Annotated in this window: 53 protein-coding genes and 3 tRNA genes (1 of these 56 only partly in view); 27 read left to right on the plus strand and 29 right to left on the minus strand. The window is 62.3% G+C overall.

The annotated features are described in order from the left end of the window. From RCH06_RS07110 to trpE, 12 genes are all read right to left on the minus strand, one after another. A partial coding sequence (locus RCH06_RS07110) for a GTP-binding protein (RefSeq protein ID WP_327080752.1) occupies positions 1-656 on the minus strand: 656 nt, incomplete at its 3' end. 76 nt (positions 657-732) lie between these two features. Beyond that, a tRNA-Thr gene (locus RCH06_RS07115) sits at positions 733-807 on the minus strand. Positions 808-868: 61 nt separating this feature from the next. Then, positions 869-942 (minus strand) — tRNA-Gly (locus tag RCH06_RS07120). A gap of 88 nt (positions 943-1,030) precedes the next feature. Further along, positions 1,031-1,116: transfer RNA gene (locus RCH06_RS07125), tRNA-Tyr, on the minus strand. 109 nt (positions 1,117-1,225) lie between these two features. Beyond that, positions 1,226-1,963, minus strand: a complete 738-nt coding sequence (locus tag RCH06_RS07130; protein ID WP_327080753.1) for a uracil-DNA glycosylase — start codon at positions 1,961-1,963, stop codon at positions 1,226-1,228. Positions 1,964-1,977: 14 nt separating this feature from the next. Beyond that, positions 1,978-2,769, minus strand: coding sequence for an indole-3-glycerol phosphate synthase TrpC (trpC, locus tag RCH06_RS07135; RefSeq protein WP_327080754.1), 792 nt, complete (start codon positions 2,767-2,769; stop codon positions 1,978-1,980). Continuing rightward, a complete protein-coding gene (locus RCH06_RS07140) occupies positions 2,766-2,945 on the minus strand; it encodes a hypothetical protein (RefSeq protein ID WP_327080755.1) in 180 nt (59 codons plus the stop codon). The genes trpC and RCH06_RS07140 overlap by 4 nt, the downstream gene beginning before the upstream one ends. A gap of 3 nt (positions 2,946-2,948) precedes the next feature. Continuing rightward, the gene (gene trpD, locus RCH06_RS07145) at positions 2,949-3,992 is read right to left on the minus strand and encodes an anthranilate phosphoribosyltransferase (protein ID WP_327080756.1); all 1,044 of its coding nucleotides are present in this window, start codon (positions 3,990-3,992) and stop codon (positions 2,949-2,951) included. A gap of 30 nt (positions 3,993-4,022) precedes the next feature. Beyond that, positions 4,023-5,072, minus strand: a complete 1,050-nt coding sequence (gene ltaE / locus RCH06_RS07150) for a low-specificity L-threonine aldolase (RefSeq protein ID WP_327080757.1) — start codon at positions 5,070-5,072, stop codon at positions 4,023-4,025. A 57-nt stretch (positions 5,073-5,129) separates the two neighbouring features. Beyond that, entirely contained in the window at positions 5,130-5,714 is a 585-nt protein-coding gene (locus tag RCH06_RS07155; protein WP_327080894.1) for an aminodeoxychorismate/anthranilate synthase component II, read from the minus strand. A 12-nt stretch (positions 5,715-5,726) separates the two neighbouring features. Then, complete coding sequence (locus tag RCH06_RS07160; protein WP_327080758.1) at positions 5,727-6,041, minus strand: chorismate mutase; 315 nt, start codon at positions 6,039-6,041, stop codon at positions 5,727-5,729. A 5-nt stretch (positions 6,042-6,046) separates the two neighbouring features. Continuing rightward, entirely contained in the window at positions 6,047-7,546 is a 1,500-nt protein-coding gene (gene trpE, locus RCH06_RS07165) for an anthranilate synthase component I (RefSeq protein ID WP_327080759.1), read from the minus strand. 443 nt (positions 7,547-7,989) lie between these two features. Here trpE and RCH06_RS07170 point away from each other — a divergent pair, with 443 nt between their 5' ends. Continuing rightward, complete coding sequence (locus RCH06_RS07170) at positions 7,990-8,577, plus strand: chalcone isomerase family protein (protein ID WP_327080760.1); 588 nt, start codon at positions 7,990-7,992, stop codon at positions 8,575-8,577. Between the two features lie 25 nt (positions 8,578-8,602). On the opposite strand, the gene gph is transcribed toward RCH06_RS07170, so the two are convergent. Continuing rightward, on the minus strand, positions 8,603-9,325 hold the full coding sequence (gene gph, locus RCH06_RS07175; RefSeq protein ID WP_327080761.1) for a phosphoglycolate phosphatase: 723 nt from the start codon (positions 9,323-9,325) through the stop codon (positions 8,603-8,605). Positions 9,326-9,375: 50 nt separating this feature from the next. Further along, complete coding sequence (locus tag RCH06_RS07180; RefSeq protein ID WP_327080762.1) at positions 9,376-10,254, minus strand: MBL fold metallo-hydrolase; 879 nt, start codon at positions 10,252-10,254, stop codon at positions 9,376-9,378. 76 nt (positions 10,255-10,330) lie between these two features. Here RCH06_RS07180 and RCH06_RS07185 point away from each other — a divergent pair, with 76 nt between their 5' ends. From RCH06_RS07185 to RCH06_RS07200, 4 genes are read left to right on the plus strand one after another with little or no spacing between them, the layout of a single operon-like run. Beyond that, the gene (locus RCH06_RS07185; RefSeq protein WP_327080763.1) at positions 10,331-10,657 is read left to right on the plus strand and encodes an ArsR/SmtB family transcription factor; all 327 of its coding nucleotides are present in this window, start codon (positions 10,331-10,333) and stop codon (positions 10,655-10,657) included. After that, the gene (locus RCH06_RS07190; protein WP_327080764.1) at positions 10,654-11,088 is read left to right on the plus strand and encodes a YeeE/YedE family protein; all 435 of its coding nucleotides are present in this window, start codon (positions 10,654-10,656) and stop codon (positions 11,086-11,088) included. Before RCH06_RS07185 ends, RCH06_RS07190 begins: the two co-directional genes overlap by 4 nt. A 9-nt stretch (positions 11,089-11,097) precedes the next feature. Continuing rightward, positions 11,098-11,535 (plus strand): YeeE/YedE family protein, encoded by a 438-nt coding sequence (locus RCH06_RS07195; protein ID WP_327080765.1) that lies wholly within the window; start codon positions 11,098-11,100, stop codon positions 11,533-11,535. A gap of 9 nt (positions 11,536-11,544) precedes the next feature. After that, positions 11,545-12,210, plus strand: a complete 666-nt coding sequence (locus RCH06_RS07200) for a DUF599 domain-containing protein (protein WP_327080766.1) — start codon at positions 11,545-11,547, stop codon at positions 12,208-12,210. 35 nt (positions 12,211-12,245) lie between these two features. Here RCH06_RS07200 and rpe read toward each other — a convergent pair whose 3' ends face one another. Beyond that, on the minus strand, positions 12,246-12,938 hold the full coding sequence (gene rpe, locus RCH06_RS07205) for a ribulose-phosphate 3-epimerase (protein ID WP_327080767.1): 693 nt from the start codon (positions 12,936-12,938) through the stop codon (positions 12,246-12,248). A gap of 115 nt (positions 12,939-13,053) precedes the next feature. Here rpe and apaG point away from each other — a divergent pair, with 115 nt between their 5' ends. The 4 genes from apaG (at position 13,054) to RCH06_RS07225 (ending at position 18,017) form a co-directional block, all read left to right on the plus strand. Continuing rightward, entirely contained in the window at positions 13,054-13,449 is a 396-nt protein-coding gene (gene apaG / locus RCH06_RS07210; protein ID WP_327080768.1) for a Co2+/Mg2+ efflux protein ApaG, read from the plus strand. Positions 13,450-13,471: 22 nt separating this feature from the next. Continuing rightward, positions 13,472-15,436 carry a site-specific recombinase gene (locus RCH06_RS07215; protein WP_327080769.1) on the plus strand — a complete coding sequence of 655 codons (1,965 nt, stop codon included), beginning with the start codon at positions 13,472-13,474 and terminating at the stop codon, positions 15,434-15,436. A gap of 201 nt (positions 15,437-15,637) precedes the next feature. Continuing rightward, entirely contained in the window at positions 15,638-16,897 is a 1,260-nt protein-coding gene (locus tag RCH06_RS07220) for a cation:proton antiporter (RefSeq protein WP_327080770.1), read from the plus strand. Continuing rightward, a complete protein-coding gene (locus tag RCH06_RS07225; protein ID WP_327080771.1) occupies positions 16,887-18,017 on the plus strand; it encodes a YbdK family carboxylate-amine ligase in 1,131 nt (376 codons plus the stop codon). Before RCH06_RS07220 ends, RCH06_RS07225 begins: the two co-directional genes overlap by 11 nt. Before the next feature lie 148 nt (positions 18,018-18,165). Here the strand turns inward: RCH06_RS07225 and RCH06_RS07230 are convergent, their stop codons facing one another. Together RCH06_RS07230 and RCH06_RS07235 are read right to left on the minus strand one after the other, a co-directional pair. Then, positions 18,166-18,693, minus strand: a complete 528-nt coding sequence (locus RCH06_RS07230) for a BLUF domain-containing protein (protein ID WP_327080772.1) — start codon at positions 18,691-18,693, stop codon at positions 18,166-18,168. 60 nt (positions 18,694-18,753) lie between these two features. After that, on the minus strand, positions 18,754-19,398 hold the full coding sequence (locus tag RCH06_RS07235; protein WP_327080773.1) for a hypothetical protein: 645 nt from the start codon (positions 19,396-19,398) through the stop codon (positions 18,754-18,756). 172 nt (positions 19,399-19,570) lie between these two features. Here RCH06_RS07235 and thiL point away from each other — a divergent pair, with 172 nt between their 5' ends. From thiL to RCH06_RS07250, 3 genes are read left to right on the plus strand one after another with little or no spacing between them, the layout of a single operon-like run. Further along, positions 19,571-20,569: a thiamine-phosphate kinase gene (gene thiL, locus RCH06_RS07240; protein ID WP_327080774.1), complete on the plus strand. Its 999-nt coding sequence runs from the start codon at positions 19,571-19,573 to the stop codon at positions 20,567-20,569. A gap of 17 nt (positions 20,570-20,586) precedes the next feature. Continuing rightward, a complete protein-coding gene (locus tag RCH06_RS07245) occupies positions 20,587-21,150 on the plus strand; it encodes a phosphatidylglycerophosphatase A family protein (RefSeq protein ID WP_327080775.1) in 564 nt (187 codons plus the stop codon). Beyond that, the gene (locus tag RCH06_RS07250; protein ID WP_327080776.1) at positions 21,147-21,689 is read left to right on the plus strand and encodes a CinA family protein; all 543 of its coding nucleotides are present in this window, start codon (positions 21,147-21,149) and stop codon (positions 21,687-21,689) included. Before RCH06_RS07245 ends, RCH06_RS07250 begins: the two co-directional genes overlap by 4 nt. Before the next feature lie 31 nt (positions 21,690-21,720). On the opposite strand, the gene RCH06_RS07255 is transcribed toward RCH06_RS07250, so the two are convergent. The 8 genes from RCH06_RS07255 to RCH06_RS07290 form a co-directional block, all read right to left on the minus strand. Continuing rightward, positions 21,721-21,999, minus strand: coding sequence for a hypothetical protein (locus RCH06_RS07255; RefSeq protein ID WP_327080777.1), 279 nt, complete (start codon positions 21,997-21,999; stop codon positions 21,721-21,723). A 12-nt stretch (positions 22,000-22,011) separates the two neighbouring features. Continuing rightward, positions 22,012-22,449, minus strand: coding sequence for an OsmC family protein (locus tag RCH06_RS07260; RefSeq protein WP_327080778.1), 438 nt, complete (start codon positions 22,447-22,449; stop codon positions 22,012-22,014). 160 nt (positions 22,450-22,609) lie between these two features. Next, positions 22,610-23,422 (minus strand): hypothetical protein, encoded by an 813-nt coding sequence (locus tag RCH06_RS07265; RefSeq protein WP_327080779.1) that lies wholly within the window; start codon positions 23,420-23,422, stop codon positions 22,610-22,612. Next, positions 23,419-26,298, minus strand: coding sequence for an Hsp70 family protein (locus RCH06_RS07270; RefSeq protein ID WP_327080780.1), 2,880 nt, complete (start codon positions 26,296-26,298; stop codon positions 23,419-23,421). The genes RCH06_RS07265 and RCH06_RS07270 overlap by 4 nt, the downstream gene beginning before the upstream one ends. 32 nt (positions 26,299-26,330) lie before the next feature. Then, positions 26,331-28,175: an Hsp70 family protein gene (locus RCH06_RS07275; protein ID WP_327080895.1), complete on the minus strand. Its 1,845-nt coding sequence runs from the start codon at positions 28,173-28,175 to the stop codon at positions 26,331-26,333. Between the two features lie 47 nt (positions 28,176-28,222). Then, complete coding sequence (locus tag RCH06_RS07280; RefSeq protein WP_327080781.1) at positions 28,223-28,792, minus strand: DUF2760 domain-containing protein; 570 nt, start codon at positions 28,790-28,792, stop codon at positions 28,223-28,225. A 348-nt stretch (positions 28,793-29,140) separates the two neighbouring features. Next, on the minus strand, positions 29,141-30,346 hold the full coding sequence (locus RCH06_RS07285) for a multidrug effflux MFS transporter (protein WP_327080782.1): 1,206 nt from the start codon (positions 30,344-30,346) through the stop codon (positions 29,141-29,143). 215 nt (positions 30,347-30,561) lie between these two features. After that, positions 30,562-32,799, minus strand: a complete 2,238-nt coding sequence (locus RCH06_RS07290; protein WP_327080783.1) for an NADP-dependent isocitrate dehydrogenase — start codon at positions 32,797-32,799, stop codon at positions 30,562-30,564. 394 nt (positions 32,800-33,193) lie between these two features. Between RCH06_RS07290 and RCH06_RS07295 the strand changes: the two genes are divergently transcribed. After that, the gene (locus RCH06_RS07295) at positions 33,194-33,862 is read left to right on the plus strand and encodes a hypothetical protein (RefSeq protein WP_327080784.1); all 669 of its coding nucleotides are present in this window, start codon (positions 33,194-33,196) and stop codon (positions 33,860-33,862) included. A gap of 24 nt (positions 33,863-33,886) precedes the next feature. After that, positions 33,887-35,653 carry an ATP-dependent nuclease gene (locus tag RCH06_RS07300; protein ID WP_327080785.1) on the plus strand — a complete coding sequence of 589 codons (1,767 nt, stop codon included), beginning with the start codon at positions 33,887-33,889 and terminating at the stop codon, positions 35,651-35,653. Between the two features lie 131 nt (positions 35,654-35,784). On the opposite strand, the gene RCH06_RS07305 is transcribed toward RCH06_RS07300, so the two are convergent. The 3 genes from RCH06_RS07305 to RCH06_RS07315 all read right to left on the minus strand — a co-directional run bounded on the left by RCH06_RS07305 (position 35,785) and on the right by RCH06_RS07315 (position 39,564). Then, positions 35,785-37,986, minus strand: a complete 2,202-nt coding sequence (locus tag RCH06_RS07305; RefSeq protein ID WP_327080786.1) for a malate synthase G — start codon at positions 37,984-37,986, stop codon at positions 35,785-35,787. Between the two features lie 76 nt (positions 37,987-38,062). Then, positions 38,063-38,848 (minus strand): sulfite exporter TauE/SafE family protein, encoded by a 786-nt coding sequence (locus RCH06_RS07310; protein ID WP_327080787.1) that lies wholly within the window; start codon positions 38,846-38,848, stop codon positions 38,063-38,065. Further along, the gene (locus RCH06_RS07315) at positions 38,845-39,564 is read right to left on the minus strand and encodes a haloacid dehalogenase type II (RefSeq protein ID WP_327080788.1); all 720 of its coding nucleotides are present in this window, start codon (positions 39,562-39,564) and stop codon (positions 38,845-38,847) included. The genes RCH06_RS07310 and RCH06_RS07315 overlap by 4 nt, the downstream gene beginning before the upstream one ends. Positions 39,565-39,743: 179 nt before the next feature. Here RCH06_RS07315 and aroQ point away from each other — a divergent pair, with 179 nt between their 5' ends. Continuing rightward, the gene (gene aroQ / locus RCH06_RS07320; RefSeq protein ID WP_327080789.1) at positions 39,744-40,190 is read left to right on the plus strand and encodes a type II 3-dehydroquinate dehydratase; all 447 of its coding nucleotides are present in this window, start codon (positions 39,744-39,746) and stop codon (positions 40,188-40,190) included. 209 nt (positions 40,191-40,399) lie between these two features. Further along, positions 40,400-41,317, plus strand: coding sequence for a LysR family transcriptional regulator (locus RCH06_RS07325; RefSeq protein WP_327080790.1), 918 nt, complete (start codon positions 40,400-40,402; stop codon positions 41,315-41,317). Positions 41,318-41,387: 70 nt separating this feature from the next. Here RCH06_RS07325 and RCH06_RS07330 read toward each other — a convergent pair whose 3' ends face one another. Further along, on the minus strand, positions 41,388-42,029 hold the full coding sequence (locus RCH06_RS07330) for a LysE/ArgO family amino acid transporter (protein WP_327080791.1): 642 nt from the start codon (positions 42,027-42,029) through the stop codon (positions 41,388-41,390). Between the two features lie 183 nt (positions 42,030-42,212). Here RCH06_RS07330 and RCH06_RS07335 point away from each other — a divergent pair, with 183 nt between their 5' ends. The 11 genes from RCH06_RS07335 to RCH06_RS07385 all read left to right on the plus strand — a co-directional run. Then, positions 42,213-43,130 carry an HTH-type transcriptional regulator ArgP gene (locus RCH06_RS07335; RefSeq protein ID WP_327080792.1) on the plus strand — a complete coding sequence of 306 codons (918 nt, stop codon included), beginning with the start codon at positions 42,213-42,215 and terminating at the stop codon, positions 43,128-43,130. Positions 43,131-43,466: 336 nt separating this feature from the next. Beyond that, positions 43,467-45,143: an arginine--tRNA ligase gene (gene argS / locus RCH06_RS07340; protein ID WP_327080793.1), complete on the plus strand. Its 1,677-nt coding sequence runs from the start codon at positions 43,467-43,469 to the stop codon at positions 45,141-45,143. A 58-nt stretch (positions 45,144-45,201) separates the two neighbouring features. Then, on the plus strand, positions 45,202-45,942 hold the full coding sequence (locus RCH06_RS07345; protein WP_327080794.1) for an SPOR domain-containing protein: 741 nt from the start codon (positions 45,202-45,204) through the stop codon (positions 45,940-45,942). Between the two features lie 72 nt (positions 45,943-46,014). After that, positions 46,015-46,677 (plus strand): thiol:disulfide interchange protein DsbA/DsbL, encoded by a 663-nt coding sequence (locus RCH06_RS07350; RefSeq protein WP_327080795.1) that lies wholly within the window; start codon positions 46,015-46,017, stop codon positions 46,675-46,677. Between the two features lie 354 nt (positions 46,678-47,031). After that, positions 47,032-48,699 (plus strand): ShlB/FhaC/HecB family hemolysin secretion/activation protein, encoded by a 1,668-nt coding sequence (locus RCH06_RS07355; protein WP_327080796.1) that lies wholly within the window; start codon positions 47,032-47,034, stop codon positions 48,697-48,699. 76 nt (positions 48,700-48,775) lie between these two features. Then, positions 48,776-51,577, plus strand: a complete 2,802-nt coding sequence (locus tag RCH06_RS07360) for a two-partner secretion domain-containing protein (protein WP_327080797.1) — start codon at positions 48,776-48,778, stop codon at positions 51,575-51,577. 129 nt (positions 51,578-51,706) lie between these two features. Beyond that, the gene (locus RCH06_RS07365; RefSeq protein ID WP_327080798.1) at positions 51,707-52,558 is read left to right on the plus strand and encodes a hypothetical protein; all 852 of its coding nucleotides are present in this window, start codon (positions 51,707-51,709) and stop codon (positions 52,556-52,558) included. A gap of 186 nt (positions 52,559-52,744) precedes the next feature. After that, positions 52,745-53,389 (plus strand): lipopolysaccharide transport periplasmic protein LptA, encoded by a 645-nt coding sequence (lptA, locus tag RCH06_RS07370; RefSeq protein WP_327080799.1) that lies wholly within the window; start codon positions 52,745-52,747, stop codon positions 53,387-53,389. Between the two features lie 4 nt (positions 53,390-53,393). After that, positions 53,394-54,188: an LPS export ABC transporter ATP-binding protein gene (lptB, locus tag RCH06_RS07375; RefSeq protein ID WP_327080800.1), complete on the plus strand. Its 795-nt coding sequence runs from the start codon at positions 53,394-53,396 to the stop codon at positions 54,186-54,188. Positions 54,189-54,477: 289 nt separating this feature from the next. Further along, positions 54,478-56,028, plus strand: a complete 1,551-nt coding sequence (locus RCH06_RS07380; protein ID WP_327080801.1) for an RNA polymerase factor sigma-54 — start codon at positions 54,478-54,480, stop codon at positions 56,026-56,028. A 284-nt stretch (positions 56,029-56,312) separates the two neighbouring features. Further along, positions 56,313-57,009 carry the 5' portion of a THUMP domain-containing class I SAM-dependent RNA methyltransferase gene (locus tag RCH06_RS07385; RefSeq protein ID WP_327080802.1) on the plus strand. The gene runs 665 nt beyond the window's last position, so 697 of the gene's 1,362 nt are visible here — the first part of the coding sequence; its start codon is at positions 56,313-56,315; its stop codon lies off the right edge, out of view.

Genomic DNA, 57,009 nt, shown 5'->3' on the forward strand with positions numbered 1-57,009 from the left:
TCTTCCACGGGCATCAGGAAAGCGCCGTCAATAGCGCGCTCTGGCAGGGGAATGTAGTTGTCGAGGGCATCGGCCAGCTTCATGATGGCTTCTTCACCCAGCGGACCCTTGTCGCCTTCGAGGGCGAGCTTGGCCGAGCCGTGGATGATCGGGGTGTCATCACCCGGGAAATCATATTTGTCGAGCAGCTCGCGCACTTCCATTTCGACAAGTTCGAGCAGTTCGGCATCGTCCACCATGTCGCACTTGTTCAGGAACACGATGATGTAAGGCACGCCGACCTGGCGGGCCAGCAGGATGTGCTCGCGCGTCTGAGGCATCGGGCCGTCAGCAGCGGAGCACACCAGGATGGCGCCGTCCATTTGTGCGGCGCCGGTGATCATGTTTTTCACATAGTCAGCGTGGCCGGGGCAGTCAACGTGGGCGTAATGGCGCGCAGCCGTTTCGTACTCGACGTGGGCGGTGTTGATGGTGATGCCGCGTGCTTTTTCTTCCGGCGCCGCGTCAATTTGATCGTAAGCCTTGGCTTCGCCGCCAAACTTGGCCGCCAGCACGGTGGCAATCGCTGCCGTCAGGGTGGTCTTGCCATGATCGACGTGGCCAATCGTGCCAACGTTGACGTGCGGCTTAGACCGCGAAAATTTCTCTTTTGCCATTTTCAACTCCGAAAAGTTACAAAACTAGTTAACAAACCACCGTCAACCGCAAAAAGTTACTGCAGCCAACCAAAAATGGTGCCCATTCCGGGAATCGGACCCGGGACCTCTCCCTTACCAAGGGAGTGCTCTGCCACTGAGCCAAATGGGCTGAATTCAAAACTCTCTCATAACAACCTGCACAAAATTAACCTGCGGACTCCAAAACACCTTGGAGCGGGAGACGGGAATCGAACCCGCGTCATTAGCTTGGAAGGCTAGGGTTCTACCATTGAACTACTCCCGCGCAGCCCTACCAGATTAACTCGTACTCGATTGCTGTTAGCTCAAAACACTTGCCTTGAACTATTTATAACCAAAATCAATACTGAATTTGGTGGATGGGGCTGGATTCGAACCAGCGTACGCGTTAGCGAACAGATTTACAGTCTGCCTCCTTTAACCACTCGGACACCCATCCTCTGAGTGAATCTCGGATTATGCCACTCTTTTTCAAACTAATACAAATTTAGTTATCTCGCATCTCTTTAATCTTTGAAAAGCTGTGCGCCGCTTTCACGAAGTGGTCTTCAGACCTTGGGATGGGTCAGACGCCAATCGCGCGCCTGCGAGAAATGTCCGCAGCCGATGAATGGCAAGGGCGGGCGCAAGGCGGACAGCGGCGAAGGATGATTGGCCACAAGCACCTTGTGCCGGCTTTCGTCGATCAGGACGCGCTTGGACTGCGCATGCGCGCCCCAGAGCATGAACAACATCGGATGCTCATCCGCCGATACCTGACGAATCACGCTGTCGGTCAGCAGTTCCCAGCCCTTGCCCGCATGGCTGGCGGCCTTGCCTTCTTCCACCGTCAGGCAAGTGTTGAGCAGCAGCACGCCATGCGTGGCCCAGTTGACCAGACTGCCGCCGGGCATCGGGAACTTGGGCGGCGGCGTGCCTAGGTCGCGCTGCAACTCCTTGAAGATATTGCGCAGCGACGGCGGCAGCGCCACGCCGGGCGCTACAGAGAACGCCAGCCCTTCGCCTTGGCCGCGCCCGTGGTACGGGTCTTGGCCCAGAATGACCACCCGCACTGCTTGGGCAGGCGTCAGTTCGAGCGCACGCAATGGATGCGGCGGAAAGATCACTGCACCCGCCGCCAGACGCGCATTCAAAAACGCCAGCAGCGCTTGGCCGGTGGCACTGGCAAAAAATGCGTCCACGGCTGGCTTCCAGTCAGGCGCAACCGGCCAGTGCGACGGATCGGCACTCATCAACTGACCCGGATGTGCGACCTCAGGCCTTGGCGAAAAATCCTCCTGCGCCATCACATGCTCCTTTGTTACTCACCAAACAGTTCGGCCAGCGCCTCGCCCGGCTCGTCGGCCCGCATGAAGGCTTCCCCGACCAGAAAGGCGTTGATCTTGGCATCGCGCAGGCGCTTGACGTCTTGCGGACTCATGATTCCCGACTCGGTCACCAGCAGGCGGTCTGCGGGCACCTTGCCCATCAGCGACAGCGTGACGTCCAGCGAGACGTCAAAGGTGTTCAGGTTTCGGTTGTTGATGCCGATCAGCGGCGTTTTGAGCTTGAGTGCGCGCGCCAGCTCGGCCTCGTCATGCACTTCGACCAGCACCGCCATATCGAGCGACATCGCCAGCGCTTCGAGCGTTTTCAACTGTGCGTCGTCCAGGCAGGCGGCAATCAGCAAAATACAGTCGGCACCCATGACGCGGGATTCATAGACCTGGTAGGCGTCGATGATGAAATCCTTGCGCAGCACCGGCAGGCTGCACGAAGCCCTGGCCTGCTTCAGGTAGTCGATGCTGCCCTGAAAAAACTGCTGGTCGGTCAGCACCGACAGGCAGGCCGCGCCGAACTCGGCGTAGCTCTGGGCGATGTCTGCGGGAATGAAGTCGGCGCGCAGCACGCCCTTGGACGGGCTGGCTTTCTTGATTTCGGCAATCACGGCCGGCTGGCCAGCCGCGATCTTGGCGCGCAACGCGCCGACAAAATCCCGCGTGTTCACGCGCGACTCGGCGTCCTGGCGCATGGCGGACAGCGGCTTGCGGCCAATGGCTTCGGCGACTTCCTGGCGCTTGACGGCAATGATTTTGTTCAGAATGTCACTCATGGGGTTCCTGTGGGGTTGGCACGGGCGGCAAGCTTGGCCAGCCCTGCGAGTGGGGTGAACGGCTCGATGGAGCCGTTTTTCAGAATTTTCACAAAGATGCGGTGCATGACGACGCCTGCAACGATAAACACCACCGATACGCCCAGCGCAATCCAGGTGCCCGCGTCACGCCACACGGCTCAGGATCCAGCCGACTGGCTGAAAGCCACCAGCGCGGCCAGCTTCGCCTTGGCAGCTCCTGATTCAATAGCAGCCAGCGCCTGTTCGACGCCCGCCTTCATTGAATCAACCACATTGGCCGCGTACAAAGCCGCGCCCGCGTTGAGAATCACGATGTCGCGCGGCGCACCCGGCTGGTTGTCCAGCACGTCCAGCAGCATGGCTTTTGACTGCTCGGGCGTTTCAACCCGCAGCGCGCGGTTGCCGGCCATGGGAATGCCGAAATCTTCGGGATGGATTTCGTATTCGGTGATTTCGCCGTCTTTCAGCTCGCCGACGACCGTGGCCGCCCCCAGACTGACCTCGTCCATGCCGTCCTTGCCATACACCACCAGCGCATGTTCGGCCCCCAGGCGCTGCAGGGCGCGCACCTGAATGCCGACCAGGTCGGGGTGAAACACGCCCATCAAAATATTCGGCGCGCTGGCCGGGTTGGTCAGCGGCCCCAGAATGTTGAAGATGGTCCGGATACCGAGTTCCTTGCGCACCGGCGCGACGTTTTTCATCGCCGGATGGTGGTTCGGCGCAAACATGAAGCCGACCCCGACTTGCTCAATGCAGCGGGCGATCGCTTCGGGCGACAGGTTCAGTGCAATGCCCAGCGACTCGACCACATCGGCGCTGCCCGAGCTGCTGCTGACGCTGCGCCCGCCGTGCTTGCTGACCTTGGCACCCGCTGCTGCCGCGACAAACATGGCGCAGGTCGAGATGTTGAAGGTGTGCGAGCCGTCGCCGCCGGTGCCGACAATATCAACCAAGTGGGTTTTGTCGGCGACATGCACCTTGGTCGAGAACTCGCGCATCACCTGCGCGGCGGCGGTGATTTCGCCGATGGTCTCCTTCTTGACGCGCAGGCCGGTGATCAATGCGGCCATCATCACCGGCGACATCTCGCCACTCATGATCAGCCGCATGATGTGCAGCATTTCGTCGTGAAAAATCTCGCGGTGTTCAATGGTGCGCTGCAGCGCTTCTTGCGGGGTAATTTTGGGACGATTGGACATGGGTGTTTTTGTAGTGAAGGTTGATTACCGTCAGGTCTTGAAGAATTGGCGGATGGCAGCCACCGCCTGGTCTACGCCCGCAGTATCAACGTCCAGATGCGTGACAAAACGCAGGCGGTACAGGCCGGTGGCCTGAATGCCGCTATCGTCCAGATGCTTGAGCAAATCAGCAGACCGGGCTTTGGCCTCGCCCGTCAGGTCGACGAACACGATGTTGGTGTGCGGTGCTTCAACCTGCAAGCCGTCGATGCCGGCCAGCCCGTCAGCCAGCCGCTGCGCCAGCGCATGGTCTTGCGCCAGCCGCTCGACGTGGTGATCCAGCGCGTAAGAAGCCGCCGCCGCCAGCATGCCGGCCTGGCGCATGCCGCCGCCGGCCATCTTGCGGATGCGGTGCGCGCGCGCAATGAAGTCACGCGAGCCGCACAGCGCCGAGCCAACCGGCGCGCCCAGCCCCTTGCTGAAGCACACCGACACGCTGTCAAAACACTGGGCGATGCGCCGCGCTTCACTGAAGGCATCGCTGCCGGTTTGCAGCGCCTGCGCCACGGCGGCATTAAACAGCCGCGCGCCGTCCAGATGCCGCACCAGGCCCCGGTCTTTGGCCAGTTGCGTCGCCTGCTGCAGATAGTCAAACGGCAGCAGTTTGCCGCCCAGCGTGTTTTCCAGCGCCAGCAGCCGCGTGCGGGCGAAATGCGCGTCGTCAGGCTTGATGGCCGCTTCGATCTCATCCAAGGCCAGCGTGCCGTCCGGCTGGTGGTTCAGCGGCTGCGGCTGCACGCTGCCGAACACCGCTGCGCCGCCGCCTTCCCAGCGGTAGCAATGCGCCTGCTGGCCGACGATGTACTCGTCGCCGCGCTGGCAGTGGGCCAGGATGGCGCACAGGTTGCTTTGCGTGCCGGTGGGCACGAACAGCGCCGCCTCGAAGCCCAGCAGACCCGCGATTTTTTCCTGCAAGGCGTTGACGCTCGGATCGCCGCCAAACACATCGTCGCCCAGCGGAGCGGCCAGCATGGCGTCACGCATGGCCGGCGTCGGTTGCGTGACCGTGTCGCTGCGCAAATCAATCATTTTTTCAGTCATTTAGGCCTCTTGTGCAGATTGGACGGGCACAAGCAGCTATTGATTTGATAGCAATCATCACGCCTGCTGCGCCAAAAAGTTTTTCAGCATCGCATGGCCGTGCTCGGTCAGGATGGATTCCGGGTGGAACTGCACGCCCTGGATCGGCAGCGTTTTGTGGCGAACGCCCATGATCTCGCCGTCGTCGGTCCAGGCCGTGACTTCCAGCACCTCGGGGCACGACGATTTTTCAATCGCCAGCGAGTGGTAGCGGTTCACGGTGAACTGTTCCGGCAGGTCGGCAAACACGCCCTGCTGCGTTGTCGTGATGACGCTGGTCTTGCCGTGCATCAGTTCCTGCGCCCGGATGATCTTGCCGCCAAAGGCCGCACCGATGGCCTGATGGCCCAGGCAGACGCCCAGGATCGGCAGCTTGCCGGCAAAGTGCTGGATCGCCGCGACCGAAATCCCCGCCTCGGCCGGCGAGCACGGTCCGGGCGACACCACCAGCCGGTCGAGCCGGCCCGCGTCGAGTTTGGCGGCGATGTCGGCCACCGTGATTTCGTCATTGCGAAAGACTTCCACCTCGGCGCCCAGCTCGCCAAAATACTGGACGATGTTGTAGGTAAAGCTGTCGTAGTTGTCGATCATCAAAAGTTTCATGCGTGACATGGCTCAGTCCTCTTGGTGCAGGCGCTTGAATTCGCCGCGCTCAAATTCGATGAATGCGTCAATCATGGCGCGGTAGGTGGCCTCGATGACGGTTTCGGGCGCGCCCTGCTCGCTGGCCATGGCCTTGACCCGCTCGACGATGAAGTCGATGCGCGCCTGGTCGTGCACCTGGCGTGCGTCCTGCTTGATGCGCGCCGCCTGGGCGACGTAGCCGCTGCGCTCGGCGATCAGCGCCACGATGCGCTCGTCCAGCGCGTCGATGTTGCGCCGCACATCGGCCATGCTTTCGCAATGTTCCACCGTGTGAATCAGCGTCATGGTGATCACTCCAGTCCTTCTTCAACCAGTTCGCTGGCGCGCAGCAGCGCGCGCGCCTTGGCTTCGGTTTCTTTCCATTCGAGTTCGGGCACCGAATCGGCCACCACGCCAGCGGCCGCCTGCACATACAGCGTGCCGTCCTTGATGATGCCGGTGCGGATGGCAATCGCCACGTCCATGTCGCCGGCATAGCTCAGGTAGCCGCAGGCGCCGCCATACAGGCCGCGCTTGGTCGGCTCCAGCTGGTCGATCAGCTCCATCGCATGCACTTTCGGCGCGCCGGTCAGCGTGCCGGCCGGAAAAGTCGCACGCAGCACATCCATGCTGGTCATGCCGTCGTTCAGGATGCCCTCGACGTTGCTGACGATGTGCATCACATGGCTGTAGCGCTCGACGGCGAAGGCTTCGGTCACTTTCACGGTGCTGGTCTTGGCGATGCGGCCGATGTCGTTGCGCGCCAGGTCGATCAGCATGACGTGCTCGGCGCGCTCCTTCGGGTCGTTGATGAGTTCGTGCTCGGCGGCCTTGTCGGCTTCCAGCGACGAGGCGCGCGGCCGGGTGCCGGCCAGCGGGCGGATGGTGATCTTTTGCCCCTCTTCCACCTGCTCCTGGCGCACCAGGATCTCGGGCGAAGCGCCGACCACATGGAAGTCGCCGAAGTGGTAGTAGTACATGTAGGGCGACGGATTGAGCGAGCGCAGCGCGCGGTACAGCGACAGCGGCGACTCGGTGTAGCGCTTCCTGATGCGCTGGCCGACCTGCACCTGCATGAAGTCGCCACCTTCGATCAGCCGCTTGGCGCGCTCGACGGCGGCGATGTAGTCGGCCTTGGCGAATTCGCGCTCGGCCGGGTAGCCTTGGCTTGGCTTGACGATGGGTGCGCTGACCGAATACTTGAGCTGCTCCTTGAGTTCGCGCAGGCGCTTCTTGGCATTGGCAAACGCTTCCGGCCGGGCCGGATCGGCATAGACGATCAGGTAGAGCTTGCCCGAGAGGTTGTCGATCACCGCCAGTTCCTCGCATTGCAGCAGCAAAATGTCGGGGCAGCCCAGCGTGTCGGGCGGGCAGGAATTTTCGAGCTTTTTCTCGATGTAACGCACCGCGTCGTAGCCGAAGTAACCCGCCAAACCCCCGCAAAAACGCGGCAGGCCGGGCCGCAGCGCGACCTTGAAACGCTTTTGGTAGTCGCTGATGAAGTCGAGCGGATTGAGCTTTGAGGTTTCAACCACCTCGCCATCGGTCACGACTTCCGTCCGCGCATCAAGACCAAAGCCCGACGAGCGCAGCAGCGTGCGCGCCGGCAGGCCGATAAAGCTGTAGCGGCCGAAGCGTTCGCCGCCGACGACCGATTCGAGCAAGAAGCTGAATTTTCCGCCGTCTTTGGCATTGGCCAGCTTCAGGTAGAGCGACAGCGGGGTCTCCAGGTCGGCAAAGGCTTCGAGCATCAGCGGAATGCGGTTGTAGCCTTGCGCCGCGAGACTTTTAAATTCGAGTTCAGTGATCACAGTGGGTCCTTCACCAGAAGACGATGCGGGTCAAAAAACGCCGCCTTCTGTCATTCAAAACGCCCCGAAGTCCGGGGCCGGGATGCTCTTGCGTGGCGCGAGAGCGCATCGATTCGGGATGAAGCAGGCTGTGGGGCAATACACGGGCTCACAACCATGAGCGAAGCTGTGAATACCTCAGGCCTGCCGGGCAGGACAGGGACGCCAAAGCCAGGCTCCCCGGCCACCACAAGCTGTTTGAACGATGCGTTGAATGAACATGTTGCGCAAAGTGTAGCAAAGTGCCGATTGAACCCGCGCAGCGTTAAAAAAATCACATATCCCGGGCCACACAGCATTCTTTGCTAGCGCAAACACCTCTTGCGGAAAAGTTGTTTAACGCCCCAAAATGACTTTTCAAAAAAGAGCGTCCGTTCTCTTTACCACCTATCTGGAGACATTTCATGATTCTTGCAAAGCGCTGCGTGACGGGTTTGGCTGGTTTGATGCTGTCAGTCAGCATTCTGGCGGCACCGGTTGACGTTTCGGGCGTCAAGCTGGCCGACCCGATCGACCTGAGCGGCGCCAAGCTGCAACTCAACGGGGCGGGCATCCGCTACAAGGCCATCTTCAAGGTCTATGTTGCAGCGCTTTATCTGGACAATAAGGCAGCGACACCGGAATCGGTCTACGCGGTTCCAGGCCCCAAACGCATCAGCATCACGCTCCTGCGCGATATTGACTCCAACGAACTGGGCAAAAGCTTTACCAAGGCGTTCGAGGAAAACGCGCCGAAAACAGAAATGTCCAGGCTGATCCCGGGCCTGCTCAAGATGAGTCAGGTTTTTTCCGACCAGAAAAAAATGATTGCGGGCGAAAGCTTGATCATCGACTGGGTTCCCGGCACCGGCACGGTGATTTCGATCAAGGGCAAAGCGCAGGGCGAACCGGTCAAGGAAGTCGAGTTCTACAACGCCATGCTGCGAATCTGGCTGGGCCCCAAGCCGGCCGACTGGAAACTCAAGGACGAACTGCTGGGCAAGGCGGCCTGATGCACGGCGGCGGCTGGCCTGGCGCTCAGCGCCGTTCGGACAGTTCGGCCAGCGAATCTAAAAAGCCGTCGGCATCGACCGTACGCACCGGCTCGCCATGGTTGTAGCCGTAGGTCACCAGCAGCACCGGACAGCCCGCTGCCCGCGCCGCCCGCGCGTCGTTGCTGGAGTCGCCAATCATCAGGGTGCGGGCCGGCAGCGTGCCCAGAAACTCGCAGGTTTTGAGCAGCGGCAGCGGATCGGGCTTCTTGCGTTCGAACGAGTCGCCGCCAAAGACTTCACAGAAAAAACCGTCCAGACCTTTGAGCTTGAGCAGGGAGCGCGCGAAGGCCAGCGGCTTGTTGGTCAGGCAGACAAGCCTCAAGCCGCTTTTTTGCAGCCTGTTCAGGCCTTCGAGCACGCCCGGATACAGCGCCGCATGCTGGCCGTTGATCGCCGCATAGTGGCGCTGGTAGCTGGCCTGGGCGCGCTCATAGTACGCTACTGAATCGATAGCTGCTTGCGCCCGTCCCGCTTGCGTAAACACATGATTCAGCACTGATTCCACGAGATGCTCGGAGCCTTTGCCGACCTTGGCGCCCACATCGGCTGCATCGAGCGTCACGCCAGCGTACTCGGGCGGAAGCACGTCGGCCAGCATTAGCCGCAGCGCCGCCACGAAGTCGCCCAGGGTATCGACAAGCGTGCCGTCGAGATCGACAAGCGCCGCGTCGTAGCGGCCGGAATTCAGGCGAAGAGGTGTGGTCATCAAGAGATTGGGGTTTTGAAACGAGGGCTGCATTGTGCCGCCGCCCGGCATCAGCGATGCACCGGCAGGGTATTGAGCGGAATGCGCAGGTAGGCGATGCCGTTGTCGTCAGCCGGCGGCATCTGTCCGGCGCGTACATTGACCTGAATCGCCGGCAGGATCAGCGTCGGCATGTCCAGCGTTGCATCGCGGGCCGTGCGCATCGCCACGAACGCGTCTTCGCCAATGCCGTCTTTCACATGCACGTTATTCGCGCGCTGGTCAGCCACCGTGGTTTGCCACTGCGGCGCACGCGACTGGGGTGGATAGTCGTGGCAAACATACACCACCGTCTCGGGCGGTAACTGCAGGATGCGCCGGATGGAGCGGTAAAGCTGGTGCGCATCGCCGCCCGGAAAATCGGTGCGAGCGGTGCCCACGTCGGGCATGAACAGGGTGTCGCCGACAAACACCGCGCCGCCGACCCGGTAAGCCATGTCGGCCGGCGTGTGGCCCGGCACAAGCAGCGCCGTCACCTCGACGCCGCCGATCATGAAGGTTTCGCCATCCCTGAACAGATGGTCAAACTGCTTGCCGTCGGGCAAAAAGCTGCGCTCAAAGTTGAAAATCCGGCTGAAGGTGGCCTGTACTTCGCGGATGTGCTCGCCAATGGCAATGCGCCCGCCAATGCGCTCCTTGAGGTAGTGCGCGCCCGACAGGTGGTCGGCATGGGCATGGGTTTCAAGAATCCAGTCAATTTTCAAGCTGTTTTCAGCGACGTAAGCCAGCACCCGGTCGGCCGATTCCGTGCGGGTGTGACCAGACTTGAAATCGTAGTCCAGCACCGGATCAATGATCGCCGCATGGCGACTGGCGCGCTCCCAGACGACATAGGTGACAGTCCAGGTGGCAGGATCGAAAAAGGCTTGGGTGGTGGCTTGAAGGGTCATGAGGCGCTTTCAATGTATTTACTAATATTATATTTATTGATAAAATAAAGTCAATTCAAACCTTGCAAGCACCTTGATGACTTCCACCCACCCCGTGATTGATACCGAAACCCTGCGCAGCGCCGCAGCGCAGGCGGTGGCCGCACTGAAGCTGCTGGCCAATGAAGACCGCCTGATCCTGATGTGCCAGCTGTCGCAAGGCGAGATGTGCGTCAGCGAACTGGAGGAGCAACTGGGCATCCGCCAGCCGACGCTGTCGCAGCAGCTCGGCGTGTTGCGCACCGAAGGCGTGGTGAACACCCGGCGCCAGGGCAAGAACATTTACTACAGTGTGGCCGACCCGGCGATGCTGGAGATCGTGGCGGTGCTCTACCGCCTTTACTGTCCGAAGGAAACACCATGAACATCGACTGGAACCAATTCACGCCCTGGTCTTCACTGGCTGGCGGCGCATTGATCGGACTGGCAGCCGCGCTTTTCCTGCTGCTCAATGGCCGCATTGCCGGCATCAGCGGCGTACTGGGCGGACTGCTCAAGCCGGTCAGGGGCGACATCGCCTGGCGCGCGGCATTCATCCTGGGCCTGGTCGGCGCACCACTGGTTTATGGCCTGTTTGCAGGGCTGCCAGTGCCGCAGATTGACGCCGATTACGCGGCCCTTATCGCCGCTGGCCTGCTGGTCGGCGTGGGAACGCGCTACGGCTCGGGCTGCACCAGCGGGCACGGCGTGTGCGGCGTGTCGCGGCTGTCGCCACGCTCGCTGGTCGCCACCGCCAGCTTCATGGCGGCCGGCTTTGCCACCGTGTTCCTGATTCGCCATTTCTTCAGTATTTAAGGAGCCGCCATGCTTGCATTTACTTCCTTGCTGGCCGGCCTTGTCTTTGGCATCGGCTTGATCGTCTCCGGCATGGCCAATCCGGCCAAGGTCTTGGGGTTTCTCGACCTGTTCGGGCACTGGGATCCGTCGCTGGGTCTGGTAATGGGTGGGGCGGTCGCCGTGGCCAGCATCGCATTTTTCGTGGCGCGCAGACGCACCGCACCCCTGTTGGGCGCGGCCTTTAAGCTGCCCACAGCGCACCACATTGACCGCCGGCTGGTCATCGGCAGCGTGCTGTTCGGTGTGGGCTGGGGCATTGCCGGTTTCTGCCCCGGGCCGGCACTGGTCGTGCTGGGCATGGGCGAAGGCAAGGCCGTGGTCTTTGTGCTGGCCATGCTGGCCGGCATGGGCCTGTTTGAGGTTCTGGAACGTCGCAAGCCAGATGAGCCATCGTCTGCCCGCTAAGGCCTGCACATGACTGCCGCCAGCAACTGGATCGCCGCCCTCGTCACCCTGTTCACGCTGCTTGCGTATGAAGTTGCGCTGATGCTGACGCAGCGTCATGACCCGCTGCGACTCGCCAGAAGTGCGCATGCGTCGCTTCGCGAAGAATGGTTTGCGGCGGTGTCCGCACACCCTGGCTCGGAAATTCTTGCCGTGCAGACCTTGCGCAACTCCCTCATGTCGGCCACCATGACGGCCTCCACGGCGGTACTGGGACTGATGGGCACCATCACGCTGGCAGCCCCTGCGCTGCAGACCAGCCTGGGCGAGGCCGGCGCAGGTGGGCCGGCCTTGACGCCGCGGCTGGTTCTGGAACTCACGCTGATGGTGCTGCTTTTCGCCTCCCTCGTGTGCTCGGCGATGGCCGTTCGCTACTACAACCATGCCAGTTTCATTTGCGCTATGCCAGTGGGCTCGGCGTCCCGGCAGCACTGGTTTGCCACCGGCTCGGCTTATGTGCGGCGGGCCGGCCTTCTTTACAGCTGGGGGCTTCGCCACCTGTTCCTGGTCGCGCCGGTGGTGGCTTACATCCTTCACCCGCTGGCCGGTCCGGTCGCCGCCATCGGCGTGGTGATGGTTCTGCGCAGCTTTGACCGCATGCGCAGTAACGGCGCAGTCCGGCCCCCTGCCCTTTAACGCAAAAACGTCCGGGCTGGACGCCCCCCAGGTTTTCAGCCCTTCAGTGCCACCCGCATGGCATCGATCACGGCCTGGTAGTCCGGCTTGCCAAAAATCGCGCTGCCCGCCACAAACGTGTCGGCGCCGGCATCGGCCACGCGGCGGATATTGTCAATTTTGATGCCTCCATCGACTTCGAGGCGAATATCCCGGCCCGAGGCATCAATGCGTTTGCGCGCCTGCTCGATCTTGCGCAGCGCCGAGTCGATAAAGCTTTGGCCGCCAAAGCCGGGGTTCACGCTCATGATCAAGATCAGGTCAAGGTCGTCAATCGTCCAGTCCAGCACGTCCAGCGGCGTGGCCGGGTTGAAGACCAGACCGGCCTTGCAGCCTTTGGCCTTGATGGCCTGCACGCTGCGGTGGACGTGGCCAGAGGCTTCGGGGTGAAAGCTGATCAGGTCGGCGCCGGCGTCGGCAAAAGCGGCGGCCAGGCTGTCAACCGGCTGCACCATCAAATGCACATCAATCGGCACGGCGGAGCCATCGGCGCGTTGGCAATGGGGCTTGAGCGCCTGGCAAATCATCGGCCCGAAGGTCAGGTTGGGCACGTAATGGTTGTCCATCACGTCAAAGTGAATCCAGTCGGCGCCGGCGGCAATGACGGTTTTCAGCTCTTCGCCCAGGCGGGCAAAGTCGGCGGACAAAAGAGACGGAGCAATCCGGTAAGTGGGCGTGGTTTTAGGCATGCGCAAGATTGTCGCAGCAAGCGGGCGTGGCGTCAGCCGCCCCAAATATGACAGGACAGGCCAAGTCAGCGCAAGGCCAGCCCGGTTAACATGGCGGGCCAACCGAGTGCCCGCCATGTCCAAATATGAATTTTCCTGCGAAGTTTCTCCCCAGTTCCAGCCTGAGCAATCAGCGCCCGAGCAGGGTATCTACGGCTTTTCGTACACCATCACCGTCACCAACACCGGCGAGGTTGCGGCCCAGCTGATTTCCCGGCACTGGATCATCAGCGACGCCAACGGCCATACCGAAGAGGTCAAGGGCCTGGGCGTGGTGGGCCAGCAGCCGCTGCTCAAACCCGGCGAGTCGTTCCAGTACACCAGCGGTTCGCGCCTGCGCACCGTCAGCGGAACCATGCACGGCAGCTACTTTTTCGTCGCTGAAGACGGCGAGCGGTTTGAGGTGGTGATTCCCCTGTTCATCCTGGAAGCGACGAGTAGCGGCGGCACGTCCCGGCGCGTGCTGCACTGATGACGTTGTATTTAGACCTGCGATGAAGGATCTGCCCCGGTTGCTCAAGGCGCTGGATCCGGCAGCTGAGCTGGCCGATCGTCATGTCTGGCTGATCAGGCTTTTTGAATGGATTCGCGGCGACAAAACCTCGGTCCAGGCGTCCGTGGCCCGGGTGCAGGTGTTTATGGAGGCGGTTCAGAAGCAGCCCGAGCTGCAAACCCGGCTGCAGGCCTGGTGGGAAACGCTGATCCAGACGGTTGACATCACCCCGTTGCTGGCTGACTTTGGTTTTGCACCGCGCACCGCTTTTGTCAGCGAACTGGCTGAACGGCTGCGCCGCAAGCTGCTGCCCGGCACACCCGAAACCCAGGACGCTGCAGAGCTGTTTCCGCTGGTGGTGCCGACACGCTTTGATGCGCAGTGGATGGGCGCGCTTGAAGAATCGCAAATCACGCAGCTCACGGCGCTGCTGTCGGCCAACCCGGCACGCGACAGGCGGCGCTGGCATTACAGCCTGATGGATGCCCTGACTTACTGCACCGCGCAAATCCGCGCCACCGGCTTTGCGCCTGAATTGCGTCTGCGCATGAACCGGGCCAGCCCGCATGCACGCGCCTTTCACGCCCTGCCCGCCGATGTGCAGGCGCTGCGTACGGTGTTTTTTCAGCCGGTACGCGATGAGGCGGCGCTGCAGGCGGCTATCCAGCAATACCGCGAACGGCTTGATGCCTGCCGGCAGGCGGTGAACAGTATTTACACCCATCTGGAAGAAAACGGTATTTCCGTCGGCATGGTGTTCCGGCTGCGCCAGCTGCGCGCCCGGATGCTGCGTGACCGCGAGTTGCTCGAAGCCCTGTTGTCGCCCAAACCGGCAATGGCGGCGCTCAAGTTGCTGGTGCGCCGCGTGACCACGGCGCAGGAAAGCAAGAGCATTGGCGCGCTGATCAGCAGCAACTCGACGCTGCTGTCGGCCAAGATGGCCGAGCGCAGCGCGCAAACCGGCGAGCACTACATCACCCGCAACCGGGCTGATTACCGCGAAATGCTGGGCATGGCGATGGGCGGCGGCGCTGTCACCGCCCTGACGACGCTGCTGAAATTCATGGTCGTGGGCATTGGCCTGTCGGCCTTCTGGAGCGGCTTCTGGGCCAGCATCGCCTATGCAGGCTCGTTTGTGCTGATCCAGCTGCTGCATCTCACGCTGGCCACCAAGCAGCCGGCCATGACCGCGCCAGCGATGGCCGCCAAGCTCAAAGACATCGACTCGGACGAGTCGCCCACCACGCTGGAAGACTTTGTCGATGAAGTCACGCATCTGGTGCGCTCGCAGGTGGCGGCGGTGTTGGGCAATGTGGTCATGGTGGTGCCGGCGGTGCTGCTGGTCAATGTCCTGATCACGCTGGCGCTGGGCCGTCCGATGATCAGCGCGCAAAGTGCGCACCATGTGCTGGAGTCGCTCACGCTGCTCGGCCCGACGCTGGTGTGGGCAGCCTTCACCGGCGTCGTGCTGTTTACCTCCAGCATGATTGCCGGCTGGTTTGAAAACTGGTTTGTGCTGCACCACATCGGCTCGGCGGTGCAGCACAACCCGCGCATCACTGCCGTGCTGGGCAATGAAAGGGCGACGCGCTGGTCGGCTTTCATGCGCCTGCATATTTCAGGGTTCGCCTCCAACATCTCGCTGGGATTCATGCTCGGATTGATCCCGGCGTTCACCGGCTTTTTTGGCATTGAGCTTGAACTGCGCCATGTCACGCTCTCGACCGGGCAACTCGCTGCAGCCGGGGCTTCGCTGGGGCTGGACGCCTTTCGGCATGCTGCGCTCTGGTGGAGCATGGCCTCGATTCCGCTGATTGGCGCGCTCAATCTGGGCGTGAGTTTTTACTTTGCCTTCCGGCTGGCGCTGCAGGCACACAACGTCAGCAAGCCTGACCGTGCCCGCATCCGCGCCGCCATCTGGGCGCGCTGGCGCAGCCATCCCCTGAGCTTTTTCATCCCGGCCTGAATACAAGGCTTTCGGCCTTGTAATTCATAATACTTTTTCCTCCAACCGCGAATCCGTATCATTTCGTTGTTCTTCGGGCAACGACGCGTCTTCTGTCTGCTTGCCGCCCTGTTCAAGGCCGGGCATCCCGTCGGGCATCACGCCTTGCCTGCCCACCTGGCAGGAAAAGCGCCCAACCTCCTACTGTGGAGACCTTTTCCTATGAATGAAATCATGGCCATCTGGGCCGAATGGATCAAGCCTTCGGCCGGCTTGCCGACCGTGCAGTGGTCGATCCTGCTGGCGATTGCCGCTGCGGCCGGCCACCTTGTCAATCGCTACAGCGGCCTGCCCAAGGTCATTGGCTATTCGGCCGTGGGCGCTTTTGCGGGCCTGGCCGGTTTCACGGGCGCGATCTGGCCGCTGCAAGGCACCGGCCTGTTTCTGCTTGAACTGGGCGTGGCGGTGGTGCTGTTTGAAGCCGGCGGGCGCATTCCGCTGCGCTGGTTTCGCCACAACCCGATGGTGCTGGTGCAAAGCCTGGCAGAGTCGGCGCTGACATTTTTCGGCGTGCAGTGGCTGCTGCGCCTGATGGACGTGCCTGACGTGGTGGCCGAATCGGTGGCGCTGGTGGCCATGGCCGCGTCGCCAGCGGTGCTGTCCCGGGTAGTGACTGACACGCGCGCCGCCGGCCCCGTCACGGAACGCGCGCTGGTGCTGTCCACCCTGAGCACCCTGTATGCCCTGCTGCTGTGCAGCGCCAGGGCAGGCATGCTGCCACGGGGCGAAACCGCCCTGTCGAACTCACTGTTTCCGGTGCTGGTGGTGCTGGGCATGTCAGTGGTGGTGGGCGCTGTGCTGGCGCTGGTGCTGCGCACCGCGCTGCGGGTGATGAGCCCGACCAGCGAAAACACCGCTATCTTGCTGCTGAGCCTGATTGCAGCGGGTGCCGCTATTGCGTCCAACTTCGGCGGCTCCGCGCCGCTGGCGGCGTTGCTGGGCGGCATGCTGCTCAAGCAACTCAACCCGCGCCCGTGGGCCTGGCCCCGGCAAATGGGCACGGCGTCGTCGATGCTGACGATGCTGATGTTTGTGCTGGTGTCGGTGGTGGCGGCGCAGGCCGACTGGAGCCGTCCGGTCGCCAGCCTGGTGGTGGCGCTGGTGGTAGTGCGCATGATGACCAAGGTGGCCGGCGTGGCGCTGGGCAATATCGGCAGCGGCACCAGCTGGAAGCAAGGCTTGTGGGTTGGCTGCACCATGTCGCCGATGTCATCGGTGGCATTGCTGCTGGTGTCGCAGTACGTGGCCGCGTCTGCGTCTATCGGCGGCCAGGTGGCCGTTATTGCCCTGCCCGCCATCTTGCTGATGGAAATGCTGGGCGCCGTGCTGGCCACGGTGGCCCTCTACCGCGCCGGCGAATGTTCCAAACCCTGGTCGCCCGTGGTGCGCGGCGCTTCAACCGGACCTGTCCATGAGTCTTGAACACTTCGAAAAATCAGCCGCCCTGTCGCTGGGCGTCGAGCTGGAAATGCAGCTCGTCAACACCCACGACTACGACCTGGCGCCCTACGCCGAGGACATGCTGCGGCTGATGACCAAGATCCCGCTGCCCGGCGCGGTGGTGCCCGAGATGACGTCGAGCATGATCGAGGTTTCGACCGGCGTTTGCCATTCGTCGTCCGAAGTGCTGGGCCAGCTCACGCAGATCCGCGATGCACTGGTCAAGAGCGCCGACAAGCTCAACATTGCCGTGGTCGGCGGCGGCACGCACCCGTTCCAGCAGTGGCACGAGCGCCGCATCTACGACAAGCCGCGCTTTCGCGAGCTGTCCGAGCTGTACGGCTACCTGTCCAAGCAGTTCACCATCTTCGGCCAGCATGTGCACATCGGCTGCCCCGACGCCGACACCGCGCTGCTCACGCTGCACCGCATGTCACGCTACATTCCGCACTTCATCGCCCTGTCGGCGTCCAGCCCGTATGTGCAGGGGCAAGACACGGCGTTTGATTCGGCCCGGCTCAACTCGGTGTTTGCGTTTCCGCTGTCGGGCCGCGCGCCGTTTGCGCTGACGTGGGACGAGTTCACGGTGTACTTCAACAAAATGGCGCACACCGGCGTGGTCAAAAGCATGAAGGACTTTTATTGGGACATCCGGCCCAAGCCCGAATTCGGCACCATCGAAATCCGCGTTTTCGACACGCCGCTGACCATTGAGCGCGCCGCTGCGCTGTCCGGTTACGTGCAGGCGCTGGGGTCGTGGTTCATGAACGACCAGCCCTTCATGCCCGCTGAAGACGACTACCTGGTCTACACCTACAACCGTTTTCAAGCCTGCCGTTTCGGGCTGGACGCGGTGTATGTTGACCCGGCCACGGGCGGACACATGCCGCTGCGCGAACACATCCTGATGACGATGGCGCAGATCGAGCGCCATGCCCACAGCACCGGCGCCAGCGCGTCCATCCAGTTGCTGCGCAACAGCGTCGAGAACAATGACAACGACGCCCGCTGGCTGCGCGAGCGCCAGGGCGAAGAACGCCTGCTGGCTGAAGTCATCCGTCAGGCCGCCGACCGCTTCCGGGGTGGCGTGGACTACGTTTAGTCGCCTTGACGCCTTGACGCCTTGAATTGTCGTAACTTCCCAGCTTGTCAAAAGGCTGGGCAAGCTGTCAAATCAGCAAGCGTTTGCGCGGGGTAAGTTGCCCCCAGGCGGGCGAAAAGCTTCCCCGCATACAGCAGCGGCCTGCAAGTTACTTCTTCAGAAAGCGCCCAAAAATGCCGCCATTGGCCGTCGCTGGCCCCTGCGCGCCGGCGGCTGACATCGATGCAGCAGCCGCAGTCGCAGCGGCGGGCGCCGACGTGCTCAGCGCGAGCGTGGTATTCATCAGCTCCATCAGCATTTTCTCGGCGGCATCTGCCTTCATGACGTAAGGATTGAAGGTGCTTTGCTGCGAATATTTCAGGAACAACGCCCGGTTGTCTGCGTTGGGCGCGGCAAAACCCATTGACCAGCTGGCCCAATGGCGCTCCTCGATTTCCTTGCAGCTCAGGATAGTCACGGTGTGGTGACGCGGGTCGCGCAGCAACTTGGCATACAGCTCGTTGACCTGATCGCGCGCGCCTTCAAGCGCCTGCAAAAACAGCTTGCTGTTGAAAGCCAGCATGCCGGTCAGATCGCGCTGGTCGTTGTTGGTTTGGGCCTGCAACAAAATGCGCTTGAACTCGTTGAGGTCAACGCTCTCTTGAGCAGTACTGGCGTAAAGGAGGCGAATCAACATGAAAAAATCCTTGGTAAAAAATGAAAACCTTGTCGTCCGTGCGCACGGACATTGCAGGCGTCAGGGCGTTGTCAGCGTCTGGCGCAGTTCGGCCAGGTGCCGCCGGGCCGGCTCGCCCAGCGGCGCGACCAGTGCCTCGTAGCCGTCAAGACTGCCAATAACCTGCTCTGCCGAACCCAGCGTCTCGAATGCCAGCACAATTTCCAGCGACTGCTCGGGCAGATGCACCGCCACGAAGTCACTCACCAGCAGCAGCGCCTTGCGCAACTGATAAGCGGCATTGCCAAACGCGGCGTTACCGGCTGGCGCCAACCCTGCCGTCGACAACTCATCGCCAAAACTGGCCCAAGCCGCAAGATCGTCCGTCAATGTCGCCGGCGAGGCCCCCGAAGCGCTTGGGCCAGCAGCCGGTGTCCATGCAGCAGGCGGGGAGACAAAACCTGGCGCACTACGCGGCGCGGCAGGCACGTTGCCGATACTGGCCGCACTATCGGGCGGCGCCATGACCTGCTCGACCAGACCTTGCGCCTCCAGCGCGCGCATCAGGGCGGCCACATCGCCGAACGACGACAAAGTTTCGCGATAAACGCTCAGCGGGGTGTTGCCGTTCACGACCATCAACAAGCTGCGCAGTTTGCGTGGCAAATCGCCCTTGCTGTTCAGAACGGCTTCATTGCCTGCGGGTGTGCGTCGGTAGATGGGCATATTCGTATCGCTCTGCTCGGTTGGTCTTGGGTGACATGGCGTCCACGGCTGGATTCATTTGCGGGAATTTTAATGATTTTTACAAAATGTTTCTTTTTGCTGAAAAAGGCCTTTTTATGCGTTAGAAACCCGGTAGCGCCCGCCCGCGCGCCGTTGTTCAAGCCCTGCCTGTATGCTTGCCGCCATGGGTGAATTTGACTTGATTGCGCGTTACTTCACGCGCCCTACGCCGCGCGCCGTGCTGGGCGTGGGCGACGACTGCGCGCTACTCCAGCCCGCGCCAGGAACGCAGCTGGCGATTTCCAGCGACATGCTGGTCGAAGGCCGGCATTTTTTTGCCAGTGCCGATCCTTTTGCGCTCGGCCACAAGGCGCTGGCCGTCAACCTGAGCGACCTGGCCGCCTGCGGTGCGACGCCGCTGGCCTTCACGCTGGCGCTGGCGCTGCCCGATGTCAACGAAACGTGGCTACAAGGCTTTTCGCAAGGGCTGCTGGCGCTGGCCGATGCGCACGGCTGCGAGCTGGTCGGCGGCGACACCACGCAGGGGCCGCTCAACATCTGCATCACCGTGTTTGGCGAAGTGCCCGTGGTCAACGGCAAAAGCCAGGCGCTGCTGCGCTCGGGCGCCCGGCCGGGTGACGATGTCTACGTCAGCGGCACGCTGGGCGATGCGCGGCTGGCGCTTGATGCCCTGCGCGGCACGCTGGTTTTGCCGGCCGACCTGCTGGCACAAGCCCGCGTGCGGCTGGAGCAACCCACGCCCCGCGTCGCGCTGGGCCAGGCGCTGCGCGGTGTGGCGTCGGCTGCGCTCGACCTGAGCGACGGCCTGCTCGGCGACCTGGGCCACATCTTGAAAGCCTCGGGCGTTGGCGCCACGCTGGACACCTCGATTGCTATGCAATTAATAGCTGCTTGCGCCTATCCAGCGTGCGCAACAGGCCTTATTTCCTTAAAAAAGCAGCTGGAATGCGTGTTGGCCGGCGGCGACGACTACGAATTGGCATTTACCGCCCCGCCAGCGGCCCGGCAAGCCGTGCTGGCCGCCGCGCGGCTGGCAGAGACACCCGTCACGCGTATTGGCCGCATCGATGCCGAACCCGGTCTGCGGCTGGTCGATGCGCAGGGCCAGCGCTTGAGCGGCCACTATTCATCCTTTGACCACTTTGCCTGACTCACTGAAGCCTGCGTATGAACGATCTTTCCTTGCCGGCTTCGCCTGCCCCGGCCGCCCCTCTCCGCCCCACGGCCAAATTCATGCTGGCGCATCCGGCGCATTTCATGGCGCTGGGTTTTGGCTCGGGCTTGAGCCCGGTTGCGCCCGGAACTGCCGGCACGCTGTGGGCGTGGCTGTCGTTTCTGGTGCTGCAGCGCTGGCTGTCGCCGGCAGATATCGGCTGGCTGATTGCGGTGTCGATTCCGCTCGGCTGGTGGGTGTGTACCGTGACGGCGCGCAACATGCGCGTGCTCGATCCGGGCAGCATTGTCTGGGACGAAATTGTCGCTTTCTGGGCGGTGCTGTGGCTGGTCATGCCGACCGGCCTGTTGGGGCAAGCGATTGCCTTTGGCCTGTTCCGCTATTTCGATGCTGCCAAACCCGGCCCGGTGCGCTGGGCCGACCAGTTGTCGCACGGCGTGGACCCGGCAACGGACCGGCACGCCTGGACATGGGCCGGTTTTGGCATCATGTTTGACGACTTGGTGGCCGCTGGTTGCACGCTGCTGGTGATTGCGCTGTGGCGGTTTTTTGCATGAGCAATTCGCTATTAAAACAAGAGCTGCCCGCGCCCGGCCTGATTGCGCTAACGGCCAGTTTGGCTGCTATCTTGCAAAAAAATGGCTGGCGGATGTCCACCGCTGAAAGCTGCACCGGCGGCATGATCGCAGCCGCCTGCACCGACCTGCCCGGCTCCAGCGTCTGGTTTGACCGGGGCTTTGTCACCTACTCGAATGAAGCCAAAACCGACATGCTGGGTGTGCCGGCTGAACTCATTGGCCGTCATGGCGCGGTCAGCGAAGAAGTGGCGCGTGCCATGGCGCAAGGCGCTGTTACGCATTCACTCGCTCAAGCTGCTGTGGCGGTCACTGGCGTGGCAGGCCCCAGCGGCGGCAGCGCAGAAAAACCGGTGGGTACGGTGTGGCTGGCATGGGCTACGCCAGCGGGTGTGATCAGTGAGAGGTGCCACTTTGACGGCGACCGCGCGGCGGTGCGCCAAGCTACCGTGCTGCATGCACTGCAGCGGCTGGTGGAATTGCTGGCGAGTCAGCCAACTAACCGGTTAATAGCAAAGTGACACCGGCGAATTGAATCGCTGGCGCAGCGGTTTACTCAACCGCTGATACCGTCACGCCATGCTCAGCGGAAAAGGCCTGCAGGATCTCGGCAATCTGCGCATCCTGCAGTGTGGTGGTCAGCTCGACAATCTTGTGGCCGCTGCCCTTGTGGCTGTCGCTGACGGCCACCTGCGCTTCGCTGTCTTTTCCCGCCAGCAGTTGCTGCAGCGTGGTATCGAGCGAACCCATCAGTGCGTTGCGCTCGGGCTGTGTACTGTCCGAATGCGCCGCGTACTGCACTTCAAAGGAAAAGTTGGTTTTGGCTTGCATGCGCTTTAACCTTTACTGGCCCAGCGTGGCCGCCAGCGTGATTTCGGGCACGCTGGCCAGCGCCTTGGACAGCGGGCAGCCTTTTTTGGCTTCTTCTGCAATTTCCTGAAAACGGGCTTCGTCGATGCCGGGCACCACGGCTTTGAGCGTCAGCGCAATGCGGTCAATCACAAATCCATCGCCTTCGGTTGCCAGGCGCACTTTGGCTTGCGTATCAACCGAGGTGGTCGCAAAACCGGCCTTGTCGCAGGCAAACGAAAACGCCATCGTGAAGCAGGCGGCATGCGCTGCGCCCAGCAATTCTTCGGGGTTGGTGCCGCGCCGGTCGTCTTCAAAGCGGCTGCCAAATCCGTACGGATAGGCCTTGAGTGCGGCGGTTTCGGTGCTGATCTGGCCCTGGCCTTTTTTGCCTTGGCCTTCCCAATGAACGGATGCGGTTTTTTCAGTCATGTGTGGCTTTCGGGTAGGTTGAAAGAGGAGGCTTAAACGCCTTGATCTGCCAGTCTGCCTGCATGCGCCCGACTTGCACGTCAGACAAAACCCCAAATTGCGCTTGATCCATCGTGCCGTAAGCGGGGCCTGGATTACTGCGCTCGCCATGACGTGCTGCCTAGTCGCCCTCGTCCGGGGCCAGACTTTGCATCGCCCAGAGCATGCGCGCCAGCTCGGCCCTCAGTTCGCTGCGCGCCGCCGCCGCCAAGCCGGCCAGGCTGCTGCGCAGGTTCAGGTCGCGCGGTGAAATGGCCTGGCCTTTTCGGGCGAACACAATGCTGTTGGTATTTTCCTGCGTCATGACTTCGACGGCATGCCCATTGAAAGTGCGGCGGATGCGCTCGACCAGCACCGGGTAATCAGGATGGTCGTAATGCAGGTTCACCACCAGCAGGCCGCCCTCCGGCAGCGCGGCCAGGCAGTCGTCATAAAACGGCTGGCTACACAGCGCGGCAGGCTGGCCGTCCTGGTCAAAACCATCAACCAGCAGCACGTCATAGTGCGGCGCTTGGGTGTGCAGGTACAGCGCGCCATCGCCCGCAATCACCTGGAATCTTGCGTCGTCGTCGGGCACCTGGAATTCATGGCGCAGCGCCAGCACGTAGGGGTTGATTTCAAGCACCGTCATGTGGCTGACAGGCAAAAACCGGTGACAAAATTTGGCGATGGAGCCGCCGCCCAGCCCGATCATGCCAATGCGCGCCGGTGCCGGATTGAACAGCAAAAACCCCATCATGGTGCGCGTGTAGTCCACCGCCAGCCGCCACGGACTGTGCAGTTGCATGCGGCTTTGCAACTCGCCCTGCGTGAAGTGCAGCGACCGTAACGCGCCGTCGATCAGCACAAAGGGCTTGGCGAACTGCAGCGACGGAAAGCCGTCAAATTGCGGGTCATCGGGCATGTCGGGCATGTCGGATTTCGTGCGGTTCAAGCCATCAACTTCAAGCCCGGCGGCAGCGCTTCGCCCAGCATGCGGCTTTGCGTCGCCTCGTCCAGCGCCACGTTTTCACGCACCATGTCTGTCCAGACCGACGGCGCGTGAACAGCCTGCAGCCGCGCGATGACCTGTTCGCGCAACGCCAGCGGCAAATCCCTGGCCCGGTCATCCGTCACACGCGCCAGGTTGACGGCGGCAAACGCAGCCGCTTCCAGCCGCTTCCAGTCGAGCGCCAACAGGCTAGTTGTCCACGAGGCCGCCACGTCCGCCGGCACCGCGTCATGCGAGCTGCCATGAAAAGGCTGGCGCGCGCCGATGCGCCCCAGCGCCCACAGGTAAATGCTGTCGTCGACGGTGCTGTCCTGAGCCGCGCCTCTGGCCAGAGATTTTTGCAGCCGGTCCAGCAGCCACTGGCCGATTTCGGTTTTATAGGCCGCCGGAATCCGCTCCAGTGACGCGCCCAGCCGCAGCATGTCGCCCGGGCTGCCCGTGACCGGCCTGGCGGCGCTTTCGTCCACGCCCGCGCCGCTTTCGTCGTCATTCATCTCGCTGATTTGCAGGTTGAAGGCAAAGTCATCGAGCAGGCGCAACTGCCCGGCAACGTCCAGCCCGCCCGACACGCGCCGCCACAGCGTCCACCATTCGGCGCCCACCTGCTTGTCATTGACATGCTGCACGCCCAGCGCAAACAGATGCCAGAGCTGCTCAATGCGCCAGCCGTCCAGCGCATCGCCAAAACCGGGCCGCAAACTGAAACCAGCCAGGTTGAACCAAGCGCGTTCATGCGCGGCGCTGCGCCGCCGGCCGCGCGCGCGCAGCATCAAGGCATCAAACAACTGGCGCAGCACCGGCGTCGTCCAGGTCGCCCGGTCACCGAGCAAACGCTCCAGTTGCGCACGCAGTTGCGTCACGTCCTTGCTGCTGACCTGCTGCTTGTTGGTGCCGAAAATACGGTCGATCTGGCCGATGGCTTCGGCGATACGGCCCGCTTGTCGCCGGTCTTCAGGCGTGTCGCCGCCCGCCGAATCACCGCCGGCTTGCGACTGGCGCAAGTCAAACGCCAGTAACCAGCGCTGGCTGGTATCGTCTTCGCTGACGCAATGCATCTCCAGCGTACCGACTTCGGTGAGGGCGGTGGCAAGCTGCACGGCAATGTCTTGCCGGGCGGTTGTTTTTTGACTGGCGGTGGAAGTTGTGACGGCCCCGTCGGGCGCGGCCTGCAGCACCATCACGATGGGCGGCAGTTGCACAAAATCGTGGCTATTCAACGCCACCAGTTCACCCAGCCGGGCCGGTGCCTGACCCGCCGCATCAGCCACCGCGCTGAACAGCTGGAAGCGCACCGGCTGGCCGACGCGCAGGGCAAACCGCTGGCCGCCAAGCAGAATTTCCTGGCCCGGCTCGCTGCCGCGCGGCAAGATGCAGATGCCGCGCGCGCTCGACTTGTCTTTGGCGTCCCGCGCATCATTGAGCCGTAAAAAGTAGCTGCGTGCCGAGCCGCCGCCAATGCGCGGGGCCAGCCCCTGCTGCGCCAGCGCATAGGCCACCGCCCCACGCGCCACGGCCACGTCCGGGTTGTCGTTGTGCAGCAGGCGGATGGGTTCGCCGCGCCACTTATTCAGCGTCTGCGTCAGCCGCTGCACCAACGCATCAGCACGAAACACGCCGCCGTTGAGCAGCAGCGCGTCGGGCAGGCTCGGGCCGTGCTGGCGCAAAAATTCGGCAATGTGGCGGGTGATGGCGGCATCGCGCGCGTACGGCAGCCCAAACGCCACGATGCCGCTGCGCGCCTGCAGCGTTTGCGCGTCAGCGTCCACCTGCGGGAAAAAACCGTCCACGATGAGTTGTTCAACCTCGTGGCGCGTCAGTGTCACCGAGCGGCTACCGCCGATCAGTTTGGAGCCGCCGCCGAGCAACGTCACGGTCGTCTGTTCAGGCGCATCAGCGGCCAGCAGTTGCTCTTTGGCGACGCGGCAGCGATCCATCAGTTGCGCCAGACGGCTGGCCGACAAAGGCGGTGCCGGGGACGCGCCGGCGGCCAGGCGCGCTTCAAGCAGATGCGCCAGCGCCAAGTCCATGTTGTCGCCGCCCAGCATCAGGTGGTTACCCACACCGATGCGGGTCAGCCCGGGCTGGCCATCCACCAGGTCGACCTCAATCAGGCTCAAGTCCGTCGTGCCGCCGCCCACGTCACACACCAGCACGCGCCGGGTTTGCGCCAGCGCTTCGGCCAGCGTGCTGCGGTGGCGCAGCAGCCAGTCGTAGAACGCCGCCTGCGGCTCTTCCAGCAAGCGCAAGGTAGGCAAACCGGCCTCGCGCGCGGCGCGCAGGGTCAGCGCGCGCGCGCCTTCGTCAAAAGACGCCGGTACGGTCAGCACCAGGTCTTGCTGCTCCAGCGGACTGGCCGAAAAACGCTGGTTCCAGGCGGCGCGCACATGGCGCAAATAACTGGCGCTGGCCTCGACCGGCGACACCTTGGGCACATCGTCCGGCGCGCCCCACGGCAAGATGGGTACCAGCCGATCCACGGCGGCATGCGACAACCAGCTTTTGGCGCTGGTTACCAGCCGACCCGGCACTTGCGCGCCCAGCTTGCGCGCCCATTGCCCGATGACGACCGGCGTTGCCACGGCATCTGCCTGCGCAGGCCAGGGCAATTGCAGCGCGCCCGCCGCCAGTTCACCCGCCGCCGCGTGGTAACGCACCGAAGGCAACAACGGCAAGGCGGAGACTTCGCCCGGCGCAACCGTTTGCGCCATGTCAAACAGCCGAATGTCGCCCTGCCCGTCCTGCGCCGCCGACACTGGCGCATAGGCCACCACTGTGTGGGTGGTGCCCAGGTCAATGCCAACGATGTAGTGGCGTGTCAAAAGATGGTTTCCCGGTTTCTTCGGAGGTCTGTTTACTGGCTGACGCCGCGCACGTCAAACTCCACCTTCCAGCGTTCGCCGCCCTGGGTGGCCACGGCGGTCAGTTCCAGCGTGCCGGTTTCGGTGGCCACAGCGCGCAGCCTGACCTGCACCACTTCGCCAATTTGCCGGCCTTCGGCGGGCAGCGTGACCTGGATTTCGCCGAGTTCCTGCAACTCGTCGGCGGGCCAGAAATCAAGCAGGTTGCCCAGCGTGTCTTGCCGGCGTACCGACGAGCCCATGAAGCGCAAAAACACCGGCTCGCCCACGACCAGGCCAAATTCCTGCGTTTGCAGGTCGGCTTCAATGCCTTCTTCCATGCCAAAAGGCGCAATGCACAAGGCCTGCACCGGCGGCTCCATGCCGGGAATGGCGGGCATCGACGATTCCACCGCCACGTAGTAGGCACGCGCCGTGCCGCCACGAATGCGCACACCCTGGCCGCGCCGCACATAGCCGTAATAGGCCGCGCCGCGCGCCACCGCCAAGTCCATGTCGGCACCGGTCAGCATGCGGGCAGCTTGGGCCTCTTCAGCGCCCAGCCAGCCGTTCAGCGTGGCCAGCATGCGCTCGGTCAGGATGCCGGACTTGAACACACCGCCGTTAAACAGCACCGCCGTCGGATGCAAAAAGCTGGCGTCGGCATCGATTTTTCCGGCGAAGCCTTCGAGTTCGGCCGTTGCCCCCGCCTGGCGCCCGAGCAATGCTGCCAAATGCCGCGTCACGCCAGCGTCCTGCGCATACGGCAGGCCCAGCTGCGTCAGGCCGCCACGGGTGCGTATGGCGGGCCGGGCTGCGGCGTCTACCACGGGGAAAAAACCGTCGAGCAAGGTGGCGCGCACTTCCGTCTGCGTGAGTTCGGTGCGCACCGAGCCGCCAATCAGTTTGGTGCCCCGGCTGGCGACCACGATGGGCTGCACGTCCAGGCTGGCATCGCTCAGCAGGCTTTCTTTGGCGCTGCGGCAGGCATGCGTGAGCGCGCGCATTTGCCACGGATCCAGCGTCTTGCCTTCAGCGGCCAGCTTGCGGGCCACGACATGCGCCAGCGTCAGGTCCATGTTGTCGCCGCCCAGCAAGATGTGGTCGCCCACGGCGACGCGGTGCAGCTCCAGGTTGCCTTCGCGCTCCAGCACCGCAATCAGTGAAAAGTCACTGGTGCCGCCGCCCACGTCCACCACCAAAATAATGTCGCCGGGCGTGACATCCTTGCGCCAGCGGCCGGCGCTGCCCTGAATCCAGTGGTACAGCGCGGCCTGCGGTTCTTCGAGCAGCGTCAGGTGCTGGTAACCGGCGGCGCGCGCGGCTTCGGCGGTCAATTCACGTGCGGCCGGGTCGAACGACGCCGGAATCGTGACGGTCACGTCCTGCTGGTCAAACGGGGCTTCGGGGTGGGCCGCGTCCCAGGCCTGCCGCAGATGCGTGAGGTAACGGGTCGAGGCTTCCAGTGGCGAGACACGCGCCACTTCGGGCGGCGCATCGTTGGGCAAAATGGCCGCGCGGCGGTCGACGCCGGGGTGGCACAGCCAGCTTTTGGCGCTGGACACCAGACGAATCGGCGTTTGCGCGCCGCGTGTGCGGGCCAGCTCACCGACGGCAAAGTCCTGCTTGTCCGTCCAGGGCAGCGCCAAATCGCCGGCAGCCAGCTCGCTTTCGTGCGGCAGGTACAAAAAGGACGGCAGCAGCGGCAGGTTTTCAAGCGCACCGGGGGCGGTCAACTGCGGGATGTCGAGCACGCCGTAGCTGGTTTTTTCGCCGTCGCTGGCGGCAATATCGACATACGCCAGCGCACAGTGGGTGGTGCCCAGATCGATGCCGATAGAAAATTGGGGTGTGTTCATGGTTTTGGCGTTGGCGGTGTTTTTGGCGGTGGCGGCGGTGGCGGCGTTCACAGTTCGACCTCCGCCTGGGCCAGCACGGTGGCGTCGTGCTGCTCGGTCAATTGCGGCAGGCGCACGTCGGTGGCGCGCCAGCCCCGGTGGCTCAAGGCCCCCACAAACGGTGCCTGGCCAACCACGTTGCCGGTCAGGCGAATGGCGCGGGCGTCAAAGCCTTCCGCCAGCGTCAGGCGGCTGCCTTCGGCTTCAATCCGCACCGGCTCCAGCGTGAAATGCTCGCGCAGCACCTTGGCGCAACCTTCATGCACCAGCCGCGACGCCGCGCCAATGTCAGCGTCCGAATAGCCGCTCAGGCTTTCTTGCGTGAAGTCGATCAGGCGTGCATCGCGCTGCAGCAAAGCCAGCAGTTGCAGGGCGGCGTCGGGACTCGCCTCTTTCAGCGGGACTACGGTGACGGGCGCTGGCGCTGGCGTGGTAGCGGGTGCGGAGGCTGCGTCCAGGTCGCCGTGATCGCGCAAGTCCTGCACACGGGCCGCGTAGCCGGGGTTGGACAGCGTGCTGAAAAAAGAGCCGAAGGCCAGCGAAACGCGTTTAAAAAAGGAAGGGGTCGGGTCATTCATCAAGGGCTCCTGAGTGTCCGCACTAACGCCGGACCTGAAATAAAAGAAGGTAAAAATTCTGGCGCTGGCCACCCAAAGTCATTGCCGGCCCGCCAGCGTTGCCACCGGCAAGCGCTTTTAACGCCAGAAAGCGTCAGTAGCTGCACGAAAAAGACGGTTGGAGGGGCCATGCCGTGGCGCATCAGGGTCGCTGCGCGGCTGCGGCCTATTGTCCATAAAAAAACCGGCCTGCCCGGCTTGCGCGCCGTTGTTTTTATCATCAAATTGGCTTCTGGCGCATGTTGAACGGGCGCTCACAGCTATTTAATTCATAGCAACTGCCCATCTGCCTCGCAACCACCGCCAGCATCAGGAGTTGAGCAGACCGGCGGCCCGGCGGCGGCCGCCCAGCGTCAGCCAGGTCAGCGTAAAGGCCATCAACACGCCGCTGCTCATGCCGATCACCATCGGCAGCGGCGTGCCGTCGGCAAACAGCCCGACCAGGCCCATCATCACCGCGCCGGTCAGCATTTGCAGCGTGCCCAGCAGCGCCGACGCCGTGCCGGCAATCGCGCCGTGTTCTTCCAGCGCCAGCACCGAGGTGGTCGGAATCACCATGCCCATCAGCGCGCTGGCGACAAAATACAGGCCAATCAACACGCCCAGCCGGTCGCCGCCAAACAGATAGTGGGCCAGCAACGCCAGCATCACCACCAGACACGCGCTGACGGCTTTTTTAACCACCGGCACCAAGCCAAAGCGCTTGCCCAGTGCGCCATTGAACTGCGCCGCGCCGATAAAGGCCACCGCATTGAGGCCAAAAGCCAGGCTGTACTGCGTCGAGCTCAAGCCGTAGTGGCCCATCAGCACGAAGGACGAGTTGGCCAGATAGGTAAAAAACCCGCCCATCGCCGTGCCGCCAATCATCACCAGCCCGAGGTAATGCGTGTCGCGCAGCAGCACCGCGTAGCCGCGCAAGGCGCTGCCCAGGCTGCTGTGGGCGCGTTCGCTGGCGGGCCGGGTTTCTTTCAGCATGCCGCCGGTCAGCGCCAGCCCGACCAGCGCCGCCAGCATGACAGCCCAGAACACGCCGCGCCAGCTGCTCCAGGCAATCACCACGCTGCCCACCAGCGGCGCCAAAATGGGCGAAATGCTGAACACCAGCATCAACAGCGACATCAGCCGCGCCGCCTCGTGGCCGGTGTGCAAATCGCGCACCACGGCGCGCGGAATCACCGTGCTGGACGCTGCGCCCAAGCCCTGCAAAAAGCGCAGGCCAATCAAGGTGTGAATGTCGCCAGCCAGTGCGCAGCCCACGCTGGCCAGCGCAAACAGGCCCAGACCCAAGTACAGCGGCGGCTTGCGCCCCATGCTGTCTGACAGCGGGCCGTAAAACAGCTGGCCCAGGCCCAGCGCGATGAAAAAAGCCGTCAGACTCATCTGCACCGAACCAATGTCAGCGCCCAGGCTGGCACCGATGGTGGGCAAGGCGGGCAAGTACATGTCAATGGCAAAAGGGCCGATGGCCGAGAGCAGGCCCAGCACCAGGGCGAGGCGAAAAAAGCGGGAAATCATGGGCGCTATTGTCGCGGCAAGCGCCAGCGTAGCTAGGCGGGCAGGCGCCGCAGCCTGTATCAAGGCGCATCAAGGCGCTTTCATGCCGGGCGGAAATGAAAAACGGCACCCGCAGGTACCGTTTTCAGTTTTTTAAGCAAAACAGGCTTCTAGCGCTTATTCAGTGGGCGCAAGCAGCTATTTAATTCATAGCAAATTGCATCCACCAAAGTGCATCAAGCGCCCACAGACGCCAGCGCCGCGTTGAAGGTGGCGCTCGGGCGCATCACGGCCTTGACTTTTGCCGCATCCAGCAGGTAGTAGCCACCGATGTCGGCTGGCTGGCCCTGCACGTCTTGCATCTCGGCGACGATTTGGGCTTCGCTTTCGGCCAGCGATTTGGCCAGCGGCGCGAACTGCGCCTGCAAAGCCGCGTCTTCGGTCTGCTCGGCCAGTGCCTGCGCCCAGTACATCGCCAGGTAGAAATGACTGCCCCGGTTGTCGAGTTCGCCGGTGCGGGTCTTGGGGCCTTTGTCGTTATCCAGCAGCTTGCCGGTGGCGGCGTCCAGCGTACGGGCCAGCAAACCGGCCTGGGTGCTGCCGGTTTTCAGCGCCAGGTCTTCGAGCGACACGGCCAGCGCCAAAAATTCGCCCAGCGAATCCCAGCGCAGGTGGTTTTCTTCGACCAGCTGCTGAACATGCTTGGGCGCCGAGCCGCCGGCGCCGGTCTCGTACATGCCGCCGCCCGCCATCAAGGGCACGATGGACAGCATTTTGGCGCTGGTGCCCAGTTCCATGATCGGGAACAGGTCGGTCAGGTAGTCGCGCAGGATGTTGCCGGTCACCGAGATGGTGTCCAGCCCGCGCGCCACGCGCTCCAGCGTGAAGCGCATGGCGCGCACCTGGCTCATGATCTGGATATCCAGACCCGTGGTGTCGTACTCTTTCAGGTAGGTTTGCACCTTCTTGATCAGCTCGTTTTCATGCGGGCGGTACGGATCGAGCCAGAACACGGCCGGCATGCCCGAGTTGCGCGCACGCGTCACGGCCAGCTTGACCCAGTCGCGAATCGGTGCGTCCTTGACCTGGCACATGCGCCAGATGTCGCCCGCTTCCACGTCTTGCGACAGCAGCACTTCGCCGGTGGCGAGGTCAACGATATTGGCCACCCCGCCTTCGGCAATCTCAAATGTCTTGTCGTGCGAGCCGTATTCCTCAGCCTGCTGCGCCATCAGGCCCACGTTCGGCACGGTGCCCATAGTCCTGGGGTCAAACTTGCCGTTCCATTTGCAGAAGTTGATGATCTCCTGGTAAATGCGCGCAAAAGTCGACTCAGGCATCACGGCCTTGACGTCCTTCAGGCGGCCATCGGCGCCCCACATCTTGCCGCCGTTCCTGATCATTGCCGGCATGGACGCATCGACGATGATGTCGTTGGGCGAGTGGAAATTGGTGATGCCCTTGGCCGAATCGACCATGGCCAGCTCGGGCCGGTGCTCGTGGCAGGCATGCAGGTCACGCTTGATCTCGTCCTGCGTGCTTTGCGGCAGGGTGGCGATCTTCTCGTACAGGTTGGCCATGCCGTTGTTGACATTCACGCCCAGCTCGTCGAACAGCGCGCCGTGCTTGGCAAAGGCGTCCTTGTAGAAAATCTTCACGCAGTGGCCGAACACGATGGGGTGCGAGACCTTCATCATCGTCGCCTTGACGTGCAGCGAGAACATCACGCCGGTCTTGAAGGCGTCGTCGATTTCCTTTTCGTAGAACTCCTCCAGCGCTTTTTTGCTCATGAACATGGAGTCGATGATTTCGCCGGCCAGCAGCGACAGCTTGGGTTTCAGGACGATGGTCTTGCCGCTCTTGGTGAGCAGTTCCATCTTCACGTCGCGCGCCTTGTCCAGCGTCAGCGACTTTTCGCCATGATAAAAATCGCCGTGGTGCATGTGCGAGACATGCGAGCGCGACGCCTGGCTCCAGTCGGCCATCGAATGCGGGTTTTTGCGCGCGTATTCCTTGACGGCCTTGGGCGCGCGGCGGTCCGAGTTGCCTTCGCGCAGCACCGGGTTCACGGCGCTGCCGATGCAGCGGGCATAACGCGCGCGGATGTCTTTTTCCTCGTCGCTCTTGGGGCTTTCGGGGTAGTCGGGAAGATTGAAGCCCTTGGACTGCAGTTCCTTGATGGCGGCGATGAGCTGGCCCTGCGAGGCGCTGATGTTGGGCAGCTTGATGATGTTGGTGTCCGGGTCCTGCGTCAGGCGGCCCAGCTCGGCCAGCGTGTTGGGCACTTTCTGCGCGTCGGTCAGGAACTCGGGAAATTCGGCCAGCACCCGCGCCGCGACCGAGATGTCGCTCTCGGCGACTTCGATGCCGGCCGGCGCCGTGAAGGCGCGCACGACGGGCAGAAAAGACCAGGTCGCCAGCAGCGGCGCCTCGTCGGTGAGCGTGTAGATGATTTTTGATTTTCCGGCTGTCATGGTGCTCCTGTTGCTTGTAGGGTAGTGAGGCTGGCTTGCGAACTATAGGGGGTGTCCCTGTCATGAACCTGAAGGCCGCGCAGGGCCAGACGCCGAAGCGGCAAATTTCGTCACTCGTGATCACGGAATCTTCGCCAATGGCGCGCTGGCCGGAACGGCCCTGGAATGAATGCCAGGCCATTCCAGCGAAGAAGTTTACGCCTGTGCGGTGGGCGTTCCGGGCGCAATAACCTGCCCGCGCCGGGCAAATGGCGCAGGGCGGGAAAAGTGACGCGGGGATGATGGCTTTGCCAGATGCCAGACCTGCAGCACTGGCTCAGCGCCGCCAAGGCTTGCGGGCACAATGCACCGACACCCTGTCAGCCCGCCAAAAACCCCCATCTCCTTCTACTTCATGGCCCGCATATTTGACAACATAGAACAAGATTTGCTCTGCGCGTTGCGGGCGACCCTGAAGGTGTCCACCCGTTCAGACTTCTGCGTGGGGCTGAGCAAAACCATCATGGCCACTGCGCTGGCCCGCATGTTTGAAGACGACATGGGCTATGAAACCCTCATCATCTGCCCGAAAAACCTGGAGCCCATGTGGGAGCACTACCGCACCCACTACGGCCTGCGCGGCATGGTGCTGCCGATTTCGCAGGTGCTTAAAAAACTGCCCGACCTCAAACGTTACCGCTTGGTGTTGATTGACGAAAGCCACAACCTGCGCAACCGCGAAGGCCAACCCTACAAAGCCATTGCCGATTACATAGTGCGCCGCGCCGCCCGCCTGAGCTGCACCACGCCCGAGTTCGATAAGCTTGCACAAGCCGTGGGCCTGGAATCGGGGAGCCATCACCCCAGCCCTCTCCCAGAGGGAGAGGGTGAAAGAAAGGGAGAAGGAATAAATCCACCCCAATACGGCACCACCGACCCTACCGAAAGCGCCCGCCTGCGCGCCCGAACTCGACGGCCTCGTTCGCCACCTCTGAGGCCTGACCGAAACCGAATTCGCCCATATTCTGGGCACTTCCCCGCTGCAGGCCCAACTGGTCAAGGCAGTGGCCTCGAATGCCTATAGTGATATTGAAAGGGGATTTATCCAATGATTACCCAACTGACCCTGCGCAACTTTAAAAGTGTGGGTGAGCAAATCTACAAATTCACCGATTTTGACCTTCTGGTCGGACGCAACAACAGTGGCAAAAGCACAGTGTTGCAGTCGTTGGCGATCTGGCAATTCTGCATGGACGAGTTCCACCGCGCCAAGCGCAGCGGAAGCACGGGCATTCAGATCGTGTTGCCCAACTTCACGGCCTTGCCGGTGCCAGAATTCAACTTGTTGTGGAAAGACCGCACGGATCGTGCTTACCCGACGGACGAGACCGGGGCTAAAAAGCAAAAGTTCATTTTGATTGAAATTTTGCTGGAGTGGAGCGCGCTAGGCGGCATACCCCAGACGTTTGGGGTGGAGCTTCGTTACCACTCGCCGCAAACGATGTATGCCATTCCGGCCGGCGGCTGGAAAGCGTTCAGGGACTGCGAAGAAAAGGGAAAACTGCCCCGCATTGCCTATGTTCCGCCTTTTTCCGGGCTGGAGCCAGCGGAGAAATGGTTGGACAAAGCGCCCATCCGGCAACAGGTCGGCAAGGGCCAGCCGGGCAGTGTGCTGCGTAATTTGCTACTGCAGGTGTGGCGCCCGCCTACCGAAGATGAAGATGCCCTCGAACAGTCAAAGCGCACCAAACGCCCGTTAGTACCAGCCGACTGGACCGAGCTCGCCAGCGTGGTGAAGCGCTGGTTTTCAGTGGATTTGATTCCCCCGCAATACGACTCGGCCAAGGATGTGTACATCGGCGTGGAATACAAGCAGAACGGCAAGACCTACGACCTGATTTCCGGGGGCAGTGGTTTTCATCAAACCATGACACTGCTGGCTTTTTTGTACGGCTACCAGCCGACCACGATATTGCTGGACGAGCCCGATGCGCATCTGCACGTCAATTTACAACGGGAGTTGCTGGATTACTTCAAGAAAAAATCCGCTGAAAAAAGCGTGCAATTCCTGATCGCCACCCATGCGGAAGAATTCGCCAAAGGCGTGGATGCCCGGCAAATCGTGTCACTTCTCAAGCAGGTGCCGACGCGTATCGAATCAACGCCAGACGTCCTTCGGGCGATGTCCGATGTGTCGAACGAAGACATCGCCCGCCTGGTTGGCGCGCCGTACATGGTTTACGTTGAGGGCGAAAGCGACGAGCGCATTCTTCGCGGCTGGGCCGAGCAGTGCGGCGCGCTGCCGGTGATGGACAAACTCTGTTTCAAGGTGATGGGTGGGGGAAATAAACAGGAGATGAAGTCCCAAGCCGATGCGCATTTCACGGCTTTGAGCCAGGTTGTGTCTGGCGTGAAGCGCCTGATGCTGTTTGACTATGACGATGCGGACAAGGCCTTCCATCCGCCAGAAGACAACCCGACTTTGGTGGAGTGGAAGCGCAAAAACATCGAGAACTATCTGCTCGTCCCGACGGCCTGGCGGCGAGTGGCGCTTCAAGTACTGGAAAGCCCGGACGGTGACCTGTTTACCCAGCCGGTACTTCAAGTAATTGAAACGTTCTTTTCCGACCAAAACCTCACGCTGGCTGCAGGAAAGACTTGGCGCACGGTCACGGCCAACATTTTTTCGGTGGTGGACGGAAAACGCATCTTGTTTGAAAACAATGACTCACTGTTTCACAGCCTGCGCAAAGGCGAGCCTTCGGTGGAAGTGCTACGCGAACGTGTCGCAACGGCCATGACAGCGGATGAAATCCATGAGGATGTGCATCGCTTTTTTGCCAAGCTGGTGGCGATGACGGGAACCGGAGACTGAATTGCCGCACGCCAAACAAAAAAACAGCACCCGCAGGTGCCGTTTTCATTTTCTAGTGCCAAACAGGCCTCCAGCGCATGCTGGACATGCGCAAGCAGCTATTTAATCCATAGCAACCCGCGCCACCCAACTCAAGCCTTCCCGGCCTTGACCTTCAAACGCCACGCGTGCAGCAGCGGCTCGGTGTAACCGCTGGGTTGCTCCAGCCCCTTGAACACCAGATCGCACGCCGCCTTGTAAGCCGCTGACGTGTCAAAGTGCCCGGCCATTGGCTGGTACAGCGCGTCGCCGGCGTTCTGGCCGTCGACCACGGCGGCCATGCGCTCGAAGGTTTCCTTCACCTGCGCTTCGGTCACGACGCCGTGCAGCAGCCAGTTGGCCATGTGCTGGCTGGAAATACGCAGGGTGGCGCGGTCTTCCATCAGCGCGACGTTGTGGATGTCGGGCACCTTGGAGCAGCCCACGCCCTGGTCGATCCAGCGCACGACGTAGCCCAGAATGCCCTGCGCGTTGTTGTCGAGTTCCTGCTGCTTTTCAGCCTCGCTCCAGTTCGGCGTCGCGGCGACTGGAATCGTCAGCAGGCCGTTCAGGATCGTGTCGCGCTCGGCGTTGGCGTCGATCTTTTGCAGCTCTTTTTGCACATCGGACACCAGCACCTGGTGGTAATGCAGCGCGTGCAGCGTGGCGGCGGTCGGGCTGGGCACCCAGGCGGTGTTGGCACCGGCTTTCGGGTGGCCGATTTTTTGCTCCAGCATGGCGGCCATCAGGTCGGGCATGGCCCACATGCCCTTGCCGATCTGCGCCTTACCGCGCAGGCCGCAGGCCAGGCCGGTCAGCACGTTGTTCTTTTCGTAGGCGGCAATCCAAGCAGCGGTTTTCATGTCGCCCTTGCGGATCATCGGGCCGGCTTGCATGGCGCTGTGCATCTCGTCGCCCGTGCGGTCAAGGAAACCGGTGTTGATGAAGGCAACGCGCGCTTCGGCTTCGGCAATGCAGGCTTTCAGGTTGACGCTGGTGCGGCGCTCTTCGTCCATGATGCCGAGTTTCACGGTGTTGGCCGGCAAGCCGAGCAGGCTTTCAACGCGGCCGAACAGTTCGGCGGCAAAGGCGACTTCGGCCGGGCCGTGCATCTTGGGCTTGACGATGTAGACGCTGCCGGTGCGCGAATTCTTGATGCCGGGCTGGCCTTGGCGCTTCAGGTCGTGCATGGCGATGGTCGTGGTGACGACGGCGTCCAGGATGCCTTCGGGGATCTCCTTGCCGCCTGCGTACAGGATGGCCGGGTTGGTCATCAAGTGGCCGACATTGCGCAGGAACATCAACGAGCGTCCATGCAGACGCACCTCGCCGTTGCCGTTGGCGGCGGTGTATTCGCGGTCGGCGTTCAGGCCGCGCGTGAAGGTCTTGCCGCCCTTGCTCACTTCTTCGGTCAACGTGCCCTGCAAAATGCCGAGCCAGTTGCCATAGGCCAGCACCTTGTCTTCGGCATCGACCACGGCGACCGAGTCTTCGAGGTCAAGAATCGTCGACAGCGCGGACTCGATCACCAGGTCGCTGATGCCGGCGGCGTCCGTCTTGCCGATAGTCGTCGTGCGGTTGATGATGATGTCGATATGCAGGCCGTTGTGGACCAGCAGCACCGACGTGGGCGCCGCAGCGCCGCCCTGGTAGCCGACAAACTGGGCCGGGTCCTGCAGCTTGGTGCTGCCGTTTTCGGTGGCAATGACCAGCTGGCCGTCTTCAATGCTGTAGCCGGTGGCGTCCTTGTGCGAACCGCTGGCCAGCGGGGCGGATTGGTCGAGGAAATTGCGGGCAAAAGCGATGACTTTGCCGCCGCGCACCGGGTTGTAGCCCTGGCCTTTTTCAGCGCCGTCGGCCTCGGGAATCGCGTCGGTGCCGTAGAGCGCGTCATACAGCGAGCCCCAGCGTGAATTGGCGGCGTTCAGCGCGTACCTGGCATTCAAAATCGGCACGACCAACTGCGGGCCGGCTTGCACCGCGAGTTCGGCATCGACATTGGCGGTGGTAATGGTGACGTTGGCCGGCTGCGGCACCAGGTAGCCGATGCCTTCGAGGAAAGCGCGGTAGGCGGGCATGTCTGCAATGGGGCCAGGATGGGCCTTGTGCCAGGTGTCAAGCTCGGTCTGCAGGCGGTCGCGTTCGGCCAGCAGGGCGATGTTTTTCGGGGCCAGATCGGACACGATGGCGTCAAAGCCGGTCCAGAAGGTGTCGCCGTCTACGCCGGTGCCGGGCAACACTTGGTCGTTGATGAAGTTGTAGAGTTCGGTCGCAACCTGCAGGCCGTGGGCGGGGGTGCGTTCGGTGTGGGTCATAGAAAAATCCTTTTAAAAAATAAAAAATGCGTTGTGCTGAAAGCCGGGGGTCAGCGACCAGCGTCCGGTCACTGGCTCAGCCCAGCGTCTTGTAAAAATAATAAACCGTTAGCGCGCTGCCAACCGCAATCACCATGCGCCGCAGCCACGGCCCCTGGATTTTGCGCGCCATGCGCGCGCCCCAGTAACCGCCTAGCGTGGCCGTCAGCACCATCACCAGCGTGTGCGGCCAGCTGACGGCGCCGGCAATGATGAAAGTCGTCACCGTCACACTGTAGATCACCGCTGACAGCAGGTTTTTCAGCGCGTTGATGTGCTGCACGTCTTCATGCCCGCCAATTGCCAGGCTGGCCATCATCAAAATGCCCATGCCGGCACCAAAAAATCCGCCGTAAATCGACACCAGCAACTGCACGAACCAGCCGATGGGCGAGCCGGCGCCATGCTCTGCACCGGTTTTTTCGGCGGGTGCGGGGCGTATTTTTTTCAAGGCAGCTGACAACTGCGGGCTGAAAGCAAACAGCAGTGTGGCAAAGCCCAGCAGCCAGGGAATCAGCGCGGCAAAACGCGCATCACCGGCCGCCAGCAGCAGCAATCCGCCGGCCGCACCGCCCAAAAACGAGGCAATGCCCATGGGCAACAGGTAGCGTTTGTAGCGCGCCAGCTCTTGCCGGTAAGCCCACGCACCGCTCAGGCTGCCCGGCCACAACGCCACCGAATTGCTGGCGTTGGCCACCACCGGCGGCAGGCCCACGGCCAGCATCGCCGGGAACGAGAAAAACGTGCCGCCGCCGGCGATGGCATTGACCGCGCCGGCGGCAAATCCGCCCGCGCCGATCAGCACGATGTCCAGCGGCGTCATGCCGGCTTGCCGCCAAACGGCAGCGTCAGCACATCGCGCAGACTGCTTCCGGTGTAGAGCGGCGGGGTGCCAAGCTCTTCAAACGGCAGCTGGTTGCGGTTGACCCACAGCGTCTGGTAACCGAACCAGGTGGCGGCCAGCGCGTCCCAGCTGTTGCAGCTGACAAAGGCCGTTTGCTGCACCGGCACACCGGTTGCCTGCGGCCCCAGCGCATAGGCGTCGGGATGGGTCTTGTATTTGCGGATGCTGTCGGTGCTGATCACGTGGTCGAGCAGATCGTCCAGCCCGGCGGACTTGACCGCCACGGCGAGCATGGCCGGGTCGCCGTTGGACAAAATGCCGGTGACGATGCCGCGCGTTTTCAGCGCCTGCAGCACTTCGCGGTTTTCCGGGAAGGCGGTCAGGCAGCGGTACTGGTTCATCAACTGCTCTTCAGGCCCGCTGCGCAAGTCCAGGCCAAGCCGCTTGCAGGCATAGCGCAGCGCGGCACGTGTGATATCCCAGAATGGCTGGTAATGCGCGCCGTGGTTGCTGGTGCTGACGAGGTGGGTGTATTCAATCTGCTTGTCGCGCCACATCACGCCAAGCGCCTGGCCGCGACTGGGAAACAGTTGCTCGGCCAGCAAACCGACGCTGTACACGTCGAACAGCGTGCCGTACGCATCAAACAGAACAGCGCGCAGCGGCTGGCGGCTGGGAAGGCGGGATTTTTCCATGACCTGACTTTATTTGATCCTTGCGCAAAGATTAACCCCCTGAAATGCGATTTATCTGTGACTTTAATGCACGCAATGTGTAAATCCGAAGGGCGGATTAAGCAGCCAGCCGGTGAGCCGTTGCGCTTATCCTTGCTTCGCTCTCACGGCTTTAGCGCATCACCTCACCAGGAAACCCCATGAAAATCCTCATGCTGCACGGCATCAACCTCAACATGTTCGGCAAACGCGACCCGGCGCAGTACGGCACGGTGACACTGGACGAAATCAATGCCCGCGTCAGCGCACTGGGCCACGAACTTGGCGCTGAAGTCGAGGCCTTCCAGACCAACCATGAAGGCGCGATGTGCGAGCGCATTCACCAGGCCTATGCCGACGGCGTGGACGCGGTGCTGATCAACGCCGGCGCGTGGACGCATTACAGCTACGGCATCCGCGATGCGCTGGCGATACTGCCCTGCCCGATCATCGAAGTGCATATGTCCAACATTCACGCGCGCGAGGCCTTTCGCCATGTGTCGGTGTTCGCTGAAATTATCCGTGGCCAGATTTGCGGCTTTGGCGCGGACAGCTATTTGCTGGCGTTGCGGGCGGCGGTGTCGGCGGTGCATGCCGGCCAAAAATAGGACCGTCTGGCGCAGACTGAAAGCGCAAACCACCCTCTGCAGGCCGCTTGCACTGTCCGCCAGCAGAAAATTTGATGAAAAGTGGCTATTGCGCAATAGCTACGTGCGCAAGCAGCTATTTAATTCGTAGCAAATCCAGTTCTGCGAAGCGGCTTGGTATTCGCTCAAACGCAGCGCCCACAACACCCGCCCCCGCATAATTAACGCCTATGGCCAAACTCAAGCAGCTCGAATCCTTTGTCTCCGTCGTGGCGCGCGGCAGCCTGACCGCTGCGGCGTTGGCCGAAGGCGTCGCGCCGGCCATCATGGGCCGGCGGCTCGATGCGCTGGAAGAGCGGCTGGGCGTCAAGTTGCTGGTGCGCACCACGCGGCGCATCACGCTGACGCACGAGGGCAGCGCGTTTTTAGAGGACTGCCAGCGCCTGCTGGCTGACCTGGCCAATGCCGAAGCCAGCGTGTCAGCCGGCGGCGTAAAAGCCAGCGGCCACCTGCGCATCACCGCGCCAGCCGGTTTTGGCCGGCGTCATGTCGCGCCGCTGGTGGCGAAATTCCGTGGGCACCATGCCGACGTGACGATCACGCTGAACCTGAGCGACCGCGTCATCGACGTGGCGGGCGAAGGCTTTGACTGCGCAGTGCGCGTGGGCGACATGCCCGACTCGTCTCTGGTCAGCGTGCGCCTGGCCGACAACCGGCGGCTGTGCGTGGCCACGCCGCAGTACCTGCAGCAGCACGGCACGCCGCAACACCCCGGCGAGCTGGCGAAATTTGACTGCTTGACGTTGTCCAGCGACGCCTCGCAAACGCGCGGCTGGGCTTTTCATGTGGCGGGCGAGCTGGTCCACCTCAAACCCGGCGGCCCGCTTGATTGCTCGGATGGGCAAGTGCTGCACGACTGGTGCCTGGGCGGCTACGGCATTGCCTGGCGCAGCACCTGGGAAGTCGAATCCGAAATCGCCGCTGGCCGGCTGGTGGCGGTGCTGGAAGACTTTGCCGCGCCGCCCAATGGCATTTATGCCGTGTTTCCGGGTGCCAAGCACTTGCCGCTGCGGGTGCGGCTGTGGATTGATTTTTTGAAGCACCACTACAGCCAGCCCGAATTCTGGCGTTTGGCATCGGCCGTCTGAGCCTGGCGGTAATGCGCAGGGTGTAGAGCGCAAGTTTCAGGGCGTGATGGCGATTTTGATCACGCCGCGTTCAGACCAGCCCGGCCAGCAGCCACAGCGCCGTTCCCCACATCATCAGCGCCACCAGCGCATCGAGCGCGCGCCAGACGACGGGCGAATCGAAATGCCGGCCCAGGCACGCCATCGCCAGACCCAGCGCACTGAACCACAGCAGCGAGCCGGTCGCCGCACCGATGCCGAACACCAGGTTGTCGGGCTGCGCATAGGCCAGCGACGCCGTGCCCATCAGCACGGCGGTGTCCAGCCAGGCGTGCGGGTTGAGCCACGAAAAAGCCAGCGCCGTGCCAATCGCCTGACGGCGCGAGACCGCTGCCGCGCCGCCGGTGGCCGCCTGGTTGTCAGCCAGCACCGTGGCGCCCGGCTGCAAGAACCGCTTGAACGCTTGCGCGCCATACAGCATCAGCACCACCGCGCCCGCGCCGGTCATGGCGCCCAGCAGCTTGTCGGACAGACCGCCCAGTTGCGCCAGCCCCGCCACACCCAGGGCAATCAGGACGATGTCGGTGAAGATGCACACCGCCACCGTCAGCCACAAATGCTGGCGCAGCAACCCCATGCGCATTACGTGGGCGTTTTGGGGGCCAATGGCCATGATGAGCGACAGGCACAGCGCCATGCCGGCCAAAAATGCCGGAGCAGTCAGGTAGTTCATACAAATCAATCGTTTAAAAAGGCCGTTCGGGCAAAAAAAGCGCTGGCCGCAGACCGCAAAGGCAACGTGTTGCGCAGGTCGGAGGGGCGCGCCGAGGGCAGGTAACGCCAGTGTCGCCTCGTGGCTGATTTTGTTAAACAGATTTAATTAAAATTGCATCCCGTTAATAAATACTTGATTTTTATGCTCGATGCCCGCCAACTCGACGCCCTGGCTGCCGTCATTGAACACGGCAGTTTTGGGGCCGCCGCCAAAACCCTCAGCCTGACGCTGGCCGCCGTGTCGCTGCGCATCAAATCGCTTGAAGACGCGATGGGCCAGCGTTTGCTGGTGCGCAGCAAGCAGGTGCGCGCCACGCCAGCCGGCCAGTCGCTGCTTGGCCATGTGCGGCAGGTGCGGCTGATGGAAGCTGATTTGCTGAACGGCCTGCAGGGCGGGCGCGGCAACCAGCCTTTGCGCCGGCAAAGCCTGAGCGTGGCGGTGAACGCCGATTCGCTGTCGAGCTGGTTTTTGCCCGGCGTGGCGGGGGCGCTGCTGCAGCACCACTTGCTGCTCGACATCGTGATCGACGACCAGGACCACACCCACGATGCGCTCAAGAGCGGCGATGTCACCGGCTGCGTCACCACGTTGACCGAGGCCATGCGCGGCTGCGTGGCCGAGCCGCTGGGCACGATGCGCTACCGCTGCGTGGCTGCGCCCAGGTTGCTGGAACAGTGGAGCGCACCTTCAGCCGGGGGCGTCGCCGCCATGCCGCACAGCATGCTGCGCACGCCGGCGGTGATTTTCAACCGCAAGGATGCGTTGCAGGACGCCTTTTTGGCGCAGCATTTCAAGCTGCAAGGCGCGCTGTATCCGCGCCATTTCGTGCCCAGCGTCGATGCTTTTGAACGGGCGCTGGAACTGGGCATGGGCTGGGGCATGGTGCCCGACCTGCTGCTGGCACAGCGGCAAGGTCGCCCGGCATTGCAAGAGGTGCTGCCGGGACGCACGGTCGATGTGATGCTGTATTGGCAACACTGGCGCCATGAACCGGCAGCCGCCCAGCGCCTGACCGAGGCAGTAAAACACGCCGCGCGCGAACAATTGCTGCAAAACTGAGGCGGGCGGCGACGCTTCATGACCGTTCCGGGCAAATTTTTCGCCCACAACCACACTTTAAGAATCAAACAGGCCGCTTGCGCAATACAGACGTGCGTAATCAGCTATTTATTTAATAGCAAAAGCTAATCTTTGGCACAGGGCCAAACGCGTAGAAAAACGGCCGGTGTTTGATTTTTGGCGCAACAAAGCCAGTTCGCTGTCAATGAATGCTGAAAAGCCAGCGCCAAGCGCCACCCGCAGCCAGCACCGGCGGCAAATCAACCGCCCCCCCCGGCAAGCAACCCATGCCGGTCGTCAATTTGGCCGGTACTGGCTTGACCGTAAAATCCGGCCATGCTTTCGATTAAAAAAGACCTGCTTTCCGCCCTGGCTATCGCGCTGGACCAACTCTCTCCGGGTGCCAGTGACAAGGCCGCCTTCGAGTCGCCCAAAGTCGCCGCGCATGGCGACTTTGCCTGCACGGCAGCCATGCAACTGGCCAAACCCCTGAAACAAAACCCGCGCCAGACCGCAGAAACCCTGCGCGGCCTGCTGCTGCAGGCTCCGGCTTTTGAACGCTGGGTCGATGCCATTGAAATTGCCGGGCCGGGCTTTATCAACATCCGGCTCAAGCCCGCCGCCAAGCAAGCCACCGTGCATGAAGTGCTGGCCGCCGGCGCGCTGTACGGCACGCAAGAGGCCGACCCCGAGCGCAAAATGATCGTCGAGTTCGTCTCGGCCAACCCGACCGGTCCGCTGCATGTCGGCCATGGCCGGCAGGCGTCGCTGGGCGATGCGATTTGCAACCTTTACGCCACGCAGGGCGCGCAAGTCTGGCGCGAGTTTTATTACAACGACGCCGGCGTGCAGATCCAGACGCTGGCCAACAGCACGCAAGCGCGCGCCAAGGGACTCAAGCCCGGCGACGCGCTCTGGCCCGAATCGGCCTACAACGGCGACTACATCGACGACATTGCGCAAGACTTTCTCGCCAAAAAGACCGTCAAGTCCGATGACCGCGAGTTCACGGCGTCGGGCGACGTGGACGACATCGACTCGATTCGCCAGTTCGCCGTGGCCTACCTGCGCCACGAGCAAGACCTGGATTTAAAAGCTTTCTCGGTCAGGTTTGACAACTATTACCTGGAGTCCAGCCTGTACACCGAAGGCCGGGTCAAATCTGCCGTGGCCCGCCTGAAGGACGCCGGCAAGACCTACGAACAAGACGGCGCACTCTGGCTCAAATCGACCGACTACGGCGACGACAAAGACCGCGTCATGAAAAAGACCGACGGCACCTATACCTACTTTGTGCCCGACGTGGCCTACCACCTGGCCAAATGGGAGCGCGGCTACCGCAAAGCCATCAACATCCAGGGCATGGACCACCACGGCACGATTGCCCGGGTGCGCGCCGGTCTGCAGGCGGCCAACGCAGGCGTGCCAAAGGGCTACCCCGACTACGTGCTGCACACGATGGTGCGCGTGGTGCGCAACGGCGAAGAAGTCAAGATTTCCAAGCGCGCCGGCAGCTACGTCACGCTGCGCGATTTGATCGAATGGACCAGCGCCGACGCCGTGCGCTTCTTTTTGCTCAGCCGCAAGCCGGACACCGAATACATCTTTGACATTGACTTGGCCTTGGCCAAGAACAACGAAAACCCGGTGTACTACGTGCAATACGCGCATGCGCGCATCTGCTCGGTGCTCACGGCCTGGGGCGGTGACGAAGCCAGCCTGGCACAGGTTGACCTGTCGCCGCTGACCAGCCCGCAGGCGCAGGCGCTGATGCTGCTGCTGGCCAAGTACCCCGACATGCTCAGCCACGCAGCCGCTGGTTTTGCGCCGCACGACGTGGCGTTTTACCTGCGCGAACTGGCCGCCTGCTACCACAGCTACTACGACGCCGAGCGCATCCTGGTCGATGACGAAGCCGTCAAGCTGGCGCGCCTGGCGCTGGTCGCGGCCACCGCACAGGTGTTGCACAATGGCCTCGCTGTGCTGGGCGTCAGTGCGCCCCGCAAGATGTAAAGCGCCCAGGCAAACCTCTTTCAAAAAAATTCAGTAACGACAAGTCATCGGGCAAGGTATGAAAAAACAACAAGGCGGAACCCTGCTGGGTTTGGTGATTGGCGGGCTGCTGGGCCTGGGCATTGCGCTGACGGTGGCGGTCTACGTCACCAAGGTGCCGGTGCCGTTCATGAACAAGAACGCGTCGCGCCCCAGCGAAAGCGACGCAGTGGAAGCCAGAAAAAACAAGGACTGGAATCCGAACGCGCCACTGGCGGGTAAAAACCCTGCCAAAGCAGCGCCGTCGGTTTCAGGAGAATTGTCGGCACCGCCAGAGCCCGATCCCAGCTTCAGCGTATCCGAGCCGGCGCCCGAGATGCCGAAAAAGCCCGAACGCACCGCAAAAACGCCCAAGCCACAGCCCCCTGCGGAAGCGCCCACCCGTGTGCCCGAGCCCGACGCCGACCCTGCGCCCGTTGCGGCAACAAAACCGGTTCGGCCCCAGCCGCGCCTGTCAGGCGATCCTTTGGGCGACCTGGCCAAGTCACGCTCGGAAAGCGCGCCCGCCTCTTCCGGATCAGATCCTTTCAACTACTTTATTCAGGCCGGTGCTTATCGCACCCAGGAAGACGCCGATCAGCAGCGCGCCAGGCTGGTGCTGCTGGGCATGCAGGCCAAGGTCACCGAGCGTGAGCAGGCAGGCCGCACGGTCTACCGCGTGCGGGTCGGGCCGTTTGCCAAAAAGGATGATGCCGACAAGATCAAGGACCGGCTGGACGACAACTCTATCGAAACCGCCCTGGTGCGGGTGCAGCGCTAAATTTTGCAGCCGCTGAACTTTTTGCTGGCGGCGCATCCAACCTCTGCAACATTGACACTTGGAGAACCATTAATGCAACGACGCGAATTTTCGTTTTCAGCCGCTTCACTAGCCGCTGCTGCTGTAGGCGCTGCTGCGCTGCCGACCCTGGCGCAAGCCCAGGCCAAGGCCTTTCAAAGCGGCACCGATTACCTGACCCTCGACAAGCCTGCGCCCACCGAAGCGCCTGCAAGCCAGATCGAGGTGGTGGAGTTCTTTTGGTACAACTGCCCGCACTGCAATGCGTTCGAGCCGATGTTCGACGCCTGGGCCAAAAAACTGCCCAAGGACGTCACGATGCGCCGCGCCCCGGTGGCTTTTCGCCCTGACTTCGAGCCCCAGCAGCGCCTCTACTACGTGCTGGAAAGCCTGGGCAAGGTCGACGAGCTGCATAAAAAGGTGTTTAACGCCATACATGTTGAAAAGCAGCCACTGACCACGGCTGCGCAGATTACGGCCTGGGTTGAAAAGCAAGGCATTCCCCAAGCCAAATTTACCGAGCTTTACAACTCGTTTTCCATCAGCACCAAGGCGCGCAAAGCGACCCAGCTGCAAGACGCCTACGCGCTGGACGGTGTGCCGGCCCTGGGCATCAACGGCCGCTATTTCACCTCCGGCACGCAGGCCAAGACGCTGGAGCGGTCACTGCAGGTCGCCGACTATCTGATCGGCCAATCGCGCAGAAAAGCCGCCTGAACGCTTCAATGGCTTAATGCCCTGGCCAGACGCAGGCCGGGCATGGCGCCTTTGACCCGTCAAGGGCTGAGTCCGGCGCGCTCTTTGTACTGCCCGTCCGGTTTGTATATCTGCGCAGCGCGGCAGCAAGCCATTGCCCAGGGAAAGCAGCCGCGTAAACCGCATGTGCAAAAACCTTGCGTTAGATCAAAAAAACAACAAAAAGACTGACTGTCGGCGTGCCGAACTACATACATTTGCAGCGTTTACGTGCTTACTAGAGTAAGTTCCGAGGTTTAACCACCTTTTGCGCCCCTTGCACGCCCGTGAACCGGCGCACTCCGAGTCCGATTTATTCTTGCCAAAGGTAATCTTGTGTTCACCACCAAACTCCTGCCCTTTGCGCTCCTGGCACTGAGCCCAAGCCTGTTCGCCCAGCAGCCTCCCAGCGCCGGCAGCCAGATCCAGCAAATTCCAGCCGCGCCTGTTCCGCAAAAAGCAGCGCCCACCATTCGCATTGAACCCAGCAGCGCGCCTGCTACGCCCGCGTCCGATGCGGTAAAAATAGTCGTTAACAGCCTGCAGGTAACGGGCGCGCAAACTTACTCCGAAGCCGAGCTGGTGGCGCTGACAGGCTTCAGCCCCGGCAGCGAACTGTCACTGGCTGACCTGCGCGGCATGGCCTTGAAAATCACCGAGCGCTACCGCAGTGCTGGCTATTTCGTAGCCCAGGCCTACCTGCCCGCACAAGAAATCAAGAACGGCGCGGCGACCATCGCCGTGATCGAAGGCCAGTACGGCAAGATTGCCTTGCGCAACCAGAGCAATTTGTCCGACACCCTGGCCCAGCGCCAGCTGGACGGCATCAATACCGGCGACACCATCGCCATCGCACCGCTGGAAAGCCGCCTGCTGCTGCTGTCCGACATTCCAGGTGTCAACGTCACCTCGACCCTGACGCCTGGCGCTTCAGTGGGCGCGTCCGACCTGATCGTCGATGTCACGCCTGGCCAGCGCGTCACCGGCAGCATCGATGCCGACAACGCCGGCAACCGCTACACCGGCGAATACCGCCTTGGCGCGACGGTCAACCTGAACAATGCGGCTGGCCTGGGCGATGTCGCCTCACTGCGCGTGCTGACATCCGGCTCGGGCCTGAAGTATGCCCGCGCGTCTTATCAGGTGCAGTTAGGCAAAGCGACCGCCGGCGTGGCGTACAGTTGGCTCGACTACGAGCTGGGCAAGGAATTCTCAAGCCTGCAGGCCAACGGCACGGCAAAAATTGCCAGTATCTACGGCAGCTATCCGCTGATCCGTTCGCGCAACACCAATCTGTATGCGCTGCTCGCTTTTGATCACAAGACGTTCCAGGATCGGGTAGACAGCACGTCAACCGTTGTCGACAGGAAGGCCCAGGCCCTGATGGCAACCCTGCGCGGTGACCACCGGGACAGTCTGGGTCGCGGCGGCCTGACCAGCTACGCGGTGACCGGAACAGCCGGCAACATTGACATCCAAACCCCCTTCATGCGGGCTTTCGATGCAGCAACTGCGCAAAGCAACGGCCACTACACCAAGCTGGGCTTCAGCGCGATGCGGCTGCAAAGCGTGACCGACAGCGTGTCGCTTTACGCCGGAATCAACGGACAGATCGCCTCGAAAAATCTGGACAGCTCAGAGAAAATGCAGCTCGGCGGCATGAACGGCGTACGCGCCTATCCCGAAGGCGAAGCCTATGCAGACCAGGGCTACCTGCTGACGCTGGAAGCGCGCATGCAACTGCCCAAACTCTCCGAACAAATGCCCGGGCAGCTGGAACTGGTTGGCTTTATCGACACTGGCCGCGTGACCCTGAACAAAAATCCTTGGACTGTGGGCGATAACCGCCGAACCCTGAGCGGCGCAGGCATCGGGCTGAACTGGTCGGCCTACAACAATTTTGTCGTGAGAACTTCTTACGCCCGCAAGATCGGCAGCGGCACAGCCACCTCGGCGCCAGACAAGTCGGGCCGGTTCTGGATACAGGCCGTCAAGTATTTTTGAGCTTGCTGTTGCGCAGCGTCGCCTGACTGCCTGTTGACTGAACTCGATTTTTTTGAAGATCACCCGAAAGCCTTCCATGAACATCATTCACCGCTCCATCTGGAACGACCAGACCGGCACCTTCGTGGCCGTTTCTGAAAATACCCGCAGCGCCGGCAAGAAAATCTCATCTGGCACTTCGGCGGCAGGCGGCCATGCCAGCTTCAGCCTGAAAATACTGGCGGTTTCGCTGATGCTGGCCTGCGGGGCGGGCGTCCAGGCCCAGCCCTTGGGCGGCGTGGTGTCGGCAGGCAGCGCCACCATTGGCGGCACGGCCGGCAACATGACGATCACCCAGACCACGCCCAACGTGGCGATCAACTGGCAGAGCTTTGGCATCCAGGCCGGCCAGTCCGTTCAGTTCGTGCAGCCGGGCAGCAGTTCGGTAGCGCTTAACCGGGTAGTTGGCGCGAATCCTTCCAACATTCTGGGCAGTCTGTCGGCCAACGGCAAGGTGTTCCTCGTCAACCCGAACGGTATCCTGTTTGGTCAGGGTGCGTCAGTCAACGTGGGTGGTCTGGTGGCGTCCACCCTGGCCATCAGCGATGCCAACTTCATGGCGCGCAATTACCAGTTCTCCGGTGCGGGCACGGGCACGGTCGTTAACCAGGGAACGATCAACGCCGCCGACAGTGGCTATGTCGCCCTGCTGGGCGCGAACGTCAGCAACCGGGGCGTGATCGCGGCCCAACTGGGCACCGTCGCCCTGGCTGCAGGCAACGCCGTCACCCTAGATGTTGCAGGCGACAAACTGTTGCGCGTCACTGTCGATCAAGGCGCGGTCAATGCGCTGGTGGACAACGGCGGGCTGATCCGGGCCGATGGTGGTCAGGTGTTGATGACCACCCAGGCAGCGGGCAGCCTGCTGTCCAATGCGGTCAACAACACCGGTATCGTTCAGGCACAGACACTGCAGAACGTCAAAGGCACGATCATGCTGATGGGCGGCATGGAAAGCGGTAAAGTGACTGCGGGCGGCACGCTGGACGCGAGCGCGCCCAATGGGGGCAACGGCGGCTTCATCGAAACCTCGGCGGCACGTGTCACGGTAGCGAGCGACACCAGAATCACCACTGCCGCAGCGCAAGGGCTGACCGGCAACTGGCTGATTGACCCACAGGACTTCACGGTTGGCAGTGGCGCCACGGACAACATCTCGGGCGCGACGCTTTCGGCCCAGCTTGTCACCAACAGCGTCACCATCAACACTGCCACCGGCCCCAATGTGACAGTCGCCGGAACGCCCCCACTGACGACACTCAACACAGCCACCGCCGGCAACGGCGACATCCACATCAACGAGGCAATCAGCTGGACGGCAAGCTCAAGCCCCACCACCTTGACCCTGAACGCTGTCCGCGACATCAACATCAACAAGCCTGTTTCAGCCACCAATGGCAACTTTGTGGCCTGCTGCGGACGTGATGTCAATGTGAACGCTGCCATCACGACGGTCAATGGCAGTGTTTTGCTAGGTGCCGGGCGCAACGTGAACCTGCTGGCCGCCATGACGACGACCGACGGAAACATGAGTATTTGCGCCGCACAGGACATCAACATAGGCGAGAAAATTACGCTGACCAGAGGCAGCAGAATTCCGGCTCAAAGCCTAGGTCTGCCACTCGGCCTGGTACTGAATGCCGGTTATGGCGGAACCGGACCGGGGTTGGCCGGCGGCACTGTGGTTTTTGCGCCATTGGCGCCGCCCGCTACTGTCACAGGCCCGAATGCGCCAGTCACCCTCAATTACAACCCGGTCTCATACACCACGCCGACGGATTACTTGCCCCACTTCGTTTTGACCGGAGGCTCCACGCTGATCCAACACATGCTGGTGTTCCCCGACGGCGGAAGCAAGACTTTCGACGGCACAACCACGGCAACCCTCGTGGGGCTGAAGGGTAGCCCGGCCGGCGTCACGCTGGTTGGGCCTGGCACCGCCAATTTCGACAATGCAGCCGTAGGAACGGGCAAGGCAATCACCTTTAGCGGCTACACACTGGGTGGACCAGACGCGGCTAAATATGCGCTCCCGGTTTCTTGCTGCGCTCCGGTAGTTTCCAAAACAACTGGGAATATCACTATAGCGGTTCCGCCCCCGGTTGTGGTTCCGCCCCCGGTTGTGGTTCCGCCCCCAGTCGTAGTTCCGCCCCCAGTCGTAGTTCCGCCCCCGGTTGTAGTGCCGCCCCCGGTTGTAGTGCCGCCCCCAGTCGTAGTGCCGCCCCCGGTTGTGGTTCCGCCACCAGTCGTAGTGCCGCCCCCGGTTGTAGTGCCGCCACCGGTTGTGGTGCCGCCCCCAGTCGTAGTGCCTCCCCCAGTCGTAGTGCCGCCCCCGGTTGTGGTTCCGCCCCCGGTTGTAGTGCCGCCACCAGTCGTAGTGCCGCCCCCGGTTGTGGTTCCGCCCCCGGTTGTAGTGCCGCCCCCGGTTGTAGTGCCGCCACCAGTCGTAGTGCCGCCCCCGGTTGTGGTTCCGCCCCCGGTTGTAGTGCCGCCCCCGGTTGTGGTTCCGCCCCCGGTTGTAGTGCCGCCCCCGGTTGTGGTTCCGCCCCCGGTTGTGGTTCCGCCACCAGTTGTGGTTCCGCCCCCGGTCGTAGTGCCGCTCCCATTGGTCCAGCCCGTGCCCCCGGCCGCATTCCCGCCGGGTCCCGTGCCGCCCGCCATGGTGCTGGTCGTGGTGCCGCCAGCTGTCATGCCGCTGATGGCTTTGAGGGTCGAAACGCCACCCGCAGCACCCGTTGTTGTCATCGTGGCTCCTGACACTCCCGTCGTGGTGCCCGCCGCGAAGGCGCCAGAGACCTACGTGGTACCTCGCCGTGTGCCCAAGCAAGAGCGCAACTAGGGCAGGCTGGCTCACTGATGAGACAACAATTTTCGTCGGCGCTGCCTGGCGCGATGGTTGAGTCTGCGACCCCTGCCGATTCAGTGCGAACCAGCAGGCTCTTCTTCCTGTGTCTGGAATGGCAAAAGTATGACAACACCTGAGAAATGGACCGGGCTGCGCTTCTGGGCTGCCTTGCTGCACCCCAAACCCTCCCGGTACGGCAGTTCCTTCGAGATAGTCATGGCCCGGGGACTTTGCCTGGGTTTGGTGGTTGCCAGTTTTTCTGCCCAATCAGCACCTGCTTCGGAGGATGTGGCGTCCTTGCACGCCAGCCATTCCGCAATGCATGCGGCGACGGAAGAGCGCCCAAAACGGGCAAATTTTGAGCAGGAACAGGCATCTCCAGAGGCGCGCGACATTGCCAACTGGGTGGTTGATTCGGCCGACAACCACCGCATGCCATTTGCGATTGTCGACAAAGCGCAGGCAAAAGTCTTTGTATTCGATGCACAAGGCCAACTGCGCGGCGCCACTCCAGCGCTGCTGGGCCTGGCAATTGGCGATGATTCCGTGCCCGGCATCGGCCAGCGCAAGCTGTCGAGCATTCGCCCCGAAGAGCGCACCACGCCGGCAGGCCGCTTTGTGGCGTCGCTGGACCTAAACCTCAAGGGAGAGGAAATCCTGTGGGTTGACTACGAGACGGCCATTTCCATGCACCGCGTCATTACCAGCAACGCCAAAGAGCGCCGCGCACAGCGCCTGGCCAGTGCGTCGCTGCTGGACAAGCGCATTTCCTATGGATGCATCAATGTGCCGGTGAATTTTTATAACAAGGTGCTGAGCCCGGCGTTCACCGGAACCGGCGGCATTGTCTATGTGCTGCCAGAAACCCGTTCCTCCCGTGAAGTTTTCGGCTCCTACGATGTCGGGGAGCGCGCACGACTGCAGGCGGCAAGCCCGTCCGAGCCGCAGACGCTGACAGCCCGCCAAGTGAGGTGACGCGGTTGCTGCCGGAAAGCGCACCTTTCGCAGCCGGCGCAAGTAGCTGTTGCAAGGTCTGAAAACGCTTGCCAGCGCATCACAACAGGCATCGGCCTCATCAGAGGCCGTTTGTTTTCCTGAAAAATTTGACTCCTTCGGGCATGGCTACAATGGAAAAAATACCAGTTGCAAGAAGCGTGCCTTATGAAAATCCCTTTTTTTCCCCTTCTGCTGGCTGCCATTTTGGCAGCGGGCGCTGTGCTTCCGGCCGCCGCTGAAAAGGCCGACCGCGACAAGCCGATGAATGCCGAGGCTGACGCCTTGCGTTATGACGACCTCAAGCAGACCAGCGTTTTTACCGGCAATGTCGTCATCACCAAAGGTACGACGCTGATTCGTGGCGCGCAGGTCGATGTCAGCCAGGACCCGGAGGGCTACCAGAAAGCCGTGGCCATTGCGGCGCCGGGCAAGCTGGCTTACTACCGCAAAAAACGCGACGGCGTGGACGAGTACATCGAAGGCGAAGGCGAGCGCATCGAATACGACAGCCGCGCCGACCTGGTCAAGTTCATCAAGCGCGCCGTGGTGCGCCGCTACAAAGGCGCGACGCTGAACGACGAAACCACCGGCGCCTTGATTGTTTACGACAACAACACCGACGTGTTCACGGTCGATAGCGGAGCGCCCAACAGCAACGCCGCCAACCCCGGCGGACGGGTTCGCGCCATGCTGTCGCCGCGCGCCGCCGTATTAGCTCCCGGCGCCAGCACAAAACCGCCTGCCGGCCCTGCGGCAGTCTTGCGCCCCAGCACGTCACTGGGCAATGTCACACCGAAGAAAGCCCCTTGAGCCCATGCCTGAAGTGACGCCAACTGCATTGCCGGGGACAGCGGCCCGCCCCGACACCCCCAGCCGCCTGGTAGCGCAGGGGCTGAAAAAATCCTACGGCAGCCGCCTGGTGGTCAAGGATGTGTCGCTAACAGTGCAAAAAGGCGAGGTCGTCGGTCTGCTCGGCCCCAACGGCGCGGGCAAAACCACGTCGTTTTACATGATCGTCGGCCTGGTGCGTGCCGATGCCGGCGTCATCTCCATCGACGGCCAGCCGGTCGAACACATGCCGATTCACCTGCGCGCCCGTCTGGGCTTGAGCTACTTGCCGCAGGAAGCGTCCATTTTTCGCAAGCTCACGGTGCAGGAAAACGTGCGCGCCGTGCTTGAACTGCAGCATGATGCCGCCGGCAAGCCGCTGACACGCGCAGAAATTGACGTGCGGCTTGACGCCCTGCTCAAGGAACTGCGCGTAGACCATCTGCGCGACTCGCCCGCGCCAGCGCTGTCGGGCGGCGAGCGCCGGCGCGTTGAAATTGCCAGAGCCCTGGCGACGCAGCCGCGCTTCATCCTGCTCGACGAGCCGTTTGCCGGCATTGACCCGATTGCCGTGATCGAGATCCAGCGCATCATCGGCTTCCTGAAATTGCGCGGCATCGGCGTGCTGATTACCGACCACAACGTGCGCGAAACGCTGGGCATCTGCGACCACGCCTACATCATCAGCGACGGCAACGTGCTCGCCAGCGGCACACCCGCCCAGATCGTCGACAACGCCGAAGTACGCCGCGTCTACCTGGGCGAACACTTCAAAATGTGAGTATGGCCCCCACGCTTGTCACAACGCGCAATGCGCTGCCCCCCGGGGGGGCTGCCCCGCCTGCGGCCTGGCAAAGCCAGCTCCGCGGCCGGTACTTGCACGAACGGGGAAGGTTGCCAGCCGCCCCCGCAACAATCTCGCGCCCAGCATCACTGGATACATCAGGAGGGACTGCAGGACATCCCCGCCCGCCCCAGTACCGGCCGCAGGACCGGCTTTGCCGGACTGCAGGCGGGGCGGCCCCCTCGGGGGGCAGCGAACCACGCAAAGCGGGGAGCGTGGGGGCACCATGAAACAGGGCCTTTCCCTTCGTGTCTCGCAGCACCTGGCGTTGACGCCGCAGTTGCAGCAGTCGATCCGGCTGTTGCAGCTTTCCACGCTGGAGATGAGCCAGGAAGTCGAGCAGATGCTGGACGAAAACCCTTTTCTGGAGCTGGCCGAAGACGCCGCGCCGCGTGAAGAATTTGGCTTGGCGCAGTCTGATGCGCCCGTCAGCCAGGAAAGCCGGGAGTTTGAATCTGCTACTGATTCCATAGCTGGCAGCGCAGACACAGCAAGCGCCACCAGCACAAAAGACACAGAAACCACGGCTGAAATCAGCGCCGAGCCTTCGCTGGACGAAAGCTGGGACGGCGACGGCTCGGTCGAGACCTCGCCCGACGACAGCGAATGGGGCGGCGACGCCCCGGCGCGCAAAAACAACTTGGACGACAGCGACGCCGAAGCGTCCGACCTGACCGGCGCGCACGAGTCGCTGCAAGACCACCTGCACCGGCAGGCGCTCGGTTTGCGGCTTTCCGAACTCGACCGCGCCGCCCTGCACTTCCTGATCGAGTCACTCAATGACGACGGCTATCTGGAAGACACGCTGGCGTCACTCGCCGCCGGTCTGGCCAACAACGACCCGGAGCAGACCGAAGAGCTGGCGCAGCAATTTGCCATTGCGCTGCAACTGCTGCAGCACATGGAGCCCGCCGGCGTCGGCGCACGCGACCTGGCCGAATGCCTGCAACTGCAGTTGCTTGACAGCAAAGACTGCGTTGAAAACCGCGCCGCCCTGGCCATGTGCCGCCAGCCGATGGAACTGCTGGCCAGGCGCGATGTCAAGCGGCTGTCGCACCTGTGCGATTTCCCTGAAGAAATCATCAAGGGCGCAATTGCCGTGATCGCGCGGCTGGACCCCAAGCCGGGGCGGCGCTTTGCCAACGTCGAGCGCAATCTGATCGTGCCCGATGTCATCGTCGTCAAATCAGGCCGGGGTTTCAAAATCACGCTCAACAGCGACGTCATGCCCCGGCTGCGGGTTCATGACATTTATGCCAACGCCCTCAAGCAACACAAGGGCGCCGGCGGCAGCCAGGCGCTGCAGCAGCGGCTGCAAGAGGCGCGCTGGTTTATCAAGAACATCCAGCAGCGCTTTGACACCATCTTGCGCGTCAGCAGCGCCATCGTGGAGCGGCAAAAAAACTTCTTCACCCACGGCGAACTCGCCATGCGGCCGCTGGTGCTGCGCGAGATTGCCGACGAGCTCGGCCTGCACGAATCGACCATCTCACGCGTCACCACGGCCAAGTACATGCGCACGCCGTTCGGCACGTTCGAGCTGAAATATTTCTTTGGCTCGGGGCTGGGCACTGAAAGCGGCGGCAATGCGTCGAGCACCGCCGTGCGGGCGCTCATCAAGCAGTTCGTCGCCGCCGAAAGCCCGAAAAAACCGCTCAGTGACAATCAGATGGCTGAAATGCTCAAGGAGCAAGGCATTGAATGCGCCCGCCGCACCGTAGCCAAATACCGCGAAGCGCTGCGTATTGCGCCGACCCATCTGCGCAAAATGTTGTGAGCCCCCACGGTCGCCCACTGCGTGTGGCTCCCTGCCCCCCGAGGGGGCCGCTGCGCCTGCGGCCTGGCGAAGCCAGTTCCGCGGCCCCTGCTGGTGGGGAGGCGACTAATTGGCCGTGTGTCATTCGTGGCGATCTCCGACAGCGGCTGTTTTGATGGCTATTGGGTTGGCCTGTTTCCCAACGCCTGTTCAAATACGTTCCATCCATTCGCCCTGATGTAGCCTGGGCGCTACCCAATCCCGCTGCGGTGCTTCACGATGCGCCCGGCAAAGTGAGCCAATTTATGAATCAACTTCAACTTTTCCTCCCCTGCGCCGCCGGCGTCGAAAACCTGCTGGCGGCTGAAGTCCAGCGCATTACCGGCATTCAGGGCAAAGCCCGGCGCGCTGGCGTGCAGTTGCAAGGCTCGTGGCGCGAAGCGCAGCAGCTCAACCTGCACAGCCGGCTGGCCCAGCGCGTGCTGATTGAATTGCAGCACGGCCAGTACCGCAGTGAACAAGACCTGTACAACGCCGCTGCCAGCGTGGCGTGGGAAATCTGGTTCACGCCCAACCAGACCTTCAAGGTCGAGATCACCGCCCAGCACAGCCCGCTGCAAAGCCTGAACTTTGCGACGCTGAAGATCAAGGACGCGATTGCCGACCGCTTTCGCCACAAGTTCAACGACGTGCGCCCCAGCATCGACACCCGCTGGCCCGACGTGCGGGTGTATGTGCACCTGACCACCGACACGGTGACGATTTACATCGACACCTCGGGCGAGCCGCTGTTCAAGCGCGGCTGGCGTGAGGACAAGGGCGATGCGCCGCTGAAGGAAACCTTGGCCGCCGCCATGCTGGCCGCCAGCGGTTGGGACCAGCTTTGCAAGGACGGCGTGCCGCTGTACGACCCGTGCTGCGGCTCGGGCACCATCGTCATCGAGGCCGCGCAAATTGCCTGCAATATCGCGCCCGGCATCAACCGCAAGTTTGCTTTTCAGA

It is taken from the genome of Polaromonas sp. CG_9.5 (assembly GCF_035984465.1).
Lineage (GTDB): Bacteria > Pseudomonadota > Gammaproteobacteria > Burkholderiales > Burkholderiaceae_C > Polaromonas.

Coding starts and splice junctions, on each gene's coding strand:
- RCH06_RS07130 (WP_327080753.1), bottom strand. CDS start 1,963: ATGGCGCAGGAGGATTTTTCGCCAAGGCCTGAGGTCGCACATCCGGGT.
- trpC (WP_327080754.1), bottom strand. CDS start 2,769: ATGAGTGACATTCTGAACAAAATCATTGCCGTCAAGCGCCAGGAAGTC.
- trpD (WP_327080756.1), bottom strand. CDS start 3,992: ATGTCCAATCGTCCCAAAATTACCCCGCAAGAAGCGCTGCAGCGCACC.
- ltaE (WP_327080757.1), bottom strand. CDS start 5,072: ATGACTGAAAAAATGATTGATTTGCGCAGCGACACGGTCACGCAACCG.
- RCH06_RS07155 (WP_327080894.1), bottom strand. CDS start 5,714: ATGAAACTTTTGATGATCGACAACTACGACAGCTTTACCTACAACATC.
- RCH06_RS07160 (WP_327080758.1), bottom strand. CDS start 6,041: ATGACGCTGATTCACACGGTGGAACATTGCGAAAGCATGGCCGATGTG.
- RCH06_RS07170 (WP_327080760.1), top strand. CDS start 7,990: ATGATTCTTGCAAAGCGCTGCGTGACGGGTTTGGCTGGTTTGATGCTG.
- gph (WP_327080761.1), bottom strand. CDS start 9,325: ATGACCACACCTCTTCGCCTGAATTCCGGCCGCTACGACGCGGCGCTT.
- RCH06_RS07180 (WP_327080762.1), bottom strand. CDS start 10,254: ATGACCCTTCAAGCCACCACCCAAGCCTTTTTCGATCCTGCCACCTGG.
- RCH06_RS07185 (WP_327080763.1), top strand. CDS start 10,331: ATGACTTCCACCCACCCCGTGATTGATACCGAAACCCTGCGCAGCGCC.
- RCH06_RS07190 (WP_327080764.1), top strand. CDS start 10,654: ATGAACATCGACTGGAACCAATTCACGCCCTGGTCTTCACTGGCTGGC.
- RCH06_RS07195 (WP_327080765.1), top strand. CDS start 11,098: ATGCTTGCATTTACTTCCTTGCTGGCCGGCCTTGTCTTTGGCATCGGC.
- RCH06_RS07200 (WP_327080766.1), top strand. CDS start 11,545: ATGACTGCCGCCAGCAACTGGATCGCCGCCCTCGTCACCCTGTTCACG.
- rpe (WP_327080767.1), bottom strand. CDS start 12,938: ATGCCTAAAACCACGCCCACTTACCGGATTGCTCCGTCTCTTTTGTCC.
- apaG (WP_327080768.1), top strand. CDS start 13,054: ATGTCCAAATATGAATTTTCCTGCGAAGTTTCTCCCCAGTTCCAGCCT.
- RCH06_RS07215 (WP_327080769.1), top strand. CDS start 13,472: ATGAAGGATCTGCCCCGGTTGCTCAAGGCGCTGGATCCGGCAGCTGAG.
- RCH06_RS07220 (WP_327080770.1), top strand. CDS start 15,638: ATGAATGAAATCATGGCCATCTGGGCCGAATGGATCAAGCCTTCGGCC.
- RCH06_RS07225 (WP_327080771.1), top strand. CDS start 16,887: ATGAGTCTTGAACACTTCGAAAAATCAGCCGCCCTGTCGCTGGGCGTC.
- RCH06_RS07230 (WP_327080772.1), bottom strand. CDS start 18,693: ATGTTGATTCGCCTCCTTTACGCCAGTACTGCTCAAGAGAGCGTTGAC.
- RCH06_RS07235 (WP_327080773.1), bottom strand. CDS start 19,398: ATGCCCATCTACCGACGCACACCCGCAGGCAATGAAGCCGTTCTGAAC.
- thiL (WP_327080774.1), top strand. CDS start 19,571: ATGCTTGCCGCCATGGGTGAATTTGACTTGATTGCGCGTTACTTCACG.
- RCH06_RS07245 (WP_327080775.1), top strand. CDS start 20,587: ATGAACGATCTTTCCTTGCCGGCTTCGCCTGCCCCGGCCGCCCCTCTC.
- RCH06_RS07250 (WP_327080776.1), top strand. CDS start 21,147: ATGAGCAATTCGCTATTAAAACAAGAGCTGCCCGCGCCCGGCCTGATT.
- RCH06_RS07255 (WP_327080777.1), bottom strand. CDS start 21,999: ATGCAAGCCAAAACCAACTTTTCCTTTGAAGTGCAGTACGCGGCGCAT.
- RCH06_RS07260 (WP_327080778.1), bottom strand. CDS start 22,449: ATGACTGAAAAAACCGCATCCGTTCATTGGGAAGGCCAAGGCAAAAAA.
- RCH06_RS07275 (WP_327080895.1), bottom strand. CDS start 28,175: ATGAACACACCCCAATTTTCTATCGGCATCGATCTGGGCACCACCCAC.
- RCH06_RS07280 (WP_327080781.1), bottom strand. CDS start 28,792: ATGAATGACCCGACCCCTTCCTTTTTTAAACGCGTTTCGCTGGCCTTC.
- RCH06_RS07285 (WP_327080782.1), bottom strand. CDS start 30,346: ATGATTTCCCGCTTTTTTCGCCTCGCCCTGGTGCTGGGCCTGCTCTCG.
- RCH06_RS07290 (WP_327080783.1), bottom strand. CDS start 32,799: ATGACAGCCGGAAAATCAAAAATCATCTACACGCTCACCGACGAGGCG.
- RCH06_RS07295 (WP_327080784.1), top strand. CDS start 33,194: ATGGCCCGCATATTTGACAACATAGAACAAGATTTGCTCTGCGCGTTG.
- RCH06_RS07300 (WP_327080785.1), top strand. CDS start 33,887: ATGATTACCCAACTGACCCTGCGCAACTTTAAAAGTGTGGGTGAGCAA.
- RCH06_RS07305 (WP_327080786.1), bottom strand. CDS start 37,986: ATGACCCACACCGAACGCACCCCCGCCCACGGCCTGCAGGTTGCGACC.
- RCH06_RS07310 (WP_327080787.1), bottom strand. CDS start 38,848: ATGACGCCGCTGGACATCGTGCTGATCGGCGCGGGCGGATTTGCCGCC.
- RCH06_RS07315 (WP_327080788.1), bottom strand. CDS start 39,564: ATGGAAAAATCCCGCCTTCCCAGCCGCCAGCCGCTGCGCGCTGTTCTG.
- aroQ (WP_327080789.1), top strand. CDS start 39,744: ATGAAAATCCTCATGCTGCACGGCATCAACCTCAACATGTTCGGCAAA.
- RCH06_RS07325 (WP_327080790.1), top strand. CDS start 40,400: ATGGCCAAACTCAAGCAGCTCGAATCCTTTGTCTCCGTCGTGGCGCGC.
- RCH06_RS07330 (WP_327080791.1), bottom strand. CDS start 42,029: ATGAACTACCTGACTGCTCCGGCATTTTTGGCCGGCATGGCGCTGTGC.
- RCH06_RS07335 (WP_327080792.1), top strand. CDS start 42,213: ATGCTCGATGCCCGCCAACTCGACGCCCTGGCTGCCGTCATTGAACAC.
- argS (WP_327080793.1), top strand. CDS start 43,467: ATGCTTTCGATTAAAAAAGACCTGCTTTCCGCCCTGGCTATCGCGCTG.
- RCH06_RS07345 (WP_327080794.1), top strand. CDS start 45,202: ATGAAAAAACAACAAGGCGGAACCCTGCTGGGTTTGGTGATTGGCGGG.
- RCH06_RS07350 (WP_327080795.1), top strand. CDS start 46,015: ATGCAACGACGCGAATTTTCGTTTTCAGCCGCTTCACTAGCCGCTGCT.
- RCH06_RS07360 (WP_327080797.1), top strand. CDS start 48,776: ATGAACATCATTCACCGCTCCATCTGGAACGACCAGACCGGCACCTTC.
- RCH06_RS07365 (WP_327080798.1), top strand. CDS start 51,707: ATGACAACACCTGAGAAATGGACCGGGCTGCGCTTCTGGGCTGCCTTG.
- lptA (WP_327080799.1), top strand. CDS start 52,745: ATGAAAATCCCTTTTTTTCCCCTTCTGCTGGCTGCCATTTTGGCAGCG.
- lptB (WP_327080800.1), top strand. CDS start 53,394: ATGCCTGAAGTGACGCCAACTGCATTGCCGGGGACAGCGGCCCGCCCC.
- RCH06_RS07380 (WP_327080801.1), top strand. CDS start 54,478: ATGAAACAGGGCCTTTCCCTTCGTGTCTCGCAGCACCTGGCGTTGACG.